Genomic DNA, 56,663 nt, shown 5'->3' with positions numbered 1-56,663 from the left:
GCAGGCGGTGCGCGCGCCGGCGGTTCCCGCGTTGGGCGGGGCATCGTCGTACTCCGGGTCGAAATCGGGGTCGTCGACCGCGTGGGTCTCCCAGGGGAGCGGGTCGCCGTCCCATTCGGGTGGGTGACAAAGACATGGCCCACGGTCTCGACGGTCGCCGTCACCGCCGGGGACGGGCACCCGGATCTCCCGGCCCGACGCCTCGACGCCCGTGGCGCACGTGATGGGTCGCCGGTGGTGCAGGTCCAGGGCGCCGAAGAGGCCTTCGTACGAGGCCCCCGGCACGGCCAGCCACCAGCCGGAGAGCTGAGGCGACGGTGCGCTCGGCGTCTCGTCCGCGATCTGCACCCGGATCAGGCGCTCGATCGCCGCAAGGTCGCGGGCGTCGAGCCCGTCGGCGCCGCCGCCCGCGACGAGCGCGGCCATCGCGCCCCGCCGGGTCCGCGGCGAAGCGGCCGGGTCCCGGCGCAGCGCGCGCAACGTGGTGCGGTACGCCTCGTGCGTCAGGAGGGCGTAGTCGTCGGCCTTGTACGGGGTGGGGCGGCGGCTTGCACAGCACTCCACCAGGGCGCGCAGCCCGGCATCGGAGTCCGTCCGCAGCCGGACGAGCCCTGCGAACCCGTTGCCCGACGCGCCGCCCAGTCCTTGACGTTGCCGCTCCGCCAAGCCGCGAGCACGGCGTCGAAGGCGGACGGCCCGATCAGGGCCAGGATCCGCATCACGGGCCGGAGTCGGGCTTGCGCTTACCGTTGCGGCAACTTCTACGGTCATGTGTGTGGCCGGAGAGACCGGCCCGGCGAGGGGAGCACCGGAAATGGCCTGGTCGATCGCGGAGGTGGCGCGGATGTCCAAGGTGACATCGCGGACGCTGCGGCATTACGACGAGATCGGCCTGCTGCCGCCCGCCTGGATCGGGAGCAACGGGCACCGTTACTACGAGGAGGCCGATCTGCTGCGGTTGCAGCAGATCCTGCTGATGCGGGAGCTGGACCTGGGGCTGCGCGAGATCCAGGCGGTCCTGGACAGCCGGCTCGACCAGGTGGCCGTGCTCCGTGAGCACCACCAGCGACTGCTCACGGAACGGGACCGGCTGGAGACGCTGGCCCGTACGGTCGGCCGCACCATCGCCGAACTGGAAGAAGGCAAGGACAAGGGTCAGATGACGAAGATCAACAAGCCGGAGAACCTGTTCGAGGGGTTCCAGCCCCCCTCCGAGGCAGAGGCCGAGGTACGGGAGCGGTGGCCGCAGGCGTGGGAACAGTCCCGGCAGGCAGTCGACGCGATGACCTCCGAGGACACGGAGCGCTGGCAGCGCGAGGTGACGGCGCAGATGATCCGCATGGCGGAGTTCATGGTGGCCGGCACACCGGTTTCCGACCCTGCGGTACAGGCCGAGGTGGATGCCAACTACCAGGGCATCTGCCGGTTCTGGACCCCGAACGCGGTCGCGTACAAGGGAGTGGGCCAGAGCTATGTCGACGACCCGCAGATGCGGGCCAACTTCGACAAGATCGCCGACGGACTCGCCGTCTACCAGCGCGATGCGATGACCGTGTACGCCGAGGCCCGGCTGAGCTGACCGCACGCGTCCAAGGGCTGTTCGGCGGGTCACGACCGCAGCCAGAGGCGAATGGCTGCTCCTGCCCCCCGAATCCGGGACCCGGGATCCGGTCCGCCCGCAGGGGATCTGCCTGCTCGGCGGTGCCGGCAGTCGGTTGGGATACTGCAGCCAGTGAAGTCCCGAGTACCCGAGTCCCGAGTACCCAGGTACCAGGGACTCGGGTACCCGGGACCCGGGTACTCGGGTGACGACGTCGAGACGGAGACCAAGTGGCGATACCGAAGCGTCCGGAGCCCTTGGAGCCGTGGGTCGAGCCGGCTGCTGAGGCCGGCGACGTAGCCGCGATGAAACGGCTCGGACAGTACCTCTGTCAAACCGGGAGCAAAGGCGACGCTGCATCCGAGAAGTGGCTCCTGGCCGCCGCGGAGGCCGGTGACGCCGAAGCGATGTACTCCCTGACCCGGGTCCACCATGGCCGGGCAGTGAACGCGGCTCCGCACGGCCAGGACCACCAGCTCACGGCGGCGTCCTGGTGCAGGCGGGCCGCCCAGGCAGGATGGATCCCAGCGATCCAGAGCATGCCTACGTATGCGGCGGACCAAGATGAGCGCGAGTTCTGGCTCCGGAAGGCCGTGGAAACCGGCGATCCCTGGGCGCCGTTGAACCTCGCCGGCGTTCTCGACGAGATGGGACGGGCCTCCGAAGCGGAACACTGGTACCGCAGAGCCATGGACGCCCCCGGCCCGATCGGCCTTCCTGCCCGTGACTCCCTGGGCGACTGCCTTCTGAGGCAGGGCCGCCTGGAAGAAGCCGCAGAGTGCTGGAAGCAACTCGCAGAAGCGGGCGAACCAGCAGGCGCCTGGCACCGGGCCCACGTTCTCGAGAAACTCGGTCGGCCAGAGGAAGCCGCAACGTGGCGTCAGCAGGGGGACGCCCTGCACGCTGCCCAACGAGCCCAGGAACCGGACTGTCCACAGCGGTAGGACGAGGCGCCTCCCCGTCCCCTGGCGGCGTCGAGCATCCGAAGCCGGCCCTGCTTCGTGAAACGCGGACGGCTGGACTGGCCTGACCTGGCCGCCCCGGCCCGGTGCCGGAGACGGCGAGGACGAGCGGACCCTCGCCGTCGTCCGGGTCGACAACAGTCTCGGTAGCATCGTCGTCAAGGACTTCCTCAAAGCTCCGACCGGTGAAGATGCCCTCCCACTCGATCAGAGCCTCCTCGACATCGAAGTTGCCGAAGGTCACGGACTCGAAGACCCCGTCGGGACCACCCTCCGCGACAGCAGCGGCAGCTTCGGCGTCCGGCGCCACGAAGAACGTGATGACGATGCTCACCCGGGGCACAGTGCCTGCTCCGCCAGGCCCGGCATGCCTGCCGGCGGCCGGCAGAAGCCGACCTACCGCCCCGAGATGCTGTCCGCCCAGGGCCAAGATCAAGATCTACAGCTGGTACTAGGTTCACCATGAGATCGGGTACAGGCCTCATGGAACCGTCCTCCTGCTGTGCCCTAGCGTCGTGCCATGACGATTCCAGCTGGACTGATACGCACGGTCCTCCGGGCGCAGCGGGACACCGGCTTTCTTGCCGCCGGTATGCTGCCGCACCTGGCGCTGGTGCCCGTGTGGGCCTGGGCGGCGGCGACTACCGCCAGGACGGGGAACTGGCCCCTTACGGTTTCCGTGTCGGCCGCCCTGATCCTGCTCGGCGCCCCGGTGCTGACGGCCGTTCAGCGGGCGCGCTACCGGGTGCTCATCGGCGTGGACGTCCCCCGGCTCACCCCCACCGCGCCGAAACAATGGACGTGGGCCTCGATCGTCCGGTGGCTCGCCGCGACGCGACCTTGGCGCAAGATCGGCTACCACCTCCTGCTGGGCCCGCTGCTCGCGCTGCTGGAGCTGCTGGTGCTCGCGATGGCAGCGGCGTGCCTGGCGGGCGTCGTCGCCTACGCCTGGGCATGGGCGCTGCCAACCGGAATCCGCCAGGACTGGTTCGGCTACCTTACCCAGCTGCCGGCTTACACAGCGGCCGGACTCCTCCTCTTGTGCGCCCTGCCCTGGACCGCGCGGGCAGTGGCCCGGGCCGAGGCGCGGCTGGCGTCGGGCCTGCTCGGGCCCAGCCGGGCGCAGCGGCTCCAGGAACGGGTCGATCAGCTGGCGGTGAGCCGGACCGACTTGATCGAGGCCGTCGATGCGGAGCGCCGCCGGATCGAGCGCGACCTGCACGATGGCACCCAGCAGCGGCTGGTGTCTCTCGCGGTCAATCTGGGTCTGGCCATTGCCACCCGCCCGGACCTGCCGAGTGATGTCCGCGAGGTGATCACGAGAGCGCACCTGGAGGCGAAGGAGGCGATCGCCGAACTCAATGACCTGGTGCGGGGGTTGCACCCGGCCGTGCTCGAAGACCGAGGTCTGGACGCGGCGTTGTCCGGGCTGGCTGCCCGCACGCCCCTGCCGGTGCGGCTGCGGGTCGATCTGGAGGAGCGGGTGGCGCCCAACGTGGAGTCAGTCGCGTACTTCGTGATCTCTGAGGCGCTGACCAACGCAACGAAGCACGCCAACGCGATGCGTGCGGAGGTGATGGTCAGTCAGGTCGGCGAGGTGCTGCGAGTGCGCGTTACCGACGACGGGCTGGGCGGTGCCGACGCCGCCGCCGGCACGGGGCTGACCGGGCTGGCCAAGCGGGTCGGCTCCCTCGACGGGGCCTTCCACGTCAGCAGCCCCGTCGGCGGGCCCACCACCATCACCGCGGAGCTGCCGTGCGCGCGGTGATCGCCGAGGATTCGGTGTGGTTGCGGGTCGGCTCGATCAAGGTGCTGGAGATGGGCGGGTTCCAGGTCGCCGCTGAAGCCGGCGACGGCGTCGGGCAGGAACGCGATCGTCGTTCCCGACGCCCCGGAATCCCCCGGACCCGCTGTCAGAACCACCTGGCAAGATCACACGTATGACCAGCAACACCGGAACTCCTGTTCCACTCCCAGCCAACCACCGCATCTCCGAGACCTACGCCGACTGGGCACGTACGCAGGGGCCGGGCGTCGAAACCGACGCCCGCGACACGCTGGAACGGGCAGGCAGCAGCCGGCACCGGTCCTGGGAGAAGCCCGGCCGGTTCGTGGACGACGCGGAGCGCCTGGCCCGGGGCCTGCCGGCCACCCACCTTCCCTGGTTCTGGGACACCATCGGTCATTGGATGATGGAGACGCACCGCCGCTCCGCCGCCCGCGCCTACGCGCAGGCCCGCGCCGCCGAGCGCACCCACGCGCTGCCGGTCGATCCCGACTGGCGGCGGGCGAATCAGCTGCTGTTCGCCCGCTTCGGCGCCCTGCCCGCCAGTGAACTCAGCGGAGCGGCGGCCTGGTTGGCCGGTGTCCTCGATGCGGATGACGCGCACGACGAGTTCGTCCGCCTGCTGAGCGCCTGGGCGGCGTCCCCCGGCGAGCTTCCCGCCGATCTGGCGCGCCGGGTCCGGGACTCGGCCCGTGCGGCCGGCCTCGGCAGCGAGGAGGAGGCCCGGGTGCTGGGCAGCGTGCTGGCCGCGGCCCGCGGCAAGGCCGTACCCGACCGGCTGCTCGACGCGGCAGCCGGCCCGCTCGGCGACCACCCGCCCGCCGACGAACAGGCCACGGCCCTCCTCGACCTGTTTCCCGAGTCGAAGAACGACGCGGCTGCCTGGCTGCGGCTGCTCATCGCGTGCGGTGCCGCCGACGCGGCCGCGGCCGGCCGGATCGCCCCGGAGGGCGGCCTCGGCGACTGGCTGCGCCGGTACGCCGCCGGATACTCGCACCGCACGGTCAGCGGCGGTGGAGTGACCCGCCAGCCCATGCCCGCGGAACTCTTGGACCTGGTGGGCCGGTTCGCTCCGCTGCTGCGCGCGCACGGCGCCCCGGTCCGGCTGCACGAGGACCGCTACCGCTGGCCGCATCTTGACGCCGACCTCCTCGACCTCTGCCTCGCCGAGGGTGTACCCGTCCACGACCCCGGTGCTGCGATCAGCCTGGAGTTCTGGGGCGAGCACTCCCAGCGCGACCTCAAGGCACTCGCCACCGACCCGGTGTTCGGCCCCCGGCTGGAAGGCACCGTGCACGCCGGGCTCCGCACCCGCGGCGGCGCTGCGATCAGCGGCACTGCCATCAGCCGGCTCCCGCACAATCCGGGCATCACGGCCGAGGTGCACGCCCGCGTGGAGAAGCTGCTCGACGCCTTGCGCGGCGGGGGACTCGCCGCCGCCGACGAGGCCGTCGACGAGCTGCACGGCCTCCTCGACCGGCCCACCGCCATCGCCCTGGACGGCATCGAGGAGGCTCTCGACGCACTCGACCTCACCGGTCCGCTGGCCCGCGCCCTGCGTGCCGGGCTCCCCGAGGAGCTGGGCTGGCCCGCCCTGGACCAGGCCCTCGCCGCGTTCCGGCCCGACGAAACCGTGCACGTCACCTGCACCTGGCCGGTGCTCACCGTGTACGGCGAGACCCGCGCCTTCGCCGTCGACCACGCCGGGCTGCGCGCAGACCACACACTGGAACTGCCCGACGGCGCACTCGGCCACACCGTGCACTGGGTCGGCGGCCAGTTCCTCGTCGGCTGGAACGAGGAGCACGAGGAGAACCCTTCCCACACCGCCTACTGGTCCGACCACCCCGGCGAAAGGTTCGCACCGGAGCAGACGTACGGGCTGCGCCCCTACGGCGGCAGCATCCAGGGCGGCCTCGGCTACCAGTTCGAAACCCGGGACGGGGGCGGCCGGTTCGACGGCGAGCGCATCCTGCGGGCCGGCGGACACGAGGGCATCGGCCACCGCGACTACCAGATGAACGACGGCCACACCTTCTGGAGCACCAAGGTGTTCAGCAAGGACCACCGCGGCTGGAACCGCCTCGACCCGGCCACCGGCGTTCCCACCGCCGACCGCACCCTGCCGGCCTTCCACGACCCCGACCGGTCCCCGCCCGGCATGAAGCCCTTCTCCGACCACCGCATCCTCGCCGCACTGCCGCCCGGCGCCCCGCCCTCCCCGCTCGGCCAGGACGGCACACTCACCGGATGCCGGGTCGACTACCGCACCCCGTACGCGGGTCCCTCGCCCCGCGAGTTCGTGCTGGAGTCCGTCGACGGCCGCACCGCTTCCTACCGCAGCAACAACTGGGGCCGTCGCCCGTGGGGAATCCTTGCCCTGCCGCTCGGCGGTGAGGACGCCGTCATGGCCGGAGGGACCACCATCCGCTGCCATGCCGCCGGCGACAACTCGTTGCTCTGGCAGGTCCAGGGCTTCCCCGGCAGCCGCCACCGGACCCGGAGCCGGGCCACCCTGGGCGAACTGGCCGGGCCGGTGCCGCCACCTGCCTTCTGGCACTTCCTCACCCCGCGCGACGAGCCCTCGTCCCGTGTCCTGCGGACGGTCACGGACAGTGCGGTGCGCGAACTGCTGCACCAGGGCATCGGGCGCACCCTGCCTGGAGTGACCGACCCGCGGGTCCAGGAGGGCGTCGACCGCGCCGTCCGGCTCGCCGCCGACGTACTGCGCCGCCGCCAGGAGCTGTCCCACCGGGTCTCCGTCATGCGGGCCGGGCCGGTCGTCGACCTGCCCGACCCGGCGCCGGACAACCGGCTCGTCCCGGCCCTCCACGGCCTGCTGCCCCAGCTGCGCGGCTACGAGGAACGACAGCCGCAGCCACAGCCCGCCCTCCTCACCTCGGTCGCCGCCGACGGCCGGTACCTGCGCGGCGAGATCGACGACGAGGTGCGGGTGCTCGCCCTGCCCGCGCCGCCCGCCGAGTGGGCGGTGCTGACCGGCCGGATCGATGCCGTGGCCTGGCGGACCGTCGTCGCGGCCACCCCCGACGAGCACCGACAGGCGCTCGCGGCACTGCTCGGCGTATGGAGCCGGCAGCCGTTCGCGGAGGCGGACAGTTCCTGGCGGACCGGCAGGGCCCCGGAGCAGCGGATCGCCGCACTGCGCGCGGACGGTTTCGCCGTGGCCTCCGGCCCGGACCGCAGCGGCCTCGCCCCCTTCCTCCAGCGAGCAGCCGATCCGGTGCCCGCCGATGCCGAAGAGTGGGCCACGCACACCGTCACCGCCGATGACACCACACGGCTGCCACGCCTGCTTGCCCTGCTCGCCGGACAGGGCCCGCTGCCGGTGCCCGACGAGGCCGTGGACCTGTTCCGCTGGCGCACCGGGGTGCCGCGCCCGATCGCCGCCCTGGTCCTCGACGGATTCGCCGGCAGCGACGACTACGGTGCGCACCGCAAGCTGGTCCGCTCCAAGCCGTACAAGGCCGACCGGAACATGCTCTACGCGTACGACGAGTTCCAGCGGCAGCTCGGTCCGGCCGGCCGGCGCACGGTGCTCGCCGCCGCTCTGCCCGGCGACCCGGCGGAGCTCTGGGCCCCCGGCGGGATGACCGCGGCCGCGGAACGCATGGCCATGGCCTGGACCCGGCTGCTCGGTGGCGCCCCGTACACCGACGACGGCAGCCATGCCGCTGCCCTCGCGGCGGACCACGGACTCCCGGAGATCTGGGCCACGGCCCTGCTCACCGGCCGCCTCGAGAAGCCTCTGGAGGTCGACGACGTGCAGGCCGCCGCCACCGCTGTCGCCTGGGCTCTCGCCGAGCGCCCGATAGGAGACCCCGCGGCGCAGGGTGCCCGCGTCCTGCTCGGCGGGCTTGCGGACCTGCCTGCCGATCTGCTCACCGCTCTGCGCAGGCTGGCGGACCGGTCCGCCACCACCCCCGTTCCGCCTGGCCAGTACGAGAACAACCCGCTGTTCAGCGCCCCGGACCTGGTGGACGAGGTGGCGGCGGCTCTCGGTGTCAGCCGTGACGCGGCCGCCCTCCAGCTCCAGCTGCACGCTTTCGACCGCCCGGCCGACCGCACCGTCCGCCGCTGGAACTCCTGGTCCCTCGAACACCACCGAGCCGTCCGCAAGGAGCTGACCGCCGCGAAGGCCCCGCGCCCCAAACCCGCCACCCCGGCAGAAGCCCCCGCTGCGGTCCCGGCACCCGCGCACGAGCGGTTCACCCGAGCCTGGGCGGTCTGATGGGTCGGGCATCACGTCGGAAGGCCGCGAGCCAAGGGCCTTGTGGGTCCATGCTTCCGAATACGGCGCGACGAGCTTGGAGCCCCTGTTTGTTCACCCGGGAGCAATGGTCAGCGTCGTGGACGACGAGAGCCGCTGAGGCGGCGGCCTTGTTGACGGGGACGTGTTCCGTCAGTCATCAACCCCGAGGAAGAGGATGGCGGCCCAGTCGCTGGTGACCAACAGCAGGTTCCGCGACCATATGGCGCCCATGCCCATGCGGGGGCCGTCGACGTCGCCCGAGCTTCGGACGGGCCCCAGATGGGCTTCGATGAGGTCGGCGATGCCGTCGGCGAGTTCGCCTGCCTGCCGGATTTCAACGGGATTGCGCACGTTGGAGTCTGGCCACCTGTTGGCGGGCTGCATGAACCCGTCGGTGACCTCTCGGCGGAGAACGTCGCGCCAGCCTCGCGGTGACTCGAACGGGACGACCGACCTTCCTACCTGGTGTCCACTGGCCCCCGCGTTGTAGACGGCTTGGGCGAGACCCGTCATCCAGTCATGACCGGGTGTGGTCCCAGTCACCGGGACTACGGGGGACAGCTCGATGGACGACACGAATGGGTTGCAGTCGTCGAGCAGGTCCTCGAGCAGTTCGGCCGAGGCTGACACTGCGTCTGGAGCGTCGAGTGGGTTCGGCATGGGCGTCCGGGTCCTCTGTGCGGTTCCGCGCTTCGGCCTCAGTGTGTCAGCTGAGCACCTTCATGCTGCGAGGCCTTTTTGGGCGTTCGACGAGCTGACCGCGTTCCAGGCGGGCCTGGCGCGGACCGGCGGGACGAGGCGGGCGCCGGTGATCGCGCGCCATCGGGCCCTGGGCGGTCTCGACGACCTTGAACACCATCGCGAGCGCCGCTGCCGGGCCGCCGGCGCGGCGGGTGTCCCTGGTGGGGCAGTTCGAGGGTGGAGAACGTGGCCTTCGTGAAGAGATCGACCGCGGCCGGGGGGACGGGCACGGCAACGTGATCGGCGCCGGCTCCAAGACCCCGTCCCAGGGCGCCGCCACCGCCCTGTGGGCCGCCGCGTCCTCATCCCACGGCGGTCGCGGCGGGCTCCACCTGGGGGACTGCGACGTTGCCCGCGTCCCCGCTGCCGACACTCCGAGGGACGACGGCGGCGTCCGCGCGTACGCCGCCGACCCCGAGGGTGCTGCCGGCTCTGGGACCCGGCCGTGTCAATCTGCTCTGCAGCCGCGTGGGCGCTGAGCTCCTCTTCCAGATGCTGACCGGGCGAGAGGAGAAGAACGGCGTCGCCATCGCTTCAAACGGCCCCATCATCGACACCGACTCCTACCGGCTCGCTCGACACGGGCGCGGGCAGAGGAACCGGTGAAGGCCTGCTGATCGTTGTCAGTTCCACTCGACGGCCCTTCGCAAGGCCGTCACTGATGTCCGCCGGCAGGCGATCGCGGCTGCCGGACTATCGGCGGTAGATCCAGTAGACGGCCCGGACCGGGTGCCCAAACTCGGCGCCCGCAACCGGGTCGAGATCGCGATGTGGGCCTACGAAACGCGCCGCATCCTCCCCGGAACCTGAGCCCAGTACAGCCTCCGCGCCGTCGACACCGGCGACGTCGATCCCTACTGACACCCGTCGTGTCGCCGACCACTGACACTGCCTGTTGCCCGCCACCGACATCCGTCTGTTGTCCGACAGCGGCGGATGTCCCGTGTCGGCGCGCGGCCTCTGCGTCGCCGGGGTCCTCCTGTACCGGTTGATGCGCACACCCGACCGCCCCTGATCGCCCGGCAATTCACGGGCGCGCGCGGCGCGGCTGCGGGACGCCGCTTTCGTGTCACACGCCGGCATCGCACCCGCCACTGGCAGAGCACGGTGGCCCGGAGGCGCCAGGGGACACCCGCGGCTGCGGGCGCGCAGCGGGATCGGCCTTCCGTCCGTCAGGCTTGCGCGGTGGGGCGGACGATGATCTCGCCGACGTCGATGCCGTCGGGCTGGTCGATGGCGTACGCGATGGCCGACGCAACGGCGGACGGTGGCATGGCGATCTCGTCGCGCTGCCGGGTCATCGCGGCCGCGACCTCGGGGCCGGCCCCCTTCCCGATGCCTTCGGTGTGGGTGAAGCCGGGGGAGACGAGGGTGACGCGCAGGTCCGGTCCCGACTCCTGGCGCAGACCCTCGGTGAGCACCTTCACCGCCGTCTTGGTGGCGGCGTACACGGCCTGGGGGCTTTTGACGACGTGGGCCGCGGTCGATCCGACATTGACGAAGTGGCCGGAGCACTGCCGGCGGAAGACGGGCAGCGCTGCGGCGATGCCGTTCAGCAGCCCGGTGATGTGGGTGGAGACCATGGCATCCCAGTCGTCTTGGCGCAGGTCGTCGAAGGGCGAGACGGCCATCGTGCCCGCATTGGAGACGAGGACGTCGAGTCGGCCGTACCGGTCGAGGGCCGTGTCCGTGAGGCGCTGGAGGTCTTCGCGGCGAGTGACGTCGACGAGTACGCCCGTGGCGGTGCCGCCCTTCGCCGTGATGCCGTCGACGACGGCGTTCAGCCGGTCCTCGCGCCGGGCCCCGAGTACGAGCCGGGCGCCCCTCGCGGCGAGATGGGTCGAGGTGGCCTCGCCGATGCCGCTGCTGGCGCCGGTGATCGCGATGACTTTGCCCTGAATGCCGGACATGCTCGACTTCCTTTTCGCGGTACGCGGGCGAGTGGGTACGGTGGTGCGCAGCAAAATCGGAGGCGCCTCCGTTTGATGCAAGCTAAGTGGAGGAGCCTCCGTTTTGCAAGTGCGCTGGCGCTTGGCGACTGGCGACTGGCGACTGGCGACTGGCGACTTGTGACGGGTGGCTGGTTCTGGAGAGGAGATGGCGACACCGATGACCGACAGAGCACAGCGACCGTTGCGGGCCGACGCGCGGCGCAACAGGGAGAAGATCCTCGCGGCCGCCGCGCGCGCGTTCGCGACGGAGGGGCCCGACGCGCACCTGGAACGCATCGCGAAGGAAGCGGGCGTGGGCAGCGGGACCCTGTACCGCAACTTCCCCACGCGCGAAGCTCTGATCGAAGCCGTCTACCGCAACGAGGTGGCCCGCCTGTGTGACGCCGCGCCCGCCCTCCTCGCGGAGAAGCCGCCGGTAGCGGCCCTGCACGCGTGGGCACGCCTCTTCCTGGACTACGTCACGGCCAAGTACGGCATGATCGACGGCCTGCGCGCCATCGCCGCCACGGGAAGCAACCCCTACGGGCACAGCCGGGAGTTGATCCAGGCGGCCATCACCTCGCTCATGGACGCGTGCCTGGCCGCGGGGGCGATCCGTACCGACATCCAGCCGACCGACATCAGCGCCGCCCTGGAAGGCATCGCCCTCACCTCAGCCGGGGCGGAACACCGACAGCGGGCGGAACGCCTGCTCGGCCTCACCCTGGACGGCCTCACGATCCGCCACTGATGACGACTCGGCCGGCCCCGCCCACCCGTCGGTGAGCAGCCTCCATGCGAGGGCTCGCAGTTCCTCGTCCGGGTGGGTCTCCTCCGAGGCAGGGGTGTCGCCCAGCAGACGGAGCGGGGAGAAGGCGAAGGCCCTGAGCATGGAGCGGCGGTTCTCGGGGACCTCGCCGATGGTGGCGCGGGCCTTCAGGGCGCTGAGCCCGACCGAAGAAGAGGAGACCAACTCGGCGAGGACGGGCACGGCCGCTCGGGGGACCCGGTGATGGCGTGTGGTGCTTCGGCGGCCGCCATGCGGGTCCAGTCGCAGCGGGCGGTCAGGAGCGGCTCGATGACCGGCAGCAGCGGGGCGGCGTGGCCGAGGGGCGTGAGGCCGGCACCAGTGGGTCGGCCCCTTTGCCGTTGCGAGCAGGCTCTCGAAGGTGCGCAGCTCCGGCTCGGCCTCGCCGGTGAGCCGGTGGTGGGCTGCGGCCGCCGCGATGCCGGCGGAGGCGTCGGTGCTCTCGACGGCTTGGCGGAGCACGGCCGTGGTCTCCGGGCCCGGGGTGGTGATGTGCCCGAGTAGGGGCGGGCGGCGTGGTCTCTCACCGTGGTAGAGAGGATTTCTCATTCGGATGGCAGTGACGCTCTGTCAGGCAGGGTGTTCGTCGTGGCAGGGGTATCGCCCCCGCTCAGGAAGCCTTCGGCCCGGTCGACCCGGATCTTCCCGTGGGCCAGGACGTAGGGGGAGACAGCCGTCTCGGGGTCGGCCCTGACGATCGAGAGAGCGGACCCGGCGACGTTCACGTCGAGGATGGGTTCGGTCGCCGAGGAAGATCTGTTGGCCTTGCGGCTGGTCGTAGCCGCCCGGCACAGTGACATTAGCAGTCGGCGGTGCTCCAGTTCGGTCCGCAGCCCTGGGGCGAGCGCGAGAGCGAGCGCGCGTGTGGGGCGGTGCAGTCCGGATTCCCGGTGCGCGTGCCGCGCGGCCCGGATGCGGGCCTGTCCTGCGCGGAGGCGTGGGCCTCGGCTGGGCTTGGTCGATGGCGAGTGGAGCGATGGCGAGGGCGCCGAGCTGAGGAAGACACCGAAGCCGTGCGCCGTCCCTCACAGCCGCCGGGGCCCTACACCTTCCTCGGCGAGCGCGTCGCCGGGGTTCAACAGAGCACACGCCTTCATCGAGAGACATCCGCAGCCGATACACCCGGTGAGCTCGGCCTCGAGGCGCTCGATGGTCTGCCGGCGCTCCTCCAGCCGACGCTTCCAGCCACGCGAGGCACGCTGCCACTCCTGGTGACTCGGCGGACGGTCGAGCGGCACATCGGCGAACGCCTCCCGGAGGTCCTGCAACGGGATGCCGATTCGTTTCGCCACCGAGATCAAAGCGACACGGCGCAGCATGTGCCGCGGGTAGCGGCGCTGATTGCGCTCGTCGCGTTCGGAGGCGATCAGGCCGAGCTCTTCGTAGAACCGCAGAGCGGAGACCGCTGATCCGGTCCGCGCGCTCACCTCGCCGATGCTCAGCCAGTCGTCCGGGGCAGCCCGGACACCGACGGAATGATCGCTCGTCATCCAGAGCCTCCTCTTGTCCTCAAGCCTACTTGAGGCCCTACGGTCGGCTGCGTCAGAACGGCAAGCAGAAACGATCCGGAGAGGATGGCAGCCCGATGACGTTTGTGATCGCTTTGCCCTGTGTGGACGTCAAGGACAAGGCATGCATCGATGAGTGCCCTGTCGATTGCATCTACGAGGGAGAGCGCATGCTCTATATCCACCCGGACGAGTGCACCGACTGCGGAGGCTGCGAGCCGGTGTGCCCCGTCGAGGCGATCTTCTTCGAGGACGACACACCGCAGGAATGGCAGCACTTCAGCGCCGTGAACGCCGAGTTCTTCTCCGACATGGGCTCCCCCGGCAGCAGCGCGAAGCTCGGGCCGGTCGGAAGGGACCATCCGCTCGTCGCGGCGCTGCCGATTCAGGTAGCCGACCCAGCCAACAGGCCGTCGGGCGGTACGTGACCATAACCGCCACCTGGGAGGCGATCTTCAATCGGTGTCTCGCGGTACCGGTCGACCACGCTCGTGCACAGCCCTCTACCGGAGGTTCCATCTCTGTCGCGATCGCGACTTCTGCGAAGGCACGGCGGTTTCTCGTAGTGAGTGGCAATAGGGGGAAGAACCCGGGCGGGGGAGCGGAGCTGACGCGTCCAACGGGTCGAAGGCCCAGGCCTTGTGAAAGAGGGTCACCCGGGCCTGCGTGTGATGCACCGGTTTGTGTCAGTGGGAGTGGTCGGTGACGGTTATCAGGGATCGTGGGGCATGCGCCCCGCGCCCTCGGGGTCGCCGGCCGGGATGGGGCCTGGGGCGGCGTTGTCCAGCCTGGGGCAGGACGTGTGTGGTCCGGTCGGTGCCGTGGTGACGCAAGGATGTCGGCCGGGTGGGGGACCCCAACGTGTTGTGGGTTCCGCCCGGATGCTCCCGCCAGCCACCACTGAGCCGAGGTGAGTCAGCTCGGGAAGGCAGCATGAGCCGGGCCGTCGTTGCCCTGACTTCCACCAGCGTGTCGCAGGCCACGCGGCAGTCCTTGCCGACGCGGTGGAGGCGCCGCTGAGTGACCACACAAGGTGGCTGGGGCAGCGGGCGGAGGCCCACGTGGCTCCGGTGCTCAGGCGGTGGGGGGCGACGGCGGCCTCCTCGGTGGGGCGCCCTCGTAGCCGTTCGTCGGCTCCCCGGAGCCCGACCCCCTCCGAGTCCCCGGTGCGCTCCCGGCGATCGAGATCGACAGTCCGTCGGTCAGCCACCGATGCGCCACCGTCATGTTCAGCACGCGCCCGCCCGTAGCGGTGCCGACCAGGGCCCAGTACCGCTCCAGGCGCGGGTCGAAGCCGGATGAGCGCGACACCAGCCCGTGCAGGTACGCCCGGAAGGCGGGGGTGTCCGACTCCTGTCGGGCCCGTGCGTGGGCGGACACGAACGCGTCCACCGCGTCCCCTGCGCCGGGCGGCAGCCCTTGGGCCAGAGCGGCGGCCGTCATGGCGGCGGCTTCGTCGATCTCCGCGTAGAAGGCCGGGCCGTCCCTCATCTCCTCCTCGTGGTCTTGGGTCCAGCGGGTGAAGCCGGGCGTGGAGATGAGCAGGTGCAGCTCGGCGTAGGCCAGGGCCGTAGCGGGGACGGGGTCTTGCGGCGGGGTGGGGGCCAGCATTGCGATCATGATGTCGAGTCGGCGCTTGGGCAGGGCCGCGGACAGTTCGCGGTACCAGTGATCGGTGAGCGTGCGATGCGCCTCCGGGAGCCGCTGCACGCGGGACAGTATTTCCAGGCGCCGGAGCCGTTCCTCGCCCGGGCAGTCGTCCAGGGACTTGAGCGTGGCCTCGCGCCACCGCAGCTCGGCCAGTCGTTCCTGCACCCCTTCGAGTTCGGTCGTCACCAGTTCGCCGAGCGTGCACTCGCCTGTGACCACCTGCGTGATGGCCGCGATCGGGGTGTTCAGCGCTCGCAGGCGTCTGATGAGCCGGATCCGCTCCCACGCCTCGGGGCCGTAGCGCCGATGACCACCGGCGCTACGGACGGCCACGGGCAGCAGACCGCTGTCGGAGTAGTAGCGGAGCGTCTTGACGGAAAGACCTGTTCCGGCCGCGAGTTCACCGATGCTCCACGTGTCTTGCGTCACAGTCCCTTGAACCTCCAGTGCGCGGGAGGTCCTAGCGTATTGATCACTGACGGCGGCGCTCCGCACCGTTCTCCTGGCCAAGCCCCCCTTCCGGTCCGACCGGGCCGGTGCAGCAGCGTACGGCCACGTGCGGCGTCGTCCCATGCAGTCCCAGATCCCCGACCCAAGAACGGTGGGTACCCATGTCCCCGACCACGACGCCACCGCGTCCATCCCGAAGAACCGGACTCCATATGGTGCTCTTCCCCTTGCTGTGCGCGGTGGCACTGCTCGCACCCACCGCCGTACCTGCGGCCGGCGCAAGCCCCCGTTCCCCTGACTCCGCGGGGCAGGGCGGTGTCGTCGTACGGACCGACCACGGCCTGGTACGAGGTGTGTCGCACGGCTCGTACACCACCTTCGACGGCATTCCCTACGCCGCGCCACCGACCGGACCGCTGCGCTGGCGTGCCCCTGTGCCCGCCGCCGCGTGGCAGGGTGTCCGGGACGCGACGAGGCCGGCTGAACGCTGTGTGCAGATGCCGACACCGGGTGCGGGCGCGGTCGTCGGCTCGGAGGACTGCCTCTACCTCAACGTCACGGCGCCGGCGACGAAACCGGCCGGGAAGAAGCGGCCCGTGCTGGTGTGGATGCACGGCGGTGCGTTCCTGGGCGGTTCCGGCAGTGACTACGGCGCTGAACGACTGGCGGTCCGCGGTGACACCGTGGTCGTCACGGTCAACTACCGGTTGGGGATCTTCGGTTACTTCGGCCACTCCGGGCTGGGCGCCGCCCCGCCGTTCGGCCTGGCGGACCAGCAGGCCGCCCTGCGCTGGGTACGGGCGAACGCCGGGCGTTTCGGCGGTGATCCGGGCAGTGTCACGCTGTTCGGTGAGTCCGCGGGCGCCCTCAGCGTCTGTGCACACCTCACCTCGCCGACCGCCGCCGGACTCTTCCAGCGGGCCGTCCTCCAGAGCGGTTCCTGCCTCACGTCCTTCCCGCGCGGCGCACTCGGCCCCGGGACACCGTCCTACGAGCCGTTCGCCTCACAGACCGACGTCCAGACGGCCGGTGCGGAAGCCGCCCGGCAACTGGGTTGCACCGCGGGCGGCGGGGAAGAGGCCCTGGCGTGCCTGCGCGGACAGAGCACGGATCGTCTCGCCACCGCGCAGCTGATGCAGTCCTTCAACCGGCCCGCCTTCGGCAATACGCTGCTGCCCGTGGCACCGGACCAGGCGTTGGCCTCGGGACGCTTTCACCGGGTGCCGGTCATCCTGGGCACCAACCACGATGAGATGCGGATGTTCGTCGGGCTGTCACTCGCCGCTTTCCCGATCCGTAACGAGGGTGACTACCGCGCCCGTCTGGCGGACGCCTTCGGGCCTGCGGCCTCGGCCGTCGAGGCACGATATCCGGCAGCACACCAAGCCTCTCCCGCGCTGGCCTGGGCCTCGGTGCTGACCGACCGATCCTTCACGTGCACCACGCTGGCAGCCGGCCGGGCCATCGCGGCGCATGCCCCCGGCCTGCCTCTCTACGGCTACGAGTTCAACGACCCGCACGCTCCTGTCCTCGCCGGTCTGCCTGCGAACCCGGGCTTCCCCTACGGTGCGGCCCACGGCTTCGAGATGCCGTTCCTGTTCTCCTCCTTCCCCACTGAGCGACCGCTGACGGACGACCAGCGCGCCCTGTCGGACCGGATGGTCGACCACTGGACGAACTTCGCGCGCACCGGCAACCCGAACGCTCCCGACGCCGCGCCATGGCCCACCCTCCGCCCGTGGTCATCTCACGCGCCGTCGGTCCAGTCGTTGGCTCCGGGACCAGGCGGCATCCACCCGACCGACGCATATTCCGCACACGAATGCTCTTTCTGGGACCGCCTGTCCCAGTGAGCCTCCCCGCGCGCGTGCCCGGCTCCCCTCCCGCGCGGCTTCAGGTGGTCCGGCGGGAGACCGGAGCCGGGATCCGCGGCGGAAAACCGGGTACGCACCCGGCCTCGACATGGCGGTCCAGAACACGCCACCCACGTGGCCGCCGACGAGATGCCCGCCCAGCAGAACCTGGAGCGACTCGCGGCGCTGAGCCTTCCTGCCCACTGGATCGACGAGTGGGAAGGACCGATCTGACCAGGAACAGGGCACGGTCCCAGGAGGGCCGACTGCTTAACGCCGGTGGCGCCAGTGCTGATGGGCCTTGAGGACCTCGTAGCTCCAGGCGGTGTGTGGACGCGTGCCGGCCGGGGTCGTCCAGCCGAGCTGTTCGGCCACGGCCGGGAACCGGGGGTGCATCTGGCGGTCTCCGGCGGTGACGAGCGCGGACAGGAGCGGTTCTGCCCAGCTCAGGGGTGCGACACGGGCCGCGTTGCAGTCAGCGGCCAGAGGCGTGCGGCCGCAGACGGGGCGGAGCCAGGCCGGCGAGGCCATCCGGGTCAGAACCCCTCGCGTACTGCGAAGACGCCGCTGTCCCAGTACACGGACGGCTCGTCGGCCCCGCTCGGCCAGTCGCTCTGCAGATGGCGGCGGCCGTGTCCGAGGGCTCCGACCTGGTGTGGGCTCAACCGCCCCGCCTTCAGGTCGTCCGCTTCGGCTTCCGTGATCGGCAGAACGGTCCGGTACTGTGCGTCCTGTGAGGCGACCCAGTCAACGTACTCGGTGAAGACGCTCGCGAAGGCCTGCGAACAGAGGCCGCAGCGCTGGACGGAGACGATGAAATGCGAGTCGTCCTGAATCATCCTCTCGACCCGGACCCCGTTGTGGCTCTGATGGTGCGCCTGCGCCACCAGGGCGTCCTCGGCGCAGCAAGCCGCGCACCCGAAACCTGATTGGTCACTTCCATTCTGCGAACTCACGGATCCCCCCACCCAAGCCGTCTCTGATCAGCCGTCACCATAGCAACCCACCGGAAGCGAATGCCGTCCAAGGAGACCCTGAGGCGGCCGCTGTCGCGCCCCGATCTCGCACGGGGGTAAGCACCCAACTAAGCAGGTCACAGGCTGCTACAGCGCCAGCTGAGTGGGCGGCAAGGAGTGGCGACAGGAAACCACCGGCTACGACATCGCCTACCGGCCGACGGGCACCAAAGTGACGGTCCCGTCGGGAGAGGGCGCCCTCAGCACCACCTATTCCTCGTCCGTCACCTACGACCCCATCACCGGCCTGCCCTACTCCACGGACGTACCCGCAGTCGGTGGCCTTCCCAAGGAGACGCTCTACACCGGCCGCAACGTCAACGGCCTGCCCGTCTCCATGGGCAGCAGCACGGTCGACTACGTCAACTGGACCACCTACGACGAGTTCGGCACGGTGCAGCGCACGACACTGGGCGACGTTCCGAAGCAGGTGAGCTTCACCAACGTCCATGACCCGGCCACAGGCCGCCTCCTGCGCACGCAGCTGGACAAGGAGGATTCGACCACTCCGGTCGACATCACCGACTACACCTTCACGCCGGCCGGCGACGTCACCTCCGTCACGACCGCACAGGGCGCGGCACACGACACGCAGTGCTTCGCCTACGACTACCTGCGCCGCCTGACCCGGGCCTGGACGGACACGGGCACCATCACCACCAAGCCCGGCCCGTCCGTCCCCGGCATCGGCAACTGCGCCAACACCGAACCCCAGCCCGGCAAGATCGGCGGCCCGGCCCCCTACAACCAGTCGTTCACCTACGACGTGACCGGCAACCGCACCTCCTCCACCGACCACGACCCCGCAGGCGACGCGGCCAAGGCCACCACGACGACGAACACCTTCCCGGCCCCGGGAACCACCCGCCCGCACGCCCCCACCTCCACCACCAGGAAGACCGGCACCAGCGCCGGCGTCACCAGCGCCATCACCTACGACGCCACCGGCAACACCCTCACCCGCCCCGACGCCGTCGGCGCCACCCAGACCCTCACCTGGACCCCCGAGGGCAAACTAGCCTCGGCGACCTCCGCCGCCGGGACCTCCACGTATGTCTACGACGCGGCCGGCAACCGTCTGCTGCGCAAGGACCCGGGCAAGACCACCCTCTACCTCGGCTCCACCGAACTCACCCTCAACACCGCCACCAACACGGTGACCGGCACCCGCTACTACCCGACCCCCGGCGGCCCGACGATCGTCCGCACCTCCGACGGCAAGCTCTCCTACACTGCCGCCGACCACCACAACACCGGCACCACCGCCATCGACGCCACCCTCCAAGTCCAGCGCCGGGCGACCAAGCCGTTCGGCGAGGACCGAGGCCCGGCACCGGCCGATTGGCCCGGCGAACGCGGCTTCGTCAACGGAACCAAGGACAAGGCCACCGGCTTCACTTACCTCGGCGCCCGCGAGTACGATCCCCGCACCGGAGCGTTCCTCAGCGTCGACCCGATCATGGTCCTCGACTCCGCGCAAGGACTGAACGCCTACAGCTACGCCAAGAACAGCCCCGTCACCACATCTGACCCCACCGGCCTGTGCGCCGAAGTCGACTGCCCGACCCGGCCGAGCCCCGACCACGAGAACACCACCCCAGGCCACGAGCCGGGGCCGCCGAAGCGCACACAGACATCCCAGCACCCGCGCCCAACGGGTGTACTCGGCAACAACTACAACTGCAGCCTGAGCCGATACGGCTGCGGAGGCCCGAAGCCCCCGGCTCCGCCGGCGCCCCTACCGTCGCCCTCATGGCTTCCCCCGTTGCCCCCTGTTGTCGTTCCGTCCGACTGCCGGCCGGATGACGGGAGGTTGGAGTGCATGACGGACGTGGCACCGTCGCAAATCCTCGAGGACCCCTTCAACATCGAGAACAGCAAGAACGGCTCCAACAAAATCGCATACACCTATGCCAGCGGCTCTGACAGCTGCACGAAGCGGGCTCAGCAATATCTCTGCTTCGGTGCCTGGCCAAACTGGGGGCAGCCGATAACGATCGGAGACGTGCACTTCTACCACAAGAGCAAAGAGGCATTCGTCGCCCGCTTGAGCGGCGAAGCCGAGTGGCGTGCGAAAATTGCAACGAAGATGGGGGCCGGGTTTGCAGAGGAATTCGGCCCCGACATCGAACGCCATGAAGCCGTCCACTCGCAGCAATGGGCCAGGTCCGGACATTCCGCAGGGTTTGCTCTGAGATATTTCTCGCAGGTCGCTGGATCCGAGTACAGGGTGGGAACTTCTTCACATGCCAACCGTTTCGAGCAGGAGGCGAATCTGTGGTGGGGTGGCTACCTGACGTGGTATCCGTCCCAGATCCTCGCACCTGGCGAACATCCGAAATTCTGAAGGGTCAGAGCATGAGCTCGGGAAATCTGTGGCGTACAGCAGGTACTGCAGCTGTGCTGCTGATCGTAGTATCGACCGTCGCCGGGTGCACGCCTGTCCCGAAGGGCCTATTGGCCGTCGAACGGACCGACACGGGCGGGGCGCGGGCACTGATCGCCCCTTGCCCCGGCTACCAATCCCTGCAGTTCTCCGTGTACAGCACGGGGGGCAGCAGCGGCTACCAGCGGTGGGCAATCATCAACGACGCGATGGGAGGCTCACTCTCGCAAGTCGAGCTGTTTTCGGCGCCCGCGGGGTGGAGCACCACCGAGTCCGCGCTCAAGGACCTGAAGGGTGCCAACAAATACACGCTGACCCTCGATGGTGCGATACGGGGCCGAGGGCTCGATGGCGAGGTCACATTTACCCCCGATCAATTGGAGGCCCTTCAGACTGGGAAGGTGATCGTCGCGGACGGCGAAGGCACGAAGGTCGTCAGCAGATCAGCGTTCATGAAGGACGAGTCCGCACGGTGCAGTCCCTGATGCGGCTGGGCCATCGCGTTTCGGGCGCCCACGATCGATGTCGACCCATCCCAGAGCAGCGAAGCCACGGGGTCGGTGTGGCGGGGGACGTGCGCGGTGGTCTGTGCACGAGGCCCGAAACCGGGCAGTGCCCGCCCCGGCGTCGATGCGGTCGCCCGGCATGTTGCGCAGCGCGACCCCGCCGCCCGCCGACGGGGTTGAATCGGGTGCCTCGGTGGCCGGTGCGTCGTTTGGCAGGCATAGACCAGTCACCTGTGGTGCAAAGCGAAGCAGCCAAGGCGCGTCGGGGACCTGACGGGCGAGCTGTCGGCGCTCCCCGGCCGGCGGGGCGTTTCGGCCGCTGCGCACCCCGGAGGCGGCCGACGCCGAGGACGACGAGACGGCGGGGGACTGAGGCGGACGGGCGAGTTTGCGCCCACCGCGTGAATCGTGGGTGCCGCTCGGTGCCACAGTCCGTAGCCGTACGGTGAGGCCTTTGATCATTCCGGCCTTGTTCCAACCCATGCCGAAGTCGTTGCGGTCGATGGCGACTTCGCCACGGAGGTCACGTCGTCCGGGCAGCAGCCGACGGCAGTGGCGCGGGCGGTGAAGGTGAACGTCGGACACCTCTCGACATCGAAGAAGTCCGCGGAGCGCAGGTGGGCGTCGAGCTTGGCCTGCTTGCTGAGGATTGACGCCGCTTCGATGGTCAGCGTGCCGTGCGCGGAACTGTCGGGGCCGATTTCGCCTTCGCTGCTGAGCTTGGTGAAGGCGGCCCTGATCGTGGCCAGCCCCCACATCGACTTGTGCTTGATCTCCACTGATGACTTGGTCGCGTCCAGGACCCAGGTGCCGGCGCTGAGGTCGGACAGTCCGGTGGAGGGCGACCGCGGAAGCCGTGCTCAGGCTTGAGTGAGACCCCTCGGCCTTCAATGCGGCTGCACCGGGCGCCCGAGCCTCCGCGCCTTTCCCCCAGCCGGGTTCAGCCGTGAAATTTCGTTCAAGGGTGGGTGGTTGATCTGGCCTTCATCCGGTTCCGGTCAAGTCAACGGCAAACCGGTTGCTGCATGCATCGATTCGGTAGGTCGCCCCGACCACCTAAATGATCATGCTTTCGCAGGGGGAACCTTGAACTTACGGGGAAGACTGCTCGCCGCTCTGTCGGCGGTCGCTTCGGCCGTGGTGTTACCGCTGGCAGCGGCTTCGCCCGCCAGTGCCGGCGCACCGGTGCAGAGCTGTAACGAGACCCACCAGGCCCGCATCTTCTTCTGGGCCGTGGCGTGCACCCAGCCCGGTGAGCCCGTGATCGGCGCTTTCGGCACCTGGCGGAACGTGCCCATGGCCATAGCCCGGCGGAGACGCCGGGTCCGTTCAGGCGTCCAACTATCTTCGGATGGTCCCGAACACCGAAGGAGGGATGTTCGCCAACTCCATCGAGGTCGGTCTCAATGCCGAGAAGACCGATGCGACGACCAGCACCTACGGGCCGAGATCGCCCGAGCTGGGCAACAACGGGGGCAAGGCGAAGTCGATCACGGCCGGGATCAACCCGGCGGTGGCGGACAACACGAACCACACCTACATGGCGGTTCGTCAGGCCAGTGGTGACCAGTGGGACGTGCTGTACGACTTCAACTGGGTCGGAAGCACCACCGACCAGCTCAAGGTCCCTCGGGGGAACTCCAACCGGATCGACATCGGACTGGAGGTCATGGGACCGCAGCACGTCACAGTGCCGGAGATCGCCAACAGGGTGCAGTTCATGGCGGAGAGCAAGTCCTGGTCCCGGGCCGCCAACGCGGACACCACCCAGGTCGCAACTATGGGAATCTGCGGAAAGCCGCTTGCAGCCGGCCTCGGAACAGCCGGCCCAGTCAACGCAGAAACGATTCCTCTCGTCGGTCCGGACGCCACGGCCGCAGTCGGCCAGGCGGAGAAGGATCTGCGCACGGAGTGCGCCGCCCATCCGGAGGCGAACACCCGCAAGGGCTGGGTCAAGAGCCGCTTCGAGACGTGCGTCCACCAGCCCGTCGACCTCAAGCTCGTCGACGACAAGCGCCGCCTGAGGGGCGAACTCTGGTTCGACCTGTGGATCCTCGGCTTCTCCTACGACGGATCCCGCCGTGTCGACTACACCAGCAGCATCGAGAACATCCGTACCAAAGCCGTCGCCGGCGAGAACCCCACGACGTGGATGATCGAGCAGAACTTCAGCCATACGATCAACGCCGCGGCCAGCGGCCCCAACCCGCAGATGACCAAACCGGCTGTCACGACCCGCAGCGGGAACATCGCACAGTGGACCACCAAACCGTTCTGGCAACTCGACTACACCTCGCCCGACACCGGGAAGGTGGATCCGGTCAACACTCAGATCGTCTCCGGGATGATCAGCCTGGACATGCGGGTGTCCTCACCCACCGCAGTGCCCTGGACGGATCCCGTCATGGCCTACTCCAGCGTGCGTTTCGACTACGCGGGGCCGACCGCCGGCAAGCACAAGGGGACCGTGTTCACCGAAGCCCGTGTCGAACTCGTGATGAGTCTGAAGGACCCTGCCGTCGACCAGAGCGCCCGGCACATCCTCGACGCCCAGCAGCTTCCCGAGCGCACCTTCCCCTCTTGGGCCGGCAAGACCGTGCCCGGAGCCACTGAACCTCTGCACCGTCTCATCGACAAGGACAAGCAGAAGAAGAACCGCGAGAACGCGATCGCCACATGCAACGATGTCTGGGGGGACTACAGCGGGACGAAGCTCCAATGCGACGAGTACCCCTTCGCCTCGACCAAGGAAGGCGCTGCCGCCCCGGGCAAGCGATTCTCCGCCCGGCTCATCGAGGGAACCGACAACGAGACGGGCGGCCGTCGTCTTAACGACATGTTCACCCTGAACCGCGTCCTCGACGGTGACGCGTTCTACGTGAAGATCACCCCCTGAGGAACGACGGAGACCGCCCATGCCGCTCATCGCCGAGTACAGCACCATGGCCCAACCGGATCGCGGGATCGTGGAGGTGTACGACTCCGACGCCTACCTCGGCGACGACGATGCGCTGATGGAGTCAAGGACCCGGGTGGTCGCCGGAAACGGCTACCACCTCTACCTCCACAGCCTCCAGCCCGACATCGAGGTAAGGGTCACCTTGAGGATCTGGGACACCCCTCAGCAGCCCCCGGCACAAGCCGAAGGCAGCACTGCGGTGTCCTTGGAGTCGGAGACCGGGCTGCTGGTCGTCAACCAGCTCACCTACGGGCCGGCGGGGGAGATGAACCTGCCGCGCCCCGGTGTCTACGAGGGCCACGCCGCCTGGACCGGGCGAGCGGCGACAGCGGCCTACCACGCCACGACCATCCGGCGTGCCGCCGAGGAGCAATGGAGCCCGGAGCGGATCGGCGAGTCCTGGGGGCAGTGCCCCGCTGCCGAGCAGTACACCATCGACCTGTGGTTCGTCAGGGAATCCGAGCCGGAGGACGACGACGAATAGTCCCGGGGCCGCTCCACAGACCCGGACGGGCCCGTGGCTTCAACAGCCGGTGCCCGGCGGGGAGGTCCTCGCCGGGCACCGGCGTTCTGGGTGGTGGGTGCTGTCCGATGGTGATGCAGGTGCTCGAGGAAACCGCTACGCCGACGGCGTCCGGATCTCTTCCTCCCCCACCTGCCGACCGGGACGGGGCCGGCGGACGGACGATCGGGGCGCGGCAGTACGAACACGTACGGCCGCGCTCGTCACTACCGGGAAGCGTGTCCGCCGGCCCGCGGCGCCCGACTGGAGCTGGCGGGCGAACAGGGCCGAGGGCGGTACCCCGAGCTCCTCGTCCAGCAGGCGCGAGAAGGCGACGTAGTGCCGTACCGCCTCCTGCATGTTCCCCTCAGCCAGGTGCGCGGCGAAGACGGCAATGCCCGTGCCACGGGCCATGCTGGACGCGGCCGCGCACCGGGCGATCGCCCGGGAGCAGAAGTGGGTCACCGCGGCACCGGTTCAGGCTCCTGCCCGGGTCCTGCCACGTCATGTCCCGACCGACCTCGTACTCGGGCGCCGTCCGGGGCTGCGCCAGTAGGGCGCTCGCGAGGAGGCGGTGGGGTGCCGGCGATGGTGGATCCGTGCCCCGACGAGATCCTGTGGTTCGGCGATGACCGCGGGTGAGTATGGGTGCTGGGGTATCACCCGTCTCCGCGCCGGGATGCGGCTTCGCCCGGCGGCACGGCGATGATGCGGCCGTCGACGCACAGCGAGATCAGCTGCTCTTGCCCGCCCGGTGCCGTGCTCGCGTGGTGCTGGAGTTCATTGCGCGCCTTCCGGCTCCACCCGGCCTCCGTGGTCGCCCAGTGCGGGTGGGAGGTCAGGCGGAGGCTGAGGCGGAGCAGCTCCATGCGCAGTTCATGGTCACCGCCGGCTGCAGGGGCTCCCGCCAGCCGGTTGAAGATCCGCGTCCACCTCTGCTGGAGGGCGACCAGGTCCTCCGGGAACCCGGCGGCCGGTCTCGGGCCGCCCGGTTCGGTGCTCACGCCGCTGTCACCCAGGCACGGGTTCGGGCGCGGCGCCGGAGCTCGACGCGGGCGGCCGGAGACCGGCCGGGGACGGTCCAGTAGGGGTGGGCGGCGATGCCGCAGGAGAGGGCGATGAGCCTGCGGCGGAGTGCGGTGGTGCCGGCGTGCGCGGGGAGGTCGGCCAGGTCGGCGTAGGTGCGCGACCATGCGGCTTGGAGGTCGAGCAGGTCGTCAGGGAAGTGGATCGACATCATCCACTTATTAGAGCAGTTGTTCGAATTTCTTGGCGAGCTGTGCTCTGTCCTCCGTCCGGACGTACGGTGACCGTGCACTCGACCTGTCCAGTGACCACTGGACAGGTCGTGGGTGGGGTATGCCGCTCGGCGAGCAGAGGGTGCCCACCGGGGCGACCTGGGCTGTTCCTCCGAAAATCCTGTTCTCGGACTCGGCAGCGGAACCTACGCTGGGATCCCTTTCGAACCACCCGGGGAGCAGCGTGCCGCCGTTCGTCTATCGGATCACCAAGTACGACCCCGCCCACCGTGACGAGCGCGGTCACTACACCGGTGCCGAGGACACGGTCAGTGACCACGGGCCGGTCGAGGAGGCCTACCTCGCGGCAGTCGCCGCCTTCGCGGAGGCGGCAGGCATTGACCAGCTGGAGATCCGCGAGCCACAGATCGGAGGCTTCGTCCACTTCGGCCTCGAGCCACCGATCGACGGCCACGGCCTGGCCGGCCTGTTCCCGGCCGGCCCCGCCGGGTTCCACGACGGCGCGCTGGTGCCGGTCGCCGTCGGCCTGGAACTCGTCCGGGCCATGCTCCGCGACAACGGCGCCTGGTGCCGGCTGGAGGCAGGTGGAGCGTTCGCCGTGCACGTCGGCTGGGATCAGTACCTCTACATCGGCAGCGACCAGCCCTGCGAAACCGCACTGGCCCGCACCCGCGCGCTCGGCCTGTTCCCGGAACGCCTGAACGCCTCGCCGTACGACTTCGCCCCCGACGACCCCGCGTACGTGCAGCGGCCGGCCGATGCCGAGTTCTGGGCCCGCGTGCGCTGGACCGTAAGCACCCACCGCGCGGTGTTCCTGGAGGAGGTCTTCGCCTACAACGCCTCGCGGTGGCACCGCTTGACCCACGACAACATCGAGACGGTGCGCTCCCAACTGGCCCCACGCGCACGGCTGGCAATCCGGCCGGACCTGCTCACCGACGTCGACACGGCCGTGGCCGCCCTGCCCGACGAAGGCCTCGTGGAGATCGTCCGGGAGGACGAGGACGGGAAGATCACGAGCACGGTGGTCGACGAGACCCAGTTCGAGGCAGTGATCTCCCAGCTCGCCGGCGCGCGTGCCGCCGGCGTCGTGTCCATGTACGCCGGTGAAGATCTCCCGCTGTTCACCGCCGTGCTGCCCGACAGCGACGGCGTTCTGCGCGCTCGCTGGCAGACCGAGCCGACGCCCAGCGACCGGAATTGGGCGTTCCTGAAGACCCTGCGGCGAGGCCAGATCGTCACCGGCACGGTGACGGTCATCGCCGGCTTCGGCGTCACCTTCGTGGACATCGGCGGCTTCACCGCGATGATCAACATCCCGGAGTTGTCCTGGCGCCCGTTCGATCACCCGTCCGAGGTCGTCAGTGTCGGCCAGGAGGTCACAGCCGAGGTCCTCGACGTCGACATGGTCCGGGAACGGGTACCGCTGTCGCTCCGAGCAGTGCAGGAAGACCCGTGGCCGCAGGTAGCGCAGAGGATCGGCCACGTGGTCATCGGGCCGGTCACCGCGATCGAGCCGTTCGGCGTCTTCGTACGCATCGAGGACCGCGAGGACGGCCTCCAGGGGCTCGTGCCCCCCAGCGAGCTGGATGGATCGTCCGGAGACGTCGTCGGGGTCGGCGACGCCCTCACTGTGAAGATCATCGACGTCGATCTCGCGCGCCGTCGTATCACCCTGTCACATGTCCAGGCCCCTACCTCTGCTGGGGAAGGCCGGCCGTGCGGCTGACGGCGAGAGGAATCCGGCGCAGGCCCGGGTGCGCCTGATGACGCAGACCTACTCGTCGCTTCCCGGCAGCTCGGGGCCCGGCAGGCAGTTCGAGCGGTCGTGCAGAAGTCTCACCCCCGCGCGGCACCGATGCGGTGAGTCCGCGACAGCTGTCGGCCGTACTGCCCGGCGCCGCCTGCTTTGGGCCCGGCCTGGACCCCGGAGCAGACACCCGGATACCGCTGGCCCGTGGCGGACATCCTCACCGTGGCGGGAGGCGTGGGCCCGCTGACGGCATCGCTCTACCGGCTGCCCGCCGCCGGATGGGTGATGGCCGTGGCCGCCCCATGGACCGTCCGGTGGGCAGGCGCCGGGCTGGTGACCAACCTGCCCCGGGCGCATGTCCCGACCGACCTCGTACTCGGGCGCCGCGCAGGACTGCGCCGGCGGGGCGGCGCTCCGTGAAATCCGCGAAATCCGCTGCACGGGTCACGGTCACGGTCCGGAGGCCCGGGACCGTCTCACAACCCTTGCGCGGCCCGAAGCCGCTCGATCTGCCGGAGAACGGGAGCCTCTGAGAGGGGCGGGTGCGGCTCGGGGCCCATGCTCACCACATCGACGATGCACACGCCGACCCGGGCCACGATGCGGTCGAGGACGTCGACCGGCTGGTTGGATCCTTCCTAGACGAAGGTCATCCGTATGCGGATCGTGTCCTCGGGGAATCCCTCTCGGTCGAGGTCCTCGTACCGCACGGTCGCCTTGTGGTCGTCGGAGTCGTCCGAGGGGCAGGCGGCGACAGTCGAGCGCAGCTCGGCGAAGGTCGTCGCAGCCCCGGTGCCCGCGCAGGACGCGAGGAAGGTCACCTGGGGCTTCTCGGGTGCGCCGGACTGGAATGTCTGCGTGATGGCGGCTTGGGCGCCGGTCTGCTGCCCGAGCAGGGCCCACATGGTGGCGCACGGGGACGGGGACGATCCCGCCCGGGCAGCGACTTCAGCTCGGACGGGTGCACCTCCCGAATCCCCATCCGGGGGTTCGGAACCCCAGCGGCCTCGCCCGGCTGCAGCACGAGCTCCTGCAACCGCGCGCTGTCCGGTACTTCGCCGACCGCGCCGCGCGTGGGCAGGGGAATATGCGAGGACGGTGGTGACCACCAGCGGGCCTTCCCATTCGGCGGCGTTGGGCAGGACCAGACCGGTCGTCTTCGACGAGCCGGGTACGCCGAAGACGGTCGCGGAGATGTTGGGCTGCGCGGCCACGATCTTCTTCGTCCGCAGGCCGCGGCCCCGACTGGCGCGGGGTGGGTACGCGCTACCAGGTCCGCTGCGCCAACGGGCACATCACGACTCCCCTGCCTTCCTCGGTCCGAGCGGGTGGCGGGATCTGCAGGGTCTGTGCCGGCCGCGACTCTGACGCCGCCTGGTCCAACTTCCGCGAGGCGGTCGCGGCGCTGGGCGGATCAGTGATCGAGCCCTCCTGGCTGGGCAGTAACGCCCCGCATCGTGTCCGCTGTGTCCAGGAACACCTGTCCACGCCCACGCCCGGGAACGTACTGCGCCGTGGAAGCTTCTGCCCCACCTGTGCGGGGCAGGACCCTCAGGCGGCATGGGCGGCCTTCCAGGAGGCCGCCGAGGCTGCTGGCGTTGACGTGCTGGAACCGGAGTGGCTCGGCCACCGCACCCGCCACCGCGTCCGCTGCGCCGCCGACCACGAGACGGCTACTCTCCCCACAACCCTTCGTGACGGCGGCGCCGTCTGCGGTATCTGCGCTGGCACCGCGCCTGGAGTCGCCTGGGACACCTTTCGCGCCGAAGTTGAAGAGCTCGGCGGGACCGTGCTGGAGCCGGAGTGGCGTGGTGCGAACAGCAGACACCGGATCCGTTGCGCCTACGAGCACGAAACGGCCCCCTACCCCACACTGGTTCAGCAAGGCGCACCCGTGTGCCGTGTTTGCTCGGGCAGAGCTTGGGACGTCTTCTACGTCGTTTCCAACCCCGAGGTCGACAACATCAAGTTTGGGATCTCCTCCGGCACGGGCCGTGGGCGATTGCGAGTCCATGCACGAGACGGCTACAGCACGCAGCTGCACCTCGCCACAGGCTTGCCGCTCGGTTCAGCGCTCGACTTGGAGAACATCGTCCGCGACGAACTCCGCAAAGGTGGCCATGCCCCCGTGCGGGGACGCGAGTACTTCGGTTCGGCCGCGAGGCCGCAGATCCTCCAGGCCATCACCGCGCATCACCCATTGCCTGAGCACCGACTTGGCCAAGCCGACTGAACAGGATACTTACCCCTACAGCCCCGGCTGGGTTTGGTCCAGCTGTGTGGCTCACAATGCGGGCATGGATGACCAGGGTGGGGACTCGGTGTCGGTGTGGCGGGTGGGTGGGGCGGCTCGCGTGGCGGGCTATGCGATCCCGGCTGTTGTGGGGGTGAAGGCGCTCTTCGGTTGGGCGGGGTGGGTTTCCTCTCCGGGAGCGGAGACGGCACGACTGGCCGGGCTGTGGTCGGGGCTGGCTGTCGGCGTCGCATTGTTCTTCTGGTGGGCGATTCTCAGGGTCCGGCTTGAGGTCGGCCCTGACGGGATCGTGGCGGTCAACCCGTGGGGGACCCACCACCTGGCGCTGGACGAGGTGGCATCGGGGCGGCTTGGCGCGTGGGGTGCGGAGTTCCATCACGGAGACGGCTTCAAGAGCACGGCCTATGCGCTGAGCGAGCTGGCCGCAGGAACCTCGCAGGACCGGCGCTTCGCGGAACTGCAGGCTGTTCTGGAGGCGGACCCCGATTCCTCGTCGCAGTGACCCCTGACGGGGTCGGCGCTCCGCCGTGGCCGACAGCCTCGGAGTACGGCGCCAGGGTGTGACGGCCCATGACCTGGGATGCCACGTCCGCTGAGAGACTCCGCGAAGGTGGCTGAGCCTACGTGAGTTCCTTTCGCATCAACGTGCACATCGTCTCGTAGCGGCGCAACGACCCATCAGGGGCTTGCTGGTCCCACGAGTCCGGCTGCCGGTCGTACGCGACATAACCCAGCCTTTCGTATAGCGCTCGTGCCCGGGGGTTGCTTTCCTCCACACCCAGCTCGGCCTGCCGCAGACCGCGGCTCCTGATCCGCAGTTCTGCGGCTTCGACAAGGAAGGTGCCGATTCCACACGACTGCAATGCGGGGTGGACTGCCAGCTGCCACAGAGTGCCGACGCCCTCCTTGACCTGGTAGTCGACGCCGCCCTTCGCCACAGGGATGTTGGATGCAGGGCAGACCGCGAGGTAGTCGACCTCACCGATCCGGGCACGTTCCAACTGCGCGGCGACGCCAGCCAGGTGGTGGTCAGAGCCTGCCCACCCGCACGACGCCAGGTCTGCGTGCACCAAATCACGGGCTGACACCTTCAACACGACGTTGGTCATCTTCACTACCTCCGGCGAGCCAGCATCCATTCCGATCACACGAGGGGCAAAGCTGTTTACCCCTCAGGCAAGCAGATGAAGGTCCTGGCGACGGCGTCGGTGAAGCGGGCGTAGGGGTTGAGGCAGCCGAGTTCGGTGGCGCTGGACATCACCCCGACGAACGCGCGGCGAAGGATGACTCCGTCAGCGGTTGGCAGCTGGTATGTCTGCACGATGGCGTGGTCGGTGTCCATGAACAGGATCTCGTCCCGGTGATCGGATACCCCACCTGGGGGCAGGGGGCGGTGTTCGGCCGTGTCGTCCACGGTGTCGACGACGAGCTGCCAGATCCGCGCGATGATCGAGTTCAGGCGCTCGGCGGCCTGTCCGCGTCGGGGGTCTGCGGCGGTCCACTGCGGGGTCAAGGCCGTTGTGAAGAGCGCGCATCACTGCCCCGACAGCTTGTGGAGGGCCTGCGGATCCCGAGTGTCCGCGCAGGCCGTGATGACGGCGGCCGCCGCGGTTCGGCACTGCCGGACGAGGGACTCGTCGCTGTGGGCCGGCAGCATGCGCAAGGCCGCGCGTCGGCCGAGATCCTCGGCCCAGCCGGCCTCCGCGAGATCCTCCGCCTGGCTCCACAGGGGCTTCCAGGACCGGTCGTGCAGGACGTCACCAGCCGGCAGGACGGTACGGGCCGCGGCCTCAAGCCAGCTTACGGCGCGATCGGGTGGAACGCCTCGAAGGCGCCCGCTCCAACCTACGGTTCGCCGACAAGCGAATCGCCGACCTCGAAGCCGAGCTCCTCGAAGCTCTCCTGCCCGACCAGGGGGCCCACTGACCGGCGGACGATGGCGCTAGAAAGGGCCGGGGGATGTGTACTGCGTGAGGTTCGCAAGGATCTTGCGCAGCCACGGGCTGCGAGCGGCTGGTAGCCGGGCCAGGGTGTGCTGGAACGTTCCCCTGTCGGCCCGGAACAGGTAATTGGGTCGCGGCGGAAGCGGGTCATCGCGGAGGACGTCTTGGGGTATGCCGCCCGACGCGGGAACCGGCAAGTACGGCTGGGGGGATACCAACCACAGCCACACCCCCAGAGGCATCGGCACCGGGTATGCCGATGAAGCCGGGTCGGGCGGGGTCCAGGTCTGACCCGTTTGCGGATGGACCGGTACCAAGAGGATGGCGACGCCCGCGTCGGGGGCGGGCCGTCCCGGTCCAGCCAGGACGGCGCGCCGCTTCGGCGGGCCCGTGGGCAGCAGGGCGTCGAGCGCGCGTTGGAACACGTCCCCCGTCATACCGCCCGGGAACTTCACCGGTTGCCCTTCGGAGGCGACCAGTAGGTGGGCGAGCGCCTGGCCGGCTGCCGCCTCCCATTGCGGACTCCACGACCAGTAGTGGCTCGAACCGAGCCGTCCGCCCCACGTGGCAATTGGCTCGAACGGGGGTGTGCTCTCCCCGTTCTCGGTCAGTTCCTCCCAGGAGAGCGGCGCGGCGTCGACACCGTCAAGGAGGACGCGGTAGACGGCGTCTGAGCTGAGCCGCACTGCCTGCCAGAGAGAGCAGTCGTCGATTCTGGTCGCCACAGGTAGGTCGCACGCCACGCAGGCCAAGTTGGGGCCGTCGGCCCCGTCGAGGCCACAGCAGGCACCGCCGCGCTTCTCGGGGATGAGCCGGGTTCCGCGGATATCACCTGGCGCGATGACAATCGCGTCGGGCGCACTGTCGGACAGGGCATAGACCGGCGCGTAGATGCCGCGTGCCTCCGCCTCGCCCGGATCGATCTCGTCCCACATCCGCCACGGTCGTCCCCAGGGGTCCGGGTCCACGGCGAACGTCCCCGACTCCATGAGCACCGGAAGCTGTACCCCGTTTCCGTAGCTCTGACGGGCATGGGCCGGAAGGGAGACCTGGGACAACGGGACGGTCAGCTCGGCATCGCACCTTGCACAGACGAAAACGAACAACGGCCCTCCGCATGGGAAACAGCCGCATTCTCGCACCTCGGCGGCAGTCAGCCAACGCGTTTTCGCGTCCATCGCGGGGCCAGGATTGCCAACGTCCTACTGCTCTCACCCACGTCGATCATGCACACGCCACGCTCACCGCGGGCGCTGACGAGGCGCAGTTCCGGGCGCTGGCGTGGGGTCCGCTGGCGGCCTTCGAGACCCTTGGCGCACGGGCCCCCGCAACTCCGCGATCGGAACTGGTGCCGCTCTGCCGCACACCGCCGTGCACAACTTTCCCATTGCTGACACATACGTGACGCGTCAGCGCAGGTAGCGGACGTCCTGGTCGATCGAGCGGTCGGTAAAACCGACTGGGACTGGGTGGTCCGTCTCGGGTACGTCGCCCCCGTGGCCTCGGCCGAGGTCGACTACGGCCGCGCCCACGGCGGCGTGACCACCGTCCCGCTCTACAGCGCCCGCGACGTTCCCTGTTGGACGTATTCCGTCCCTTGGTGGACTGGCGGGCGGTGCGCGAGACCCGGCCGGGCCGCCGCTCTCTGCTCGCCGGCCTGACCCCGGTCACCCCGGACACCGACCGGGTGCTGCTCGCCGGGGTGGGCCGGATCGCGAGTGCGGGCCGCAGCGTCGGGGTGGGACGGGCGGCGGTGGCGGGCTGGCGCCGCCGTCACCCCGACTTCCCGACCCCGACCGGCGGGACGGATGTGCATCCGGGGTTCGATCGGGCCGACGTTGGCGCATGGCTGCTTGCCCACTGCCAACCGTGGCTCGGCTGGCTTCTCCTCGGAGGGGAAGACTGTGTGGGCCCATGTTCACGGTCCTCTGGAGCACGACGCCCCGGACAGCGACCGTGGGGAAGAGTGGCTGGTCATCGACGCCGCCGACGGCGCGGTGCTGGCCCGCACCCAGACTCGCACGGCTGCGGTGGGCTCCGTCCACGTTCCACATCCGGACCCCGGCCAGATGGGTCTGACCATCGGAGAAGGCCAGGACGGATCACCCCTGCGCTGGGGGAAGTGGGACGGTCACGCCCTCATTGTCCACAGCTTCGGCGACGAGGACCGTGTCCTGCTGTGGGTGAGCCCGAGCGGAGATCGTCTGCTCACAGTGACCCATGACCAGGACGTTCTCGCCGTTCATCTGGCCGCCGACGGCTCCATCGTGGCCGAACTGAACGCGGACGTGCTTCCCCCGCATCCCGTGTTCAAGGAGGAGACCACGGATGACGAGGCGCAGGCATTCTTTGACTACGAGGGCGGCTTCGTCGACGAAAACACCCTGCTGGTCGGGACCGTCGAGAGCGACGAGGGGTTCGGCACTGGCTCGTCGCCGCGGTCCACATGCAGCTGATCGACCAGATCACCTATCCCTTCGAGGTGCCCGGCCTTCCCAAGGCTGTCGGAGACGGCACCTGGTACACCGTGTCCAACTTCGACCACGCCCTTCACATCTGGGCTCTGTAACGGCGCTGCCCACGAGCAGGAGTACCCGAACGCTGAGCACGTTCACCTGTCCGCGGCGGGGTACGTTCGCGTGTACGCCGACAATAGGCACCAGATGACCACCGACCACACCCACGCCCACAGTGAGCTTTGAAGCTGTTCCGCCCGGCCGCTCTACCGCCCCGCCCGACTGCGTCCGCTGCCAGGACTGCGCGCAGCGCCGCGACACGCGAGCGGTCCTCTGCGCGGCGCGATCGTCACGGGGGCCTTGTTTCGGCCGTCCTTTCAGCCGTCTGGGCGCATGGCGTTCGGGTGTGGTGCACCCAGTTGAGCAGGCTGCCGAGGGACAGCGCCATGGTGACAGAGAGTCAGTGATTCCACTCGATTTGATCTCTGTGGGGCCTGCTGTTGTTCCCGCGGTGCTGGATACCACCTTGATCACAAACGAGTGTAATTACGTACAGTAGTGTGCAAATCGAACTCTGGGTGGAATCTGTGGAGTGCAGATGGGTTGACGAGTCCCGCTGAGCGCAGGGCTCCTCCCTCGACGAAGAAGAGCAAGGAGAGCTCAGTGGTCAAGCGTTCGGTGAAGTTCGGCCTTGTAGCAGCAGCGGCTGCGACGATGCTGGTCAACTCGACCGGTTTCGCGTCAGCTGCCGGAACGATGAACATCGTCTACAGCCCGATTGTCACGATTCCCGTGTCGCCCGGCAACGGCTATGCCGGTGCGGTGGGGGTCACGGCGACCTGTCCGGCCGGGCAGGTCCTCACGGGCGGCGGAGCCGAGGTGAAGGCCGGGAATTCATACGTCCACCGTTACAACCTCTCGGTGAGCAGGCCCAACGGCGCAGAGTCGTGGTGGGCCTACGCCACGAACAGTGACACCACCAACCCGGGAACGCTCCAGGCCTTCGCGATCTGCGCGAAGACGACCAACCTGGACGTGGTCCACACCCCCTGACGCGGCCGCGAAACACGAACGAAGGGGCGGTACTCCACCGAGAGGACACTGCCCCTTCGTTCATCGGAGCGGGCCTCAATCCGCGGAGCCACGGGCCTGCCCGGTGCCCCGACACATCGAGCACCCGGGACAGCGCCGCGAGATAGAAACCCCGTGGCGCGTACTTCCCGCGCTCCCACCGGGCCACGTACTCGCGCGTCAGCGCCGTCCCGTGGTCGCGGTTGATCTCATCGGCCAGACGGGCCTGCGACCAACCGTGCGCGGTGCGCAGGTCGCGGACCAACTCCCCGATGTCCATGGGGACATCTTGCCCCCGGCTTTGCCCCTGCCCGGGGTTTTTCGCGGGCCGAAAGTAAAGGCGCCAGCCCGACCCGCGAACGGGGTGCACCATGAACGCCACCGACCACCCCCACGAGGAGCAATGCTGCCTGCCGCATGAGCAGGCCGGCGCCTTCCAGCGAGGCGAGTGCGCGACCGATGCCGTGCCAGCTCACGCCACTTTTCAGGGCTGCGTCGATAGCCGACGTCGACACGGCGGTGTGCATTCCCAGCACGAGCCGGTTGACGGTCTCCAGCGCCTGCTGTGGATCCGCCATCACCTGCCGTTGGAACTCTGCTCGCAACAGGCCCTCGGCCACTACGAGCGCTGATGATCCTGCTTTGTCGTCGTCCACACCTGGTCAACGAGCTCAGGCTGGGCAAGCCACGCGCCGGGCAAAGAAGCGTGAGACGGCGACTAGGTTCACTGAGACGAGACAGCTGGAAGAGAGGGGGCTGACGCGAAAGGACATTGTCCTGTCTCAGTTGATCTAGGCCCGGTCTCAAATGATCTGGTCCGACTCGTTCCGCGTCACAGATGGTCTGGTCCGCCAGGGCACCTGCCGGCGGGGAGGCAGCCTTCGCCAATGGGTACAGGGGCCACTGGGGCTCGCGTGCGGCGCTGTCACTGGTGACTGGCGTGAGCGCGCCGACAACGCCCCCGGGGCAGGATGGGATTGTTTGATTGGCTTTCGTGAAACCGCCCATTCTCGTAGCGTGTCCAATCCCGGTGAGGGTCTGGACGCGGAGGGCGGTGTGGGGTGGATCCAGTCTCGGTGGCGCTGCTGGCGGCGCTGGCAGGCGGTGCCGGTGGTGAGGCCGGACGGCAGGCTTGGTCAGGGCTGAGCGCCTTGGTACGGCGCCCGTTCCGGTCTGGTCAGGGAGATTCCCCCAATGCTCCGGCGGTCAGCTCCGGGGAGGCCGAGCTGACCAGGCTAGCGGAGGCGCCAACAGATCCGGCCCGCGCGCAGGTCCTGAGCACCGTCTTGGCAGTCCGGGCCGTGCTGGACGCAGATTTCTCTGCTGGTTTGCAGCGATGGCACGAGCAGGCGCGGCTGGTGCGCACCGGTGACGGTGAGGTGCACAACACGATCAGTGGTGGGACCTTCTCCGGTCCGGTGCTGCAGGGCCGGGATTTCTCTGGAGTCTCCTCCACTGCCCCGCCCCCGCCTGCCCCCGGCGCCAATGCGCCGCCGGTAGAAGGCTGACGGCATGGCCGAGCCGGACGCGTTCGGCGAGGACGGCGTGAGCGAGTCGATATCGAACAGGATCAGCGGCGGCATCTTCTTTCATGCGGTGATCCAGGGTCGAGACATCACGGTGCAACTGCCCGCTGAGGTCATCCCGGCGCTGTCGGCACTGCCTGCCGGCAGTTCGGAGTTCATAGGCCGGGAGGCAGAGTTGAACGTCTTACTGGACGTCCTCGACCCTCGTTCGACGAGCCGGACGGCGTTGTCTGTGGTCACGGGCCTGCCGGGAGTAGGTAAGACGGAACTGGCCGTCCAGGCCGTGCGCTCGGCCCAGCATCGCGGCTGGTGCCCAGGGGGCGTACTCTTCGTCGATTTACACGGCTACGACGGGCCAAGGCGGCTGACGCCGGGTCAAGCCCTCGACGGCATACTACGGGCGCTCGGCGTGCCGGCCGAACACATCCCGCCACGTCCCGACGACCGCTCACGCCTATACGCCTCCATTCTTACGGCCTACGCGCGAGACGGCCAGGCTCTGGCCGTAGTGCTGGACAACGCGGCGAGCGTCGAACAGGTTCGCAGCCTCCTGCCAGTCGACGGCAGGACTCGTGCAGTCGTCACCTCCCGGAATAGCCTGGCCACCCTGGATGCCCGGTTGCTCGATTTGGACGTATTGGACGAGGAGACGTCGGTAGGGCTCCTCGCGGGCATCCTGCGACGTGCCCGCGGAACCGACCACCGCACCACCGGAGACCCGCAGGCTGCCTATGCGATCGCGAGACTCTGCGGGTACCTCCCCCTGGCGTTGCGGATCGTTGGAGCGTTGCTCGCCGAGGAACCCTCTCGTCCACTGGCGGAGCTGGCGCGGGACCTTGAGGACGAGCGGGCCCGACTCGCGGAGCTGGAGGTGGAGGACCTGTCGATCCGTTCAGCCTTCGACCTGTCCTACCGGACCCTGAGGGGCCCCGTCGCCGAAATGTTCCGGCTGCTGGCACTCCACCAAGGACCTGACATCTCGACCCAAGCTGCCGCCGTACTCGGCCTCACGGACGAGCGGGAGTCGCGCCGGGTATTGGAGTCTCTGGCCCGTGCCCATCTGCTGCACCATGACGGCACACGAGGTCGCTGGCGACTGCACGATCTAGTACGGCTCTTCTCCAGTGAGCGCCTGGCGTCTGACACCCCACCTGAGCAGCGCAAGGCGGCCGGGGAGCGGCTGGTGACGTTCTATCTCAACGGAATACGCCAAGCTGCGGGCATTTTGCGGCTGGACTCACCGGTGATGCGCGGCGAGGAGATCTACTTCGACCCTCGCTCAGATCCGGACGATACCGCGACCGAGCGGTTCCGGGAGCACTTCCGCTCGACTGTCCGGATGGCTGTCGAAGTCCTCAGCGAACAGATGCCCCACCTGCTGCCATTCCGGGACGCCGCCAGATCGGATCATGAGCGCCTGTTGCGCCGTGACCCCTTCGGGGAGGCCCGGCGTTCCGAGGTGGCGGGGGTCCTCACCTGGCTCGAATCCGAGCGCGCAAACCTACTGGCGACCGCCGCCCACACCACATCTTCGAACGAGGGGGTTGGTCTCACGGGACTGCTGGCGTCGCTGGCCAGTTTGCTGAGAGACGTCGCGGAAGCCATGCGATGGCATTCGGAGATCGGGGCGATGGCCTCCGAGGCCCACTGGCAGGCGGCCGCGCTTCACCGGGGCCTCTCTGATCCGCGTGCGGAGGCGGTGCACCTCAACAACAGTGCCGTCATGGCCGAGCGGCCGGGCAAGCAGAGCATCGAACGGCAGGCGAGGGCCGTCGAACTCTTCGAGGGGCTCGGGGACCACGCCTCTCATGCGACAGCCCTCGCCAACCTCGGCACCGCCCTCCACTTGCTGGGCCAGTACGAGGGGGCCGCCGCAGCGCGGAGGCTGGCAGCCGACGAGTTTCACCAGACCAGAAGCGCGAACGGTCTGGGCGAGCAACTGGTCCGACGGGGGATCTCCCTGCGTGCAGCCGGGCGGATTGATGACGCCGTCGACGCGCTCGGCCTGGCGGCCAGGGTCTTCGACAGCAACCGCTCTCTCCAGGGCGAGGACTACGCCCTCGATGCCCTCGTGGAGCTGCTGGACGGGGTGACCGAGCCCGCCCTTGCTGCGTCGGTGCTTGGCAAGGCCGCCGATATCTTCGGTCGTGCCGGCGAGGTCTACAAGCACGGGTTCGCACTCATCAACCTGGGTCTGGCTCTGCGTCACCTGGGCCGCCACGACGAGGCGGCCACCGCCCTGCAACGGGCGGACAAGTTCTTCGTCCCCTTCGTCGACGAGACCTGGGCAGCGGAGCCCTTGGAACGGGTACGGCGGTACCTGGCCGACCCGACGCAGAAGACTGGCCAGGACTGGTGGGCCCAGCGCCACCGCTTCGCCCGCTGGCGCCGTCCTTGAACAACGGAACTCAACACCGTCCCGTCACAGCCGGCCATCTGACGGGCGACCACCCGGGCGCAGTCTCAGTTCGAAACGGTGGAACCGGACCAGATCGACTGAGACACACATCCTTCCGGGGCCAGATCGCCTACGACTTCCGACCACTCTGGCGTCTCAACTGATCCGGTCGCCGCATGTCACAGCACCGTCAACAGGCCAGATCATTTGAAACGGGACAGGGAGACTTCCGGGCATGGATGTGGAGTCGCTGGCGGTGGAGTTGTTCGGGCTACGGCCCTCGGAGTTCACCGCGGCCCGCGACGAGTACGCGGCCAAGGCCCGCAAGGCCGGGGAACGGCAGCTTGCCGCCGCTATCGCGGCGCTGCGCAAGCCCACGGTCGCGGCATGGGCGGCGGGGCAGCTGGCCCGCCGCCGGCCGAAGGAGGCGCGCAGCCTCGTCCAGCTCGGCGAGGCGCTGCGTACCGCGCACCGGACTTTGGATGCCGAGCAGTTGCGGAAGCTGTCGCATGACCAGCATGTGGTGATCGGGCGCCTCGCGCGCACGGCGCGCGCTCTGGCCGCCGAGGCCGGGCAGACGGTGAGTGAGCCGGTGCTGCGCGAGGTCGAGCAGATTCTGCACGCGGTCCTTGCCGACCCGGACACGGCCGCCCTATGGGCGGCGGGCCGGTTGGTGAACGCTCCGGACGCCGCATGGGGGTTCACCTGCCTGGAACCGCAGCCCGGCACCACTCCTCCCCAGCGGGCAGCCCGGCCCGCCACGCGGGCCAAGGACCAATTGCGGCCCCCCGCAGCGGATGCCGAAGGACGGGCGGTGAGGGCGTGCCGTGAGCGGGGAGCGTGTCGGATTTCCGGAATCTTTCTCTCCGCTTTGATCCGCTACTGATGATAAGTAAGGTGACTCTGATGTTTCCGGCTGGCATGGTGCTGGCTACGGTGAGGGGATCGTTCGTGAGATTTGGTGTTGTTGGATCTGCCCTTCGGGCAGGGGCGGCAGTTATTTCGGCCGTTGTGATGGCGTTGTGTCTTCCGGCGTCTTACGCGTCTGCGACTGTGGTTGACGGATGGGACTATCTCCAGGCCGATCATAGCTTCCAGTGTCTTGAGATTGCGGATTGGCGTACCGACAATGGCGCTCCGGTTCGCCAATGGCCATGCATCACGGGAAACGGGAATCAGTTGTTTTTGTTTAGCGATTCGCAACCCGGTACGTTGAAGATCTATCACAGTGGCAAGTGTCTTGAGATTGCGGATTGGCGTACCGACAATGGCGCTCCGGCCCGTCAGTGGGGCTGCACGGGAGGGAATAACCAGAAATGGTTGGTCCATTGGAAGGATGGAGGATCCAGGCTCGTATTCGAGAATTACCACAGCGGTAAATGTCTTGAGATTGCGGATTGGAGTAGGGATGTCGGTGCTCCGGCTCGCCAGTGGACATGCTCGAATGGGGAAAATCAGAAGTGGCTCGGCCGCCACTAGGGCCTGTCCGGCGGATCTTGTGACTGTCTGCTTGTCTGGTCGTTAAGCCGGGCATGGGGCGGGGTGATCTGACGAACGTGGAGTGGGTGCGGCTTGAACCGCACCTACCTGCCACCGGTCTGCGGGGCGGACGCTGGCGCGACCACCGGTGGGTGGTCAACGGAATCCTGTTCCGGGTACGGACGGGGATCCCGTGGCGGGACCTTCCCGAGCGATACGGCAGCTGGAAGACGGTCTACGAACGCCATCGGCGCTGGTCCGCCGACGGCACATGGGACCGGATCCTGCGGGCCGTCCAGGCCGATACCGATCTGGCGGGCCGGCTCGACTGGAGCATGGTGGGCGTCGACTCGACCACGTGCCGGGCCCACCAGCACGCGGCCGGGGCCCGCAAGACCGCCCCGAGGGTCCCGAAAAAAGAACGACGCCTCGACACCACCGCCCCGACGAGGGACTCGGCCGGTCCCGGGCGGCCTGACCAGCAAGAACCACCTGGCCGGCGAAGGCGGCTGCCGCCCGCTCGCACTCCTGGTCACCCCGGGCCAGTGGGGCGACGCACCCCAGTTCGCGGAAGTCCTCGCACGAATCCGCGTCGCCCGGCCCGGCGGCGGGCACCGCCGGACCAGGCCGGACCACGTCAGCGGCGACAAGGCATACAGCTCACGCCACAACCGCAGCCACCTGCGAAGACGCCAGATCAAGCACACGATCCCGGAACCGAGGGACCAGCGGGCCAACCGCAAGCGCCGCGGCAGCAAAGGCGGCCGGCCCACCGGCTTCGACCACGAGCTCTACAAGCGCCGCAACGAAGTCGAACGAACTATCAACCGGCTCAAACACCACCGGGCCGTCGCCACCCGCTACGACAAACGCGCCTACGTCTTCCACGGCACCATCACCACAGCAGCCATCAGACTCTGGCTCCGCGAATGATCCGCCGGACAGAACCTAGCCCCGCCCCAGCCAGCGGGCAGTGCGGCAAGAGCACGTACCCACCCTGCCCACGAAGAACCTCCGGGGGCTACGCCCATCACCCAGGGGAGAGCCCTCTGCCGCGCCCAGGTCACGCCACAACAGCACGGAACCACCACAGTCCACCCTCACGACGGCATTCGAACAGCGATCCACCGACTGCCTCCCGAAGTGGTGAACAACTGCTGCCCGTTCTCGTGAACAAAGCCAGGCCGCCTCCGTGCGGCTGAGCTCACCGCGCAGGTAAGTGACCAGCGTCCGCAGCCGAGGCAGGTCGGGGGGCAGGATGGACACGCTCAGCGCCCGTACTGTGCCTGCCGCGCGGCTTTGCATGACGAACACGTGGGAGACGCGCCGGCCCCGTATTTGCAGGTTGGGGCGTGGCCGTTCGCGCACGGCCCGGTCTGGCTGGGCGACCAGGTGACGGGCTGGGGTCTGGCGGGAGTTTCGGGGGTGGGCATGGCGGACTCCTGGGCGAGCGGAAGATGTTCCTCGCATTAGAGCGTACGTTCGAATTTCGAGGCGAGTGCGGCACAGCCCCACCCCCTCCGTTCGTGTGACTGGTCGAGCCGGCAGTCACTTGGTCGCGATGCCTGTCACCGCGCCCTTGCCAGCGGCCTCATGAAGCACCTTCGGATGCAGGCGTATCGGGCACAGGAAGCCACGCTGCCGCCTCTTCGCTCCAGCGCAGGTGGTGGCCCCGCAGCTCTGGTCGGGTCAGGTCCAGATCGATCAGCGCCAGTTGTGCCTCGTCACTGAGTCCCGTGCCCACCTCGATCGTCGTGACGCGGGCGCGGTGCGTGAGAACGAGGTTGTTGGCCTCGCCGCGCTGACGCCGTGCCTGCCTCCGGACCTTCACGCTCGTCCCCAGGCGCTCCCCGAGGCTGGTCGCGAATGCAGTCACGAACGGGCTGATCGCGGCCACGACGAGCAGTGTTTCGTAGGGGCTCGCACCGACAGACCGTCTCTGTTCTGCTTCCCGGGGATCCGCGTAGGAGTACGGTTCCGGGGCTCGCCCGTTCGCCAGTCGCGATCTCCGCCATATGAGCAGACCCAGCATCGAGGCAACGGCGACGGCTATGAAACCTAACCAGGCAAGCCATGAGTTCATGGGCGCCATTACAACCCGCGGAATCATGCGGCGGTAGACCTCCCGAACCCTCGCGGCGGGCCGAGACGAGAGGTCGGGTCGGGCCTCTGGTGGGGACAACTGCCGTGCCCAAGCGGCGCCGGTGACAACTAGCTCGACCAGCCGCAGTTCGGGTGTGGGGCAGGTCACATCGGCCGGGGTTGCGGGGCTTGGGGGCGATCGTGTAGCACGCGTACGAGTTGCGTCCACACCTGCTCTGGCCTGCGATTATCCGGGACTTGCGGGGCTAGCCCCTCGGCGTTCCACAGTGCGGATCACACCTTCGACCGGAGGTGTGATCGGTGGTTTCGCGTAAGGAGTCAGCTGACATGGGCACGACAGGAACGGGCGGAGAGTCGACGGGCGAGGAGTCCGGGCGGGAGCCGGGCGGGCCCGCCGGGGAGCCGGCCCCGCGCCGCCGCCGGACCGGTGGCCGCCGACTGGTGGGCCGGGTGGCCTCGGAGCTCGCCGGGGAGGTGGCGCAGGTCGTGGTGTCCGCGTGGGCGCCGGAGTGGGCGGATGCGGTGGGGGTGGCGGCCGCGGTCGCGCAGGCCGCCGTACGGCTCACCCGGGGGCGAGGCGGACGGCCGCACGCCTGGCCGCATCTGCGGGGGTCCCGGGGCCGCCCACGCGGCCCGGGAGCCCCCGGGGGTGCCCACGCCAGCGGCACCCCCGGCCCCGTCCGTCCGGGGGCGGCCCGCACTGCCCCGCAGGGGTGATTTTTGCCCTCGCGTACGCGTAGGCGGCTTGTGCGGTGTGCTCCCAACTCGCCCCAAAATCAGGGCTGTTGACAGCAAACAGGATCTTTCGGAATGTTTCCGGCGCGGCCCGATCGTCGGGCCGGTCGATGTGTGATCGGAGTGTGATTCGTGGCGCGTTCGGTACGTGAGAGCTACGACGAGAACCAGGCCGCGGGGCCGGCTGCGGGTACCTCTGGCGGCCTGGCGGTGGGCGGTCGGCTCGGGCCTGGTCCCGCCGGCGGACGCCGGCCCGGGGCAGTGGTCGCGGGCGGTGGTGGAGGCCGCCGACCCCGAGGCCGTGCGCGCGGCGCTGCGGGGGCCGATCGGTGCCGGGGTGGCGGCGGACCGGCTGACGGCGGCCCTGGGGGAGCCGTTGCGGTGCCGGCCGCGGGTGACCGCCGCGGCGGTCGGCCACCTCGCCGGGGCCGGCCTGCTGGTCCGCCTCGGCGGGGACGCCGAGTGCCCCGACGTCCACCCGGACCAGGTGGCCGTCCTCGGCCGCCGCCGGGACCTGCCGGTTCTCCTCGACCGGCACGTCCCCCTCGGCTCGGACCAGGCCGCCCGGCGCCTGGGCGTGCGCCGCGTCGACTTCGACGCGGTGGTGCGCCTGGGTTGGGTCGCGCCGGTCGGCTCGGTGGAGATCGACTACAAGCGCCACGGCGGCGTGACCACGGTCCCGCTGTACTTCGCCGAGGACGTCGCCCTGCTTCCCGTCGTCCGGCCCTGGGTCGACTGGCGGCGGTGCGCGCCACCCGCGCGGGCCCGCCGCTCCCTGCTCGCCGCCCTGGACCCGGTTGTCCCGGGCCGGGACCGGGTGCTGCTGGCGGAGGTGGCGCGGATGGCTGGGCTGGGCCGGGCCGCGGTGGCGTGCTGGCGCCGCCGGCACGCCGACTTCCCCGCCCCGGCCGGCGGCACGGACGTGCACCCGCAGTTCGATCAGGCGGCGGTCGTGGCCTGGCTGCTCGCCCACGACAAGATCGAGGTGCCCGTGGGCATGCCATCGGCCTCGCTGGCCGTGGTCGGCCCCGGCCGCCGCACGTTCCGCCTCGACGGACCCTGGCTGGACCTGGCCGACGACGCCGAAGGAGAGGACCAGTTGTCCGGCTGGTCTACCGATGCGGACGCCGACGAGCTGGCCGCCCTGGCGGCGGGGGAGTTCGGGGCGTGGGTGAGCCGGCTGACGGCGCCAAATACGGCGCCGTTGGCGGTCCTGGGGGAGATGAGGGTGATCGAGCGGTTCCGTTCGGGGTCGGGCGGCCTGCGGGTGACGCTTGCGTGGCCGGCCCGCCTGCGGGGCACAGCCGCGGAGGGGAGGGCGGGCGGGGTAGTCCGCCACGGAGTCCCGTATGCCGGCTCGGGGTAGCGGTGCGCGTGCCGCCGGTGCGACTGCGGGGGCCTGGTCCCGGTGTCCTGGTGCGCCGAACACGGGGACGCAGCCGGCCCGGTGATGGAATGGCACCCTGGCGGCGGCCTGCGCTGCGCGAACCTGCGCCACAGCCGTGCAGCGGCCGAACGCGCTGGCACTGTGCCCGCCCGTCCGGTCCCGCCACAAGTCCCGGCGTACATCTAGCTCAGCCGGCCCATTGGACCCCGAGGGCGGCGAGCTGCTCCTGGCTGCTCGCTACAGGCCGGTGTTGTTGCTGGCCAGGAGGTTGACCGTGTGGTCGGGGACGTTGTGCAGTACTCGGTGGTTGGCGAGTTTGATGTTGGTGTCGCCGATGGTGGCAGGGGTTGCGCCGCTCTCGGCGTGTGTGGTCAGGAAGTAGGCGGCCAGGCCGGCGACGTGGGCCGCTGCCTGCGCGGTTCCGGACAAGGTGCTGGCAGGGCTGCTGCCGATGGAGGTGGAGATGATGCCCTCCCCGGGGGCGTAGATGTCGACGGCTGGGCCGAAGTTCGAGCGAGACGACAGTGAAGACCCCGGCCCTGATGGCCGAGGTGACCGCGGCGTCGACGTCGTCGTTCTTCGGCCCGCACGCACCGATCAGGGCAACCGAGGGGCGGCCGGTCTCCTTTGCCTGCCGGGCTGTGAACTCCAGGCCTTTGATCAGGTCTTTGGGGCTGAAGCCGGTGTGGTCGTGAGCGACCTTCACCGCGATCACGTGTGCCTTCTTCGCGACGCCGAAATGGCTGCCGGCCGCGATCCCGGCCAGGTGGGTGCCCCGGCCGTTGCCGTCCTGGTCCGGTGAGGGCGCAGTACGGGGCCGAGCGTGTCCGTCCTGCCGCCCGACCTGCCCCGGCTGCGGACTTTGGTCACCTACCTGCGCGGCGAACTCAGCCGCACGGAGCAGGCACTTGCCGCCGCTGAGGAGCGCGAGGCCGCCGCCATCCGACAGTAGCCGGCCCCCTATCCACCCACGTGGCTGGTCAGGCGCGGGATCGGCGTCGGTCAGCTCCCGGCCGCGTCCACACCCGGGCCTGCGGGGACAGCGGCAAGCGCTGCGTCCCCGCAGCCCCTGAACAGGTCCGCCGGTTCCTGGCCGAGGGTGTGACCGCCTCTCCCGCCTACCACCCCGACACCGCCCTCGGCCGTCCTTCCAGGGTGGTGTTGTCGCCGACGCGGGCCAGGTGCGCGGCGAGGAGACCGGTGCCGCCCGGGTTCGTGGATCTGGTCCATGCGGACCGCGAGCAGCCTGGGATACGAGGGGGGCCTGCCTCGGTATCGCCGGGCGTCCTCGCGGACCAGGCCCTCGCCGACGGCCGGCCCTCGCTCGGGCTGCTCAACGCGATCTACGGCAAAGCCCCCGCCGCAGCGTTGCACGGCGACCGCGGGAACGGTGAGGAGGTCACCGTCGACCAGCCGGAGCCATGGCCGTTGGGAACGGCGTGCAGGCGCCTCTGAAGAGCTGGCGGGCCGTGCCGGCGCGGCTGGGCCGGCAGCAGACCCCGCAGGACCCGGCCAGCCGAACGTCCCGTGGCCGCCGGTCACAAATGACCGGCTGCGCGACCTGTACTGCCGCCCTGGCCCGGACCACCCTCGTGACCGGAAACCCCACACCTACAGATGGAAGGGCAGGAAGTCATGGCTTCAGGCAGAGAGAACACCCCCGCACAGGACCTCCTAGAGAGCCGAAGGGCGGGACGTCGCCCGCCGTCATGATGATGCGACCCGAATCCGAAGAGAAATCCGTAGATCGAGGGGTGACTGTGATGGCGCAAGAGAGCAAGGGCGGGGATCTCGGGTGTGCGGGGTTCCTGGTGATCCTCACGTTCCTGATCGGCCTGTGGGGCTTGAACCAGATCAACTCTGAAGGCGAATGCGGCGGCGAGTCGATGCAGTCGGGTAGCACCTGCTCGACCACCGTCAACGGGCACATCACAAGCCGTGACGCGGACGAACAAGCATCTGAAGATCACCGCTTCGGGTGGATCGTCCTCGGGGGCGCCGGAGTGCTCGGCGTGTGCGCCATTTTGGCCATCGCCAACGTCGTCTCGAACTACCGCGACTAAAGTCCCGGTCCGGGGCCCCGGACCGCCCAGGCGGCCCGAGATGTGGTGTTCGCTGGTCGTCAACAACGCAAGGGCCAGTAGCTCGGGATCGTGTGGGACACCGCGTACGCCGGCTTCGACCAGAACCTCGCCGCCGCCCGCGCCTACTATGAGCAACACGGGACGCTGGCCGCGCCCCGGCACGCCACCGCCCTCGACCGCCCGGTCGGGCAGTGGCTCACCACCATCCGCCGGCCCGACGGACTCGGGAAGGACCCGGTGCGTGCCGGGCGCCGGGCGGCCGCGCTCGCCGCGATCGACGAGGACTGGAACCCGAGCGACGACAACCACGGGTGGACGGTGGACTGGCAACGCCACTACGCCTACCTCGCCCAGCTCCTGGAGGAAGGCGCCCGCCTGACCGCCATCACCCCCGGGGTGACCCGGCACGGGGAAGACGTCGGACGGTGGCTGGCCACCCAGTGTTGAGCGACGTTGAAGGTGTGCATGGCGGCGACGTGGTGGTTGTCGACGTGGGGCTGTGAAAACGACCCCGGTGGCCTTAGGCCACCGGGGTCTTCGTGTTCATGGTGTCGGCTTCGGACCAGAGCCGCGACCAGGGCGGCACCGGTCTCCGCGCCGCGCACCTGGTTCGCCTGGGAAGGCCGATACCACTTGGCAGGACGGCCCGTCCTCCACCACGGGCGGGCGGCTCGTGGAGGCGACCCTGCACTCCCTGACGACACCGCCCTCGGCGCCGGCCGCGCCCGCCTCCCGGGTCCGCGCGTCCCCGACGGCTGCCCGCTCCCGCTCCACCACGATGCCCGCCGCTGCGGCCTCCGGACAGCAGGCACCGACGGAAGCCGCCGTTCCCGCCCACCGGCAGCAGACCGCACCGGCCAGAGGCGCGAGGCGTAGGCGGTGGGCGAGCGGGTGCTCGCCGGTTGCGCCGGGGTGTTAGAGCAACCCGAGGTATGCCTTCGTGGAGCGTGCCTCGGTCAGGACGATCGCTGCGGCCGAGAGTACGAAGGCCGCGATGAAGCCGGTCAGTTGGTTCTGCGCCTGGCTGGTGTCCAAGTCCGCTTGGGCCACCATGGAACCGATCGCGACGCCGGACAGGCCGGCCGGCACCATTAGCAGCTGGCTCAGCCGAGGGCCCGCCTCCGGCTCACCCGACAGCACCTTGGCCCCGTTGCGCACCAGGGCAACACCGAACGGGATGACGAAGGCGCAGAGGAAGACCAGCCAGCCCACCTCGCCGAATGCGCTCAAGCCCCACACCATTCCAGACACCCCAGCGCACCCCACCACGAGACCGTACGCAATACCGAGACTTCCCGCCGCTGTAGCGGTACCAGGGCGCCGCCGAACGGGGGGACCGGAACGACCGCCAAGGCGCGGGGGAACGGGCAGGTGTGACATGAACCAACCTCCTGATGATGAAAGGTACTTGAGGGTCAGCACTTCTTGAGGGTCAGCACCTTCTTCGCGCGGACCCAGAAAGGGAGCAACGCCCCCAGCCGGAGGGGACGCAGCCCGGCCGCCGTCGACGGCGGCCTATGGGCAGGGGACCGCAAGCCTTCAATGGCGACACGTGGTCACCACGGTGAGCAGGATGAGGGCGCCCGCTGTGAGCAGCAGGCACACCTTGTGCGTGGAAGGGCCGCGCCTTCGGGTCTCGACCTGGCCGACGGGGTGCATGCCGGGGTGCTTGCGGCCGTAGTGCTCCATCTGCCGGCGCACCCCCTCGGAACGGTCGACCCAGGGCGTCTTGAAAGTGCACTCTCCGCACCAGAAGCGGTTGGCCACGTCGCCTCCTTGCTGTGACGTCCGTAGGGGCACGGACCTCAACGTTGTTCTCGGCCATGGTTCTTGTACAGGTCAGACACCCGGCCATTGGTGACCGGCGGCCACGGGTAGGCTCACCAGCTGTTCGTACTGGTGGATCAGGAGAGATGCCGGATGACAGAGGGCCTCGGCACGTTGCTACGCAAGCTGCGCGACAAAGCGGGCCTGACGCAGGAGCAGGTGGCCGAGCGGTCCGGGGTCAGCGTGCGCACCATTCGCCGGCTGGAGAAGGGCGGATCCACCAACCACCGAATGGATACGGTGAATCTGCTCGCGGACGCGCTCGGCGTGGAAGGCGCAGACCGTCTACTCCTTGCGGCTACGCTCACCAGCTCATCCACGGCGTCCCACGATGTGGGTGCGGACAACGGCCTCAGCCCCGGCCACGACCGTGGCGTGTCCGCACCCGCACCTGTGCGCCCACCTGCACCCGAACCCGCGCCCGCACCACCCGCCGGGCCGCCCCTCCATCCCACGCTCGCCGACGCAGCGCACGAGCTGGCGACGGAGATCCGGCGTCGCTGGCGGCGCGAAGAGGCGCAGCGTCGCGTCCACGACCCGTTCCCCCTGCCCGTACGGTGGAAGCCGGCGCCCGCCGCGCTGACCGACCGGGCGGAGAACATCCAGCGGCTGGGGCCCGGCGGGACTGCGCGGGAGGTGGATCTGGACGGCGACCTGCGGAGCACGGCCGAGGTCTACCTCAAGATCCCCTCCGGGCGGCTGGTGATCCTCGGCCGAGCCGGCTCGGGCAAGTCCATCCTCATCATCAGGCTCGTCCTGGACCTCCTGGAGACCCAGGCGCCGCACCGCCGCGTGCCGGTCATCTTCAGCATCGGCTCCTGGGACCCCTCGACCACCGCACTGCGCGACTGGCTGATCGGCCGACTGCTGCGCGACCACCCGCACCTGGCCCGGCGCAGCTCCGGCGGAGCGACCCTGGCCGCCGCGCTGGTCGACGCCGACCTCATCCTGCCGGTCCTCGACGGGTTCGACGAGATCGCCGAAGGGCTGAGGCACGAGGCCCTGGACGCGCTCAACGCAACCTCCTCCCCGCTCGTACTCACCAGCCGGCGCGACGAGTACGCCGAGGCGGTCAGCGCGGCGCACGCCCCGCTCGTCTGGGCGGGGGGCATCGAGCTGACCGACCTCACCCTCGAAGACCTCGCCGACTACCTGCCCCGCACGACCCGCCCCGTCCCCACGTCCGGCGCGATCCCCGCCCACGACACCGGCGCGCCCGGCTCGCCGTGGGACGCGGTCATCACGGAACTGCGCACAGGCCAGGGGTCGGAACACATCAACCTCGCCGCCGTGCTGACGACCCCGCTCATGGTCATCCTCGCCCGCACCCTGTACAGCGACACGCCCGACCGGGATCCCGCCGAGCTCCTGGACGCCACCCGGTTCCCCTCCGTGAAGAGCCTGGACGAGCACCTGCTGGCGGGCTTCGTGCCCGCGGTCTACCGACGCCGCGCCCCCGAACAGGACGCAGACGGCCGACAGCCCAAGGCGCCGTACGCCGACCCCGCGCGGGCCGAACGCTGGCTCGGCCACCTCGCCCACCACCTGGTCCGCCTCGACCGCGAGCGCCAAGACCTCGCGTGGTGGCAGCTCGGCGATTCGCTGTCGCGCTCGACGCGGACCATGGTCTTCGCACTGGCCACCGCCGTGAGCATCACACTGATCGACTGGGTGGTCGGCCTGCTGCTCACCCCACTCTCTGTCGGCGAACTCCTCCTGCGGGGCGGCCTCATGGGACCCGCCGCAGGACTCTGCTTCGGAGCCGTCTACGCGATGGCGGACAGATCCGGCGGCGCAGCGGCCTTCGAACCGGCCCGCGTACGGCTGACACTGCGCCCCGCGCACGACGGCCTCGGCCGCAGACCCCTGCGCACCTTCACCTTCCGTGCCGGGCAAGGCCTGATCGGCGGAACCGTCCTGGGCGTCGGATGCGCTTGCGCCCTCACCCTCCAACGCGCGCTGGTCTCCGGGACCGCGCTCACCGATCCGCACGTGGTGGAGGCCACCTTCATCAACATGCTGGTCCTCGGGCTGATCTTCGGCTCGGCCGGCTGTCTCGTCTTCGGTCTCATGGCCGCGCTCGAAGCACCCGTGGACGTCACCGCGGCGGCCACCCCGGTCAGTCTGCTGGCCTCGAACCGCACGACGGCCGGCCGGCAGTTCCTCATCCTCGCTCTGGCGTTCACCGTGGCCATCGCCTTCGGCGGGCACCTGATCCTCCATCTGCTCCGGGGTGCGTTGGGACCGCTTAACTGGGGCGTTGGGGAGAATCTCTTCATGGGTGCGGCCGGCGGGCTTGGCGGGGCTGCCTCCTACGTGCTCACCTTCACCGCCTGGGGCCAGTGGATCGTGCTCGCACGTGTCTGGCTGCCCTTGACCGGACGGCTCCCCTGGAACCCCGCCGCGTTCCTGGACGACGCCTACCACCGAGGGGTACTGCGCCAGACCGGAGCCGTGTACCAGTTCCGCCACGTCCGGCTGCAGCACCACCTCGGACGTACGTTCCGCGGTCGGCACCGGGACTTCGCCCCGGCCACGTTCACACCGCCGCCGACCGGCGCCCCCTGACCACGCGAACACGACATCGGCGCCCCCGGAACGGCACGGACCGGGGGCCGTTCGAAGGCCGGTCACCAATGGCCGGTGGCTTGGCCTGTTGGCCGGGCGGATGGGGACACCACCATCGAGACGTCCGGCTCGCGGCAGCTCAGCACGCCGCGAGCCTCCTCGACGAAGGATTTGCTCATGACGTCCCTGCGCCTCACCTCACTCGGCGCGGCCCTCGCGCTCACCGTCCTGGCGGGCGCCGGCGCGGCACACGCCGCCGTGCCGGCCTCAGTACCGACCGCATCGGCCACCGGGCTGACCTCCGCCCCGCTGGCCGCCGCCTCCCCGGCTTCCGCTGCCGTCCCCGACTTCAGCGACGGCTACGGTCTGTCCGTGCTCCGCGAAGAAACGCAGGTGCACAGCCCCACCGACTTCACCCTCACCGTCACCACCCCGCAGCTCTCCGGGAAGCACCAGATCCGCATCCTCCTCCCGGCCGCCTACGACAACACCCCCGGCCGCCGCTGGCCGGTCACGTACTTCCTCCACGGCGGTGGCGGCAACGTGAACGACGTCGCGGCCGCCCCGGCGCTGCACTCGGACTCGATGATCACCGTGGTCCCGGACGGGGGAATGAAGGGCTGGTACGCCGACTGGCTGATGCAGAACACGGCCGAAGGGAAAGCGAACTGGGGGACCTTCCACCTCACCCAGGTCGTCCCGTTCATCGACGCCAATCTCCATACGCGCGCCGACCGCGCCCACCGCGCCGTCGTCGGACTGTCCATGGGCGGCTACGGCTCCCTGCACTACGCCCAAGCCCGGCCCGACCTGTTCGGTCACGTGGGGGCCCTCTCCGGGGGCATCGACTTCGGTATGTGGCAGGTCCGAGGGGCCGTCCTGGCCACCGAGCTGAACCTCGCCGGTGCTTGGTGCGCCGCGAGCAGCTCGTCCGGATCCGGCTCCGGCAACTGCGCGGGCCACGGCCCCTATGTGGACAGCGACGCGATCTTCGGCTCCCCGTACCCGTTCTTCGACGCCGACCGCGTCTTGAAGGCGGTCGATCCGGCCGCGCCGGTCAACCTCGCCAAACTCTCCGGAACCGGCATCACGCTTTACACGGGCAACAACGACCTCATCGACGTCCACACCGCGACGGCTTCCCACACCTTCAAGGCCCGCCTGGACCAGCTGGGCATTCCCAGCCGTCTCATCGACTACGGCAACGGCGCGTCGCTGGCCCCGAGCTGCAACGGCGGCCACAACTACGGGTGCTGGGCCCCGGCCTTCGCGGACTATGTCCCGCGCCTCGAAGCCGCCTTCGCCGCGGCGGGCTGACGGGGCTCACCCGTGCTGACCACGTATTGGACAGATTGGAGAAGGAGGGTGCGCTCATGGTGAACTCCAGTACCGGTCTCCGCCTCGCCACCGACGGATTCGTACACAGGGTGAAGGGCGTCGATCGAGAGCTTCCCTGGTCGAAGATGACGGGACTGGCGCCCGGCAAGGACAAGCTGATCTGCATCACCCACGCCAAAGGCGCCTGGGACGGCTTGCACGCCGCTTGCGGACCGGACACCGTCGTTCTGCAGGATGCGCAGCGGCTGTGGGCCTGTACGCACAGGGGGCAGCGCACATGAGCTGCGATCAGCCCGGACCGTCCGACCAGCAGCCACCCGGCCCGGCCGGAGTGTTCGGCCCGCCTGACGTCTCCGGGCCGCAGCCGTTCGGCCAGCAGGTCTGGGGCCCGCCCCAGCAGCCCCACCCCTTCGGCCAGCCCTCCCCGTACGGCGCACCGGGTGGCTTCCCTGGTGGCTTCCCGCCCCCAGAGCCGGCCTCGGGGAAGAAGACCTGCCTGATCATCACCGGAGTGATAGTCGCCCTCGCGGTGCTCGCGGGCGCAGCATACTTCGCGCTCGGCGGCGACAGCGACGGCGCGAGCACCGGTGACATCACCGTGGACAGCAAGGGCTACAAGCTCGTTGCCCCGGAGTCGGTCGATGCCTACACGAAGTCGAGTCCGGGCAGCGCGCCTGCCGAGCTGAACGCCGAGCAGAAGCAGGAGGCCGCGGCCGCCGGGGTGAACAACGCGCAGGCGGCGTCCGGCATTTACAACGCGGAGAGCACTGACCCCAACGATCCCGCGAAGGTGGGCGGCAAGCGCCTGACCTTCGACGGCCTCTACGGCGACATCCCCGACCCCGCCACGGCGCTCGACAACTACTTCGCCAACGTCACCAAGAAGGGCCTCAAGGGCGACGGGAAGGCGCGGGGGCTCAAGATGGAGCGGCTCGGAAGCCCCCGGGCCGTAAAGCCCGCCGGTTTCGACGGCGCGCTCATGAAATGCCAGGACGTGAAGGTCACGCACGACAAGGATGCCGGCGCACCCAAGGGCGGTGCCGCGGAGTTCCAGTATCCGATCTGCGCCTGGTGCGACTACTCCACTCTGGGAGGCGCCAACGTCTTCGAGTTGGCGCAGGCGAAGACCGGCGGCAAAGGCGCCTCGCAGGAGGAGGTCGCCGCCCTGACCGCAGAGCTCTACAGGACGGCCCGCAAGAAGGCCTGACACACAGGGGGACGGGTCCCTGCCGAAGCGATCGGCCGGGCTCCGTCGGCTATGGTCTCTAGTTGATGATCTGCATGGTTCTGTCGGTGGTTTTCGGCAGGTTTTTGTCAGTGGTCTGGGTGTGGTTTCCGCTGGTAGGCGTGGGTGTTCGGTACTGACGTGAGGTGCCGATTTGGTGCTGTCATGTCTGGCGTTTGTGCTGGTCGTTTTGGTGCAGATCGGGTTGGCGTGGGCCAGCGCCGTCAGTCAGCATTCCCTTGCGTCTCAAGCCGTCATGGGGAGGACTGCTACTCGTTCGCGTCGGTGAAGCTCACCCTCAATGCGACCATGGCGCCAGAGGCGTCCAGGTCGGCGAACACGGGGAAGTAGCCGTCGCCCCAGCTGGTCATTGCGCAGAGCAGTCGGGCGTCGCCGATGTCCACGGTTCCGGCCTCGACTTCAGAGGCACGAACCTGTCGCATGATCTGCCAGTGATGGGAATGAGGGCAAAAGTCCACCATCATGCGCCGCCCGGTCTCCTCCTTCCAGCTCTGCACAGCGCGGGCCTTCTCCCAGGCCTGCGCCACGGGCAGCCCAGCCCATCCGCGGACACCGGCTTCGCCGGGTTCGCCCAGTTCCGGTGTCGAAAACTTCGTGGCGGCTTCCTCTGCGGCAGCGCCCCAGAATGCGACGTCGGCCAGGCCGTCGATGGGCTCGTCGTGCTGCCAGGCGTTCAGGGCGTCTGTATCGCCGAAGAGCACGCGGGCCCAGTCGACGCCGACCTCACCCAGACGCACGGATGACTGCGGTGTGGCTTCGCTCATCCGCACCGATATCTCAGACCAGCGCGGCCCGACGCCCTCGCCGTGGTCGACCCGTGAAGCCAGCACCGGCAGGTGACGATCGGTGGGCACCCCTCCTACTGCGACGACGGGCACCCCGAACATCAGGAAACCGCCGCCGCCTTGAGCGGCGGTACGGCGCGCGCGTTGGGCATGTGGTTCGCGGCTGGGCAACGCCGCCAAGCGGGCGTCCAGCCGTGTGGTCCGGCAGTGCTCGTCGAACATCGACTCAAGCTTCCCTGCGCGGGAGGGGGGTATGTCGTGGAGCACGGCACCTGGCTGCCGGTCGAAGGTGCGGGCCGCGGCCGAGGCGTCTGGGCCGACCACGGCAAAGTCGACTGAGTTGCGTACTTCGGCAGCCATCGCCGGATCGTCAATACCAAGCAGAGCAGGATCGATTTCCGCCGGCGAACGTGCTCCGCTCCACGTCCCCAGATGGCCGCCGTCAACGACGACCAGAGTGCCTGACGGGCAGCTGATCTCTCCGAGCCTGAAGATCTCTTCCATGGCGCGCGAGTCTACGGCCGTCCCTGGGGCCGTCAGCAGGCGCACTGGGACGATCCGGTGAAGCGGATGCCCAGGCTTGAGACAGACCCGTCAGTTCTCACCGTCGCAGTCAAGTCCACGCGCTGAAGGCCAGCGGCCCGTCATGCCTGGTCTTGCCTGACCGTCGCTGGTCTACCTCAACCTGGCCAGCAACATCGGCGTGTTTCCTGGCGCCGGGAGGTCTCGCCGTCTGTCTGCACCGCTGGGCCCGGGCCGGTGGGATGTCAGTGGGGTAGACGGATGTGTATGGCGTCGACGTGTTCGGTGAGGGTGGCGGCATTACGGGTGGTGATGAGGGGGTGGAGGGGGCTGGTCGGGGGACGGCCGGTGTCTTGATGGTGGTGGTGTGCTGCCCTGAAGAGGGTGTGGGCCCAGGCGGGCAGGGCGTGGACGCGGCAGCGTCGGTGGGTGTGGGGGCGTGAACCTTGACGTGGGTGCCGTGGGGCCCTCTCGGCCGGCCAAGCAGCGTAGAACCGCGTGGACATCGCGTACACGGGGTTCTGTCCTTCAGAGTTGAGACGCGAAGCGGCTCAACCAGGAGTCTGGAGCGAAGCGAAAGACTCCGAGGCCGAAGCCCACGAAGCGGGCGCCAGCCCGTCCTGCACGAAGCGCGGGGTCTCACGCTCCGTCACCGGCGCGCAGCGCCCGGCCGTCCCCGGCCAGTGCGTGGTTTGGTGCGTGCACGCAGTGCACAGGAACCTGGCACGCATCGCACACAGTTGCCCACCGCTTGGGTTCTAGATTCAGTCGTCGGGCTCAGTTGTCGTGGACCACGGGGTGTGAGCAGTCTTCTGAGCGAGTGTGGCTGTGCTGGCTCACTGAATCTGCCCAGTAGGCGGACGGGCCGGCTCTCTGGCCTGCGGAGTCTTGAGCTCGGGGTCTGGCTGCTATTCGGCGGTGGTTCTTCAGTGCTTTGGCGTTTCGTTTTCAGTGGATGCTGCGTTGTGTGACCTGCAGGTTTGCTGTGGGGGTGTGGCGTT

The 56,663-nt window shown here is 69.4% G+C and carries 52 protein-coding genes and 5 pseudogenes (1 of these 57 running past the window's edge); 35 read left to right on the top strand and 22 right to left on the bottom strand.

Features of this window, described 5'->3' with window-relative positions:
• A protein-coding gene (locus ACFYZL_RS35655) for a hypothetical protein (protein ID WP_388684823.1) crosses the window boundary here: on the bottom strand, positions 1-666 show its 5' portion. 282 nt of this gene lie to the left of the window's left edge; 666 of the gene's 948 nt are visible here — the first part of the coding sequence; the start codon lies at positions 664-666; its stop codon lies beyond the left edge, outside the window.
• 148 nt (positions 667-814) lie between these two features.
• On the opposite strand from ACFYZL_RS35655, the gene ACFYZL_RS35650 reads away from it, so the two are divergent.
• The 4 genes and pseudogenes from ACFYZL_RS35650 (at position 815) to ACFYZL_RS35635 (ending at position 8,597) form a co-directional block, all read left to right on the top strand.
• The gene (locus ACFYZL_RS35650; protein ID WP_388684820.1) at positions 815-1,579 is read left to right on the top strand and encodes a MerR family transcriptional regulator; all 765 of its coding nucleotides are present in this window, start codon (positions 815-817) and stop codon (positions 1,577-1,579) included.
• A 1,503-nt stretch (positions 1,580-3,082) separates the two neighbouring features.
• Positions 3,083-4,330: a sensor histidine kinase gene (locus tag ACFYZL_RS35645; protein ID WP_388684818.1), complete on the top strand. Its 1,248-nt coding sequence runs from the start codon at positions 3,083-3,085 to the stop codon at positions 4,328-4,330.
• A pseudogene (locus ACFYZL_RS35640) lies at positions 4,318-4,425 on the top strand (DNA-binding response regulator); the annotation flags it as partial. The gene ACFYZL_RS35645 and the pseudogene ACFYZL_RS35640, both read left to right, overlap by 13 nt.
• Before the next feature lie 77 nt (positions 4,426-4,502).
• Positions 4,503-8,597, top strand: a complete 4,095-nt coding sequence (locus ACFYZL_RS35635; RefSeq protein ID WP_388684816.1) for a hypothetical protein — start codon at positions 4,503-4,505, stop codon at positions 8,595-8,597.
• A 171-nt stretch (positions 8,598-8,768) separates the two neighbouring features.
• On the opposite strand, the gene ACFYZL_RS35630 is transcribed toward ACFYZL_RS35635, so the two are convergent.
• A complete protein-coding gene (locus tag ACFYZL_RS35630) occupies positions 8,769-9,278 on the bottom strand; it encodes a hypothetical protein (RefSeq protein WP_388684814.1) in 510 nt (169 codons plus the stop codon).
• 522 nt (positions 9,279-9,800) lie between these two features.
• On the opposite strand from ACFYZL_RS35630, the pseudogene ACFYZL_RS35625 reads away from it, so the two are divergent.
• Positions 9,801-9,976 (top strand): annotated as a pseudogene (locus ACFYZL_RS35625) (AAA family ATPase); the annotation flags it as partial.
• A gap of 555 nt (positions 9,977-10,531) precedes the next feature.
• On the opposite strand, the gene ACFYZL_RS35620 reads toward ACFYZL_RS35625, so the two are convergent.
• On the bottom strand, positions 10,532-11,269 hold the full coding sequence (locus ACFYZL_RS35620) for an SDR family oxidoreductase (protein WP_388684812.1): 738 nt from the start codon (positions 11,267-11,269) through the stop codon (positions 10,532-10,534).
• A gap of 199 nt (positions 11,270-11,468) precedes the next feature.
• On the opposite strand from ACFYZL_RS35620, the gene ACFYZL_RS35615 reads away from it, so the two are divergent.
• A complete protein-coding gene (locus ACFYZL_RS35615; RefSeq protein WP_388684809.1) occupies positions 11,469-12,041 on the top strand; it encodes a TetR/AcrR family transcriptional regulator in 573 nt (190 codons plus the stop codon).
• Here ACFYZL_RS35615 and ACFYZL_RS35610 read toward each other — a convergent pair.
• On the bottom strand, positions 11,964-12,560 hold the full coding sequence (locus ACFYZL_RS35610; protein ID WP_388684807.1) for a hypothetical protein: 597 nt from the start codon (positions 12,558-12,560) through the stop codon (positions 11,964-11,966). The two genes, ACFYZL_RS35615 and ACFYZL_RS35610, sit on opposite strands and share 78 nt — an antisense overlap.
• A gap of 563 nt (positions 12,561-13,123) precedes the next feature.
• Positions 13,124-13,588, bottom strand: a complete 465-nt coding sequence (gene soxR, locus ACFYZL_RS35605; RefSeq protein WP_384743400.1) for a redox-sensitive transcriptional activator SoxR — start codon at positions 13,586-13,588, stop codon at positions 13,124-13,126.
• A 95-nt stretch (positions 13,589-13,683) separates the two neighbouring features.
• On the opposite strand from soxR, the gene fdxA reads away from it, so the two are divergent.
• Positions 13,684-14,034, top strand: a complete 351-nt coding sequence (gene fdxA / locus ACFYZL_RS35600; protein ID WP_388684805.1) for a ferredoxin — start codon at positions 13,684-13,686, stop codon at positions 14,032-14,034.
• 646 nt (positions 14,035-14,680) lie between these two features.
• On the opposite strand, the gene ACFYZL_RS35595 is transcribed toward fdxA, so the two are convergent.
• On the bottom strand, positions 14,681-15,685 hold the full coding sequence (locus tag ACFYZL_RS35595) for a MerR family transcriptional regulator (RefSeq protein ID WP_388684802.1): 1,005 nt from the start codon (positions 15,683-15,685) through the stop codon (positions 14,681-14,683).
• A 233-nt stretch (positions 15,686-15,918) separates the two neighbouring features.
• On the opposite strand from ACFYZL_RS35595, the gene ACFYZL_RS35590 reads away from it, so the two are divergent.
• Positions 15,919-17,559: a carboxylesterase/lipase family protein gene (locus ACFYZL_RS35590; RefSeq protein ID WP_388684800.1), complete on the top strand. Its 1,641-nt coding sequence runs from the start codon at positions 15,919-15,921 to the stop codon at positions 17,557-17,559.
• 270 nt (positions 17,560-17,829) lie between these two features.
• Here the strand turns inward: ACFYZL_RS35590 and ACFYZL_RS35585 are convergent, their stop codons facing one another.
• Positions 17,830-18,090 carry a hypothetical protein gene (locus tag ACFYZL_RS35585; RefSeq protein ID WP_388684797.1) on the bottom strand — a complete coding sequence of 87 codons (261 nt, stop codon included), beginning with the start codon at positions 18,088-18,090 and terminating at the stop codon, positions 17,830-17,832.
• 5 nt (positions 18,091-18,095) lie between these two features.
• Entirely contained in the window at positions 18,096-18,446 is a 351-nt protein-coding gene (locus tag ACFYZL_RS35580) for a hypothetical protein (protein WP_388684795.1), read from the bottom strand.
• A gap of 232 nt (positions 18,447-18,678) precedes the next feature.
• Between ACFYZL_RS35580 and ACFYZL_RS35575 the strand changes: the two genes are divergently transcribed.
• Together ACFYZL_RS35575 and ACFYZL_RS35570 are read left to right on the top strand one after the other, a co-directional pair.
• The gene (locus tag ACFYZL_RS35575) at positions 18,679-20,922 is read left to right on the top strand and encodes an RHS repeat-associated core domain-containing protein (protein WP_388684793.1); all 2,244 of its coding nucleotides are present in this window, start codon (positions 18,679-18,681) and stop codon (positions 20,920-20,922) included.
• 53 nt (positions 20,923-20,975) lie between these two features.
• Positions 20,976-21,446, top strand: coding sequence for a hypothetical protein (locus ACFYZL_RS35570; RefSeq protein WP_388684791.1), 471 nt, complete (start codon positions 20,976-20,978; stop codon positions 21,444-21,446).
• A gap of 479 nt (positions 21,447-21,925) precedes the next feature.
• On the opposite strand, the gene ACFYZL_RS35565 is transcribed toward ACFYZL_RS35570, so the two are convergent.
• Positions 21,926-22,246 carry a YceI family protein gene (locus ACFYZL_RS35565; RefSeq protein WP_388684788.1) on the bottom strand — a complete coding sequence of 107 codons (321 nt, stop codon included), beginning with the start codon at positions 22,244-22,246 and terminating at the stop codon, positions 21,926-21,928.
• A gap of 596 nt (positions 22,247-22,842) precedes the next feature.
• Here ACFYZL_RS35565 and ACFYZL_RS35560 point away from each other — a divergent pair.
• From ACFYZL_RS35560 to ACFYZL_RS35550, 3 genes are all read left to right on the top strand, one after another.
• On the top strand, positions 22,843-24,363 hold the full coding sequence (locus ACFYZL_RS35560; protein WP_388684785.1) for a NucA/NucB deoxyribonuclease domain-containing protein: 1,521 nt from the start codon (positions 22,843-22,845) through the stop codon (positions 24,361-24,363).
• Between the two features lie 19 nt (positions 24,364-24,382).
• Positions 24,383-24,910: a hypothetical protein gene (locus ACFYZL_RS35555; RefSeq protein ID WP_388684782.1), complete on the top strand. Its 528-nt coding sequence runs from the start codon at positions 24,383-24,385 to the stop codon at positions 24,908-24,910.
• 412 nt (positions 24,911-25,322) lie between these two features.
• Positions 25,323-25,484 carry a hypothetical protein gene (locus ACFYZL_RS35550; protein WP_388684779.1) on the top strand — a complete coding sequence of 54 codons (162 nt, stop codon included), beginning with the start codon at positions 25,323-25,325 and terminating at the stop codon, positions 25,482-25,484.
• Between the two features lie 103 nt (positions 25,485-25,587).
• Here ACFYZL_RS35550 and ACFYZL_RS35545 read toward each other — a convergent pair whose 3' ends face one another.
• Together ACFYZL_RS35545 and ACFYZL_RS35540 are read right to left on the bottom strand one after the other, a co-directional pair.
• On the bottom strand, positions 25,588-25,932 hold the full coding sequence (locus ACFYZL_RS35545) for a hypothetical protein (RefSeq protein WP_388684777.1): 345 nt from the start codon (positions 25,930-25,932) through the stop codon (positions 25,588-25,590).
• Complete coding sequence (locus ACFYZL_RS35540; protein ID WP_388684774.1) at positions 25,929-26,168, bottom strand: hypothetical protein; 240 nt, start codon at positions 26,166-26,168, stop codon at positions 25,929-25,931. The genes ACFYZL_RS35545 and ACFYZL_RS35540 overlap by 4 nt, the downstream gene beginning before the upstream one ends.
• A gap of 242 nt (positions 26,169-26,410) precedes the next feature.
• Here ACFYZL_RS35540 and ACFYZL_RS35535 point away from each other — a divergent pair, with 242 nt between their 5' ends.
• Together ACFYZL_RS35535 and ACFYZL_RS35530 are read left to right on the top strand one after the other, a co-directional pair.
• Entirely contained in the window at positions 26,411-27,916 is a 1,506-nt protein-coding gene (locus tag ACFYZL_RS35535) for a S1 RNA-binding domain-containing protein (RefSeq protein ID WP_388684772.1), read from the top strand.
• Between the two features lie 228 nt (positions 27,917-28,144).
• Complete coding sequence (locus ACFYZL_RS35530) at positions 28,145-28,360, top strand: hypothetical protein (RefSeq protein ID WP_388684769.1); 216 nt, start codon at positions 28,145-28,147, stop codon at positions 28,358-28,360.
• A 218-nt stretch (positions 28,361-28,578) separates the two neighbouring features.
• Here the strand turns inward: ACFYZL_RS35530 and ACFYZL_RS35525 are convergent, their stop codons facing one another.
• Complete coding sequence (locus ACFYZL_RS35525) at positions 28,579-28,845, bottom strand: hypothetical protein (protein ID WP_388684767.1); 267 nt, start codon at positions 28,843-28,845, stop codon at positions 28,579-28,581.
• A 512-nt stretch (positions 28,846-29,357) separates the two neighbouring features.
• Here ACFYZL_RS35525 and ACFYZL_RS35520 point away from each other — a divergent pair.
• Together ACFYZL_RS35520 and ACFYZL_RS35515 are read left to right on the top strand one after the other, a co-directional pair.
• Positions 29,358-30,173: a hypothetical protein gene (locus ACFYZL_RS35520; protein ID WP_388684765.1), complete on the top strand. Its 816-nt coding sequence runs from the start codon at positions 29,358-29,360 to the stop codon at positions 30,171-30,173.
• A gap of 64 nt (positions 30,174-30,237) precedes the next feature.
• Positions 30,238-30,696, top strand: a complete 459-nt coding sequence (locus ACFYZL_RS35515) for a hypothetical protein (RefSeq protein ID WP_388684763.1) — start codon at positions 30,238-30,240, stop codon at positions 30,694-30,696.
• A 118-nt stretch (positions 30,697-30,814) separates the two neighbouring features.
• Here ACFYZL_RS35515 and ACFYZL_RS35510 read toward each other — a convergent pair whose 3' ends face one another.
• The 3 genes from ACFYZL_RS35510 to ACFYZL_RS35500 all read right to left on the bottom strand — a co-directional run bounded on the left by ACFYZL_RS35510 (position 30,815) and on the right by ACFYZL_RS35500 (position 33,243).
• Positions 30,815-31,303 carry a GNAT family N-acetyltransferase gene (locus ACFYZL_RS35510; RefSeq protein WP_388684761.1) on the bottom strand — a complete coding sequence of 163 codons (489 nt, stop codon included), beginning with the start codon at positions 31,301-31,303 and terminating at the stop codon, positions 30,815-30,817.
• A gap of 56 nt (positions 31,304-31,359) precedes the next feature.
• A complete protein-coding gene (locus ACFYZL_RS35505; RefSeq protein WP_388684758.1) occupies positions 31,360-31,707 on the bottom strand; it encodes a hypothetical protein in 348 nt (115 codons plus the stop codon).
• A gap of 429 nt (positions 31,708-32,136) precedes the next feature.
• Positions 32,137-33,243, bottom strand: coding sequence for a hypothetical protein (locus ACFYZL_RS35500; protein ID WP_388684756.1), 1,107 nt, complete (start codon positions 33,241-33,243; stop codon positions 32,137-32,139).
• 747 nt (positions 33,244-33,990) lie between these two features.
• Between ACFYZL_RS35500 and ACFYZL_RS35495 the strand changes: the two genes are divergently transcribed.
• The 3 genes from ACFYZL_RS35495 (at position 33,991) to ACFYZL_RS35485 (ending at position 35,646) form a co-directional block, all read left to right on the top strand.
• Positions 33,991-34,593, top strand: a complete 603-nt coding sequence (locus ACFYZL_RS35495; RefSeq protein WP_388684753.1) for a hypothetical protein — start codon at positions 33,991-33,993, stop codon at positions 34,591-34,593.
• Entirely contained in the window at positions 34,584-34,706 is a 123-nt protein-coding gene (locus tag ACFYZL_RS35490) for a hypothetical protein (protein ID WP_388684751.1), read from the top strand. Before ACFYZL_RS35495 ends, ACFYZL_RS35490 begins: the two co-directional genes overlap by 10 nt.
• Before the next feature lie 550 nt (positions 34,707-35,256).
• Positions 35,257-35,646 (top strand): hypothetical protein, encoded by a 390-nt coding sequence (locus ACFYZL_RS35485; protein ID WP_388684860.1) that lies wholly within the window; start codon positions 35,257-35,259, stop codon positions 35,644-35,646.
• A gap of 112 nt (positions 35,647-35,758) precedes the next feature.
• On the opposite strand, the pseudogene ACFYZL_RS35480 reads toward ACFYZL_RS35485, so the two are convergent.
• Positions 35,759-35,944 (bottom strand): annotated as a pseudogene (locus ACFYZL_RS35480) (helix-turn-helix transcriptional regulator); the annotation flags it as partial.
• A 91-nt stretch (positions 35,945-36,035) separates the two neighbouring features.
• On the opposite strand from ACFYZL_RS35480, the gene ACFYZL_RS35475 reads away from it, so the two are divergent.
• The 5 genes and pseudogenes from ACFYZL_RS35475 (at position 36,036) to ACFYZL_RS35455 (ending at position 42,000) form a co-directional block, all read left to right on the top strand.
• Entirely contained in the window at positions 36,036-36,296 is a 261-nt protein-coding gene (locus ACFYZL_RS35475) for a hypothetical protein (RefSeq protein WP_388684748.1), read from the top strand.
• Between the two features lie 880 nt (positions 36,297-37,176).
• On the top strand, positions 37,177-39,588 hold the full coding sequence (locus ACFYZL_RS35470; protein ID WP_388684746.1) for an AAA family ATPase: 2,412 nt from the start codon (positions 37,177-37,179) through the stop codon (positions 39,586-39,588).
• 235 nt (positions 39,589-39,823) lie between these two features.
• A complete protein-coding gene (locus tag ACFYZL_RS35465; protein ID WP_388684744.1) occupies positions 39,824-40,474 on the top strand; it encodes a hypothetical protein in 651 nt (216 codons plus the stop codon).
• Positions 40,474-41,067, top strand: a complete 594-nt coding sequence (locus tag ACFYZL_RS35460) for an RICIN domain-containing protein (RefSeq protein WP_388684741.1) — start codon at positions 40,474-40,476, stop codon at positions 41,065-41,067. The genes ACFYZL_RS35465 and ACFYZL_RS35460 overlap by 1 nt, the downstream gene beginning before the upstream one ends.
• 53 nt (positions 41,068-41,120) lie before the next feature.
• Positions 41,121-42,000, top strand: a pseudogene (locus ACFYZL_RS35455) (IS5 family transposase).
• Positions 42,001-42,658: 658 nt separating this feature from the next.
• On the opposite strand, the gene ACFYZL_RS35450 reads toward ACFYZL_RS35455, so the two are convergent.
• Positions 42,659-42,964 carry a hypothetical protein gene (locus ACFYZL_RS35450; protein ID WP_384759363.1) on the bottom strand — a complete coding sequence of 102 codons (306 nt, stop codon included), beginning with the start codon at positions 42,962-42,964 and terminating at the stop codon, positions 42,659-42,661.
• A 533-nt stretch (positions 42,965-43,497) separates the two neighbouring features.
• Here ACFYZL_RS35450 and ACFYZL_RS35445 point away from each other — a divergent pair.
• Together ACFYZL_RS35445 and ACFYZL_RS35440 are read left to right on the top strand one after the other, a co-directional pair.
• On the top strand, positions 43,498-43,887 hold the full coding sequence (locus tag ACFYZL_RS35445) for a hypothetical protein (RefSeq protein ID WP_388684738.1): 390 nt from the start codon (positions 43,498-43,500) through the stop codon (positions 43,885-43,887).
• Positions 43,888-44,053: 166 nt separating this feature from the next.
• Positions 44,054-45,271 carry a hypothetical protein gene (locus ACFYZL_RS35440; protein ID WP_388684735.1) on the top strand — a complete coding sequence of 406 codons (1,218 nt, stop codon included), beginning with the start codon at positions 44,054-44,056 and terminating at the stop codon, positions 45,269-45,271.
• Positions 45,272-45,529: 258 nt separating this feature from the next.
• Here the strand turns inward: ACFYZL_RS35440 and ACFYZL_RS35435 are convergent, their stop codons facing one another.
• Together ACFYZL_RS35435 and ACFYZL_RS35430 are read right to left on the bottom strand one after the other, a co-directional pair.
• On the bottom strand, positions 45,530-45,886 hold the full coding sequence (locus ACFYZL_RS35435) for a S8 family serine peptidase (RefSeq protein WP_384754859.1): 357 nt from the start codon (positions 45,884-45,886) through the stop codon (positions 45,530-45,532).
• Between the two features lie 94 nt (positions 45,887-45,980).
• Positions 45,981-46,064, bottom strand: a pseudogene (locus tag ACFYZL_RS35430) (hypothetical protein); the annotation flags it as partial.
• A gap of 51 nt (positions 46,065-46,115) precedes the next feature.
• Between ACFYZL_RS35430 and ACFYZL_RS35425 the strand changes: the two are divergent.
• From ACFYZL_RS35425 to ACFYZL_RS35410, 4 genes are all read left to right on the top strand, one after another.
• Positions 46,116-46,244, top strand: coding sequence for a hypothetical protein (locus ACFYZL_RS35425; protein WP_384754856.1), 129 nt, complete (start codon positions 46,116-46,118; stop codon positions 46,242-46,244).
• Between the two features lie 20 nt (positions 46,245-46,264).
• On the top strand, positions 46,265-46,747 hold the full coding sequence (locus tag ACFYZL_RS35420) for a DUF6233 domain-containing protein (RefSeq protein WP_384754853.1): 483 nt from the start codon (positions 46,265-46,267) through the stop codon (positions 46,745-46,747).
• A 308-nt stretch (positions 46,748-47,055) separates the two neighbouring features.
• Positions 47,056-47,355 carry a hypothetical protein gene (locus tag ACFYZL_RS35415; protein WP_345504202.1) on the top strand — a complete coding sequence of 100 codons (300 nt, stop codon included), beginning with the start codon at positions 47,056-47,058 and terminating at the stop codon, positions 47,353-47,355.
• 90 nt (positions 47,356-47,445) lie between these two features.
• The gene (locus ACFYZL_RS35410) at positions 47,446-47,823 is read left to right on the top strand and encodes a helicase associated domain-containing protein (RefSeq protein ID WP_388684731.1); all 378 of its coding nucleotides are present in this window, start codon (positions 47,446-47,448) and stop codon (positions 47,821-47,823) included.
• A 468-nt stretch (positions 47,824-48,291) separates the two neighbouring features.
• Here the strand turns inward: ACFYZL_RS35410 and ACFYZL_RS35405 are convergent, their stop codons facing one another.
• Positions 48,292-48,606, bottom strand: a complete 315-nt coding sequence (locus ACFYZL_RS35405; protein ID WP_345504206.1) for a hypothetical protein — start codon at positions 48,604-48,606, stop codon at positions 48,292-48,294.
• A gap of 309 nt (positions 48,607-48,915) precedes the next feature.
• The gene (locus ACFYZL_RS35400; protein ID WP_345504208.1) at positions 48,916-49,143 is read right to left on the bottom strand and encodes a hypothetical protein; all 228 of its coding nucleotides are present in this window, start codon (positions 49,141-49,143) and stop codon (positions 48,916-48,918) included.
• A 153-nt stretch (positions 49,144-49,296) separates the two neighbouring features.
• On the opposite strand from ACFYZL_RS35400, the gene ACFYZL_RS35395 reads away from it, so the two are divergent.
• The 4 genes from ACFYZL_RS35395 (at position 49,297) to ACFYZL_RS35380 (ending at position 54,316) form a co-directional block, all read left to right on the top strand.
• A complete protein-coding gene (locus ACFYZL_RS35395) occupies positions 49,297-51,771 on the top strand; it encodes a helix-turn-helix domain-containing protein (RefSeq protein WP_388684728.1) in 2,475 nt (824 codons plus the stop codon).
• 177 nt (positions 51,772-51,948) lie between these two features.
• Positions 51,949-53,088: an alpha/beta hydrolase gene (locus tag ACFYZL_RS35390; protein WP_388684725.1), complete on the top strand. Its 1,140-nt coding sequence runs from the start codon at positions 51,949-51,951 to the stop codon at positions 53,086-53,088.
• A 56-nt stretch (positions 53,089-53,144) separates the two neighbouring features.
• Positions 53,145-53,390 (top strand): hypothetical protein, encoded by a 246-nt coding sequence (locus ACFYZL_RS35385; protein ID WP_384754838.1) that lies wholly within the window; start codon positions 53,145-53,147, stop codon positions 53,388-53,390.
• Complete coding sequence (locus tag ACFYZL_RS35380; RefSeq protein WP_384754835.1) at positions 53,387-54,316, top strand: hypothetical protein; 930 nt, start codon at positions 53,387-53,389, stop codon at positions 54,314-54,316. Before ACFYZL_RS35385 ends, ACFYZL_RS35380 begins: the two co-directional genes overlap by 4 nt.
• Positions 54,317-54,603: 287 nt before the next feature.
• Here ACFYZL_RS35380 and ACFYZL_RS35375 read toward each other — a convergent pair whose 3' ends face one another.
• Positions 54,604-55,644, bottom strand: a complete 1,041-nt coding sequence (locus ACFYZL_RS35375; RefSeq protein WP_388684722.1) for a hypothetical protein — start codon at positions 55,642-55,644, stop codon at positions 54,604-54,606.
• Positions 55,645-56,663: the final 1,019 nt, after the last annotated feature.

It is taken from the genome of Streptomyces sp. NPDC001717 (assembly GCF_042892775.1).
GTDB lineage: Bacteria > Actinomycetota > Actinomycetes > Streptomycetales > Streptomycetaceae > Streptomyces.
This window is presented reverse-complemented; position numbering and strand designations above follow the sequence as displayed.

Coding starts and splice junctions, on each gene's coding strand:
- ACFYZL_RS35650 (WP_388684820.1), top strand. CDS start 815: ATGGCCTGGTCGATCGCGGAGGTGGCGCGGATGTCCAAGGTGACATCG.
- ACFYZL_RS35645 (WP_388684818.1), top strand. CDS start 3,083: ATGACGATTCCAGCTGGACTGATACGCACGGTCCTCCGGGCGCAGCGG.
- ACFYZL_RS35635 (WP_388684816.1), top strand. CDS start 4,503: ATGACCAGCAACACCGGAACTCCTGTTCCACTCCCAGCCAACCACCGC.
- ACFYZL_RS35630 (WP_388684814.1), bottom strand. CDS start 9,278: ATGCCGAACCCACTCGACGCTCCAGACGCAGTGTCAGCCTCGGCCGAA.
- ACFYZL_RS35620 (WP_388684812.1), bottom strand. CDS start 11,269: ATGTCCGGCATTCAGGGCAAAGTCATCGCGATCACCGGCGCCAGCAGC.
- ACFYZL_RS35615 (WP_388684809.1), top strand. CDS start 11,469: ATGACCGACAGAGCACAGCGACCGTTGCGGGCCGACGCGCGGCGCAAC.
- soxR (WP_384743400.1), bottom strand. CDS start 13,588: ATGACGAGCGATCATTCCGTCGGTGTCCGGGCTGCCCCGGACGACTGG.
- fdxA (WP_388684805.1), top strand. CDS start 13,684: ATGACGTTTGTGATCGCTTTGCCCTGTGTGGACGTCAAGGACAAGGCA.
- ACFYZL_RS35590 (WP_388684800.1), top strand. CDS start 15,919: ATGGTGCTCTTCCCCTTGCTGTGCGCGGTGGCACTGCTCGCACCCACC.
- ACFYZL_RS35585 (WP_388684797.1), bottom strand. CDS start 18,090: ATGGCCTCGCCGGCCTGGCTCCGCCCCGTCTGCGGCCGCACGCCTCTG.
- ACFYZL_RS35560 (WP_388684785.1), top strand. CDS start 22,843: ATGTTCGCCAACTCCATCGAGGTCGGTCTCAATGCCGAGAAGACCGAT.
- ACFYZL_RS35555 (WP_388684782.1), top strand. CDS start 24,383: ATGCCGCTCATCGCCGAGTACAGCACCATGGCCCAACCGGATCGCGGG.
- ACFYZL_RS35550 (WP_388684779.1), top strand. CDS start 25,323: ATGCCCGTGCCACGGGCCATGCTGGACGCGGCCGCGCACCGGGCGATC.
- ACFYZL_RS35540 (WP_388684774.1), bottom strand. CDS start 26,168: ATGATGTCGATCCACTTCCCTGACGACCTGCTCGACCTCCAAGCCGCA.
- ACFYZL_RS35525 (WP_388684767.1), bottom strand. CDS start 28,845: ATGTGGGCCCTGCTCGGGCAGCAGACCGGCGCCCAAGCCGCCATCACG.
- ACFYZL_RS35515 (WP_388684763.1), top strand. CDS start 30,238: ATGGATGACCAGGGTGGGGACTCGGTGTCGGTGTGGCGGGTGGGTGGG.
- ACFYZL_RS35510 (WP_388684761.1), bottom strand. CDS start 31,303: ATGACCAACGTCGTGTTGAAGGTGTCAGCCCGTGATTTGGTGCACGCA.
- ACFYZL_RS35490 (WP_388684751.1), top strand. CDS start 34,584: ATGCAGCTGATCGACCAGATCACCTATCCCTTCGAGGTGCCCGGCCTT.
- ACFYZL_RS35475 (WP_388684748.1), top strand. CDS start 36,036: ATGAACGCCACCGACCACCCCCACGAGGAGCAATGCTGCCTGCCGCAT.
- ACFYZL_RS35470 (WP_388684746.1), top strand. CDS start 37,177: ATGGCCGAGCCGGACGCGTTCGGCGAGGACGGCGTGAGCGAGTCGATA.
- ACFYZL_RS35465 (WP_388684744.1), top strand. CDS start 39,824: ATGGATGTGGAGTCGCTGGCGGTGGAGTTGTTCGGGCTACGGCCCTCG.
- ACFYZL_RS35460 (WP_388684741.1), top strand. CDS start 40,474: ATGATAAGTAAGGTGACTCTGATGTTTCCGGCTGGCATGGTGCTGGCT.
- ACFYZL_RS35445 (WP_388684738.1), top strand. CDS start 43,498: ATGGGCACGACAGGAACGGGCGGAGAGTCGACGGGCGAGGAGTCCGGG.
- ACFYZL_RS35415 (WP_345504202.1), top strand. CDS start 47,056: ATGGCGCAAGAGAGCAAGGGCGGGGATCTCGGGTGTGCGGGGTTCCTG.
- ACFYZL_RS35395 (WP_388684728.1), top strand. CDS start 49,297: ATGACAGAGGGCCTCGGCACGTTGCTACGCAAGCTGCGCGACAAAGCG.
- ACFYZL_RS35390 (WP_388684725.1), top strand. CDS start 51,949: ATGACGTCCCTGCGCCTCACCTCACTCGGCGCGGCCCTCGCGCTCACC.
- ACFYZL_RS35385 (WP_384754838.1), top strand. CDS start 53,145: ATGGTGAACTCCAGTACCGGTCTCCGCCTCGCCACCGACGGATTCGTA.
- ACFYZL_RS35380 (WP_384754835.1), top strand. CDS start 53,387: ATGAGCTGCGATCAGCCCGGACCGTCCGACCAGCAGCCACCCGGCCCG.
- ACFYZL_RS35375 (WP_388684722.1), bottom strand. CDS start 55,644: ATGGAAGAGATCTTCAGGCTCGGAGAGATCAGCTGCCCGTCAGGCACT.